The organism is Leptolyngbya subtilissima AS-A7 (genome assembly GCF_039962255.1).
In the GTDB taxonomy this organism is placed as follows: Bacteria; Cyanobacteriota; Cyanobacteriia; order Phormidesmidales; family Phormidesmidaceae; genus Nodosilinea.
Genome location: NZ_JAMPKY010000007.1, coordinates 230,687 through 288,357 on the forward strand (window position 1 = coordinate 230,687; position 57,671 = coordinate 288,357).

The following is a 57,671-nucleotide window of genomic DNA, read 5'->3' on the forward strand; positions in this document are numbered from 1 at the left end:
CGGTGCTGAGCACCTACGGCATTGAGCGCAAGTATTCACGGCTGACCCAGCGATCGTCGCTGCGCGACCGAGAAGACAGCCTCACCCTTGGTCGGGCCCTCAAGATTCTCACTGCCAGCCGCCAGACGGGGCGGTTTTTTACCTTTTTGCTGGTGCTCAGCCTTAGCCTGTTTATGCAGGATGCAGTGCTCGAGCCCTACGGTGGCGAAGTCTTTGGCATGACTATTGCCGAAACTACCCGACTCAATATCGCCTTTGGTTTGGGCTCGCTGCTGAGCCTGATTACCACCGGCTGGCTGGTGGTGCCCCGCCTGGGCAAAAAGCGTACGGTGGTGCTGGGTTGTAGGTGGGCGGCGGTGTGCCTGGTGGGCATTACCCTATCAGGGCTGACGGGCAACCCGGCGATTTTACTGACGGCGGTGTTTTTGTTTGGCACCGCCGCTGGCATTCTCACCCTGGGGGCGATCGTGCTGATGCTCGATTTGACGGTGGCCGAGACGGCGGGCACCTTTATTGGGGCCTGGGGGTTGGCCCAGGCGATCGCCCGAGGCAGCGCTACCATCCTGGGCGGCGGCGTGCTCGATCTGGGTCGCGCCCTGCTTAGAACCTTTGGCGGGGTGGGGGAAGTGGGGCAGCCCCAGGCGTTTTTGGCCTACGGGCTGGTGTTTACCCTGCAAGCGATCGGCATGCTGGTCGCGATTTGGCTGCTCAGCCGGGTGAATATTCAAGAGTTTCAGGCCAATGCCAAGGCGGCAATTACCGCCGCAATAGAAAGCGATATGGATTGAGCATGTCACAAAATTTTTGGGATAAGGTGCTGGCCTTTGCCGAGGCGACCACAACAACAGTGGGGCAAAAGCTGCTCGAAGACTTTGGCCAGGTGCAGGCCGATTTGAAAGCCGATGGCAGTTTGGTGACCCGGTGCGATCGCTGGGCCGACGACACCCTGCGCGCCGCCATTCACCAGCAGTTCGCCGATCACGGTGTGCTCAGCGAAGAGGTAGAGCACATCTTTCCCGCCACCGACTGGTGCTGGATTATTGACCCGATCGACGGTACCACCAACTTTACCCGCGGCATTCCGGTGTGGGGCATTTCCCTGGGTTTGCTGTATCGCGGCACTCCTGTGTTTGGCTACGTGGCCATGCCGCCGCTCAACCAGTCCTTCTATGGCTACTGGCCAGGGGAAAGCGGGCTGGAGATGCCCAGGGGCGCATTCTGCAATGGTCGTCCTATCCACAGCAGCGCCGCATCCCCCGACAAGACCCAGTTCTTTAGCCTCTGCGCCCGTAGCACCTCGGTGCTGGAGAAACCCTTTCCCTGCAAGATTCGCATGCTGGGGTCGGCGGCCTACAACCTGCTGCTGGTGGGGGCTGGCTGGGCAATTGGCGCGGTAGAAGCAACACCCAAGATTTGGGATATTGCAGCAGTATGGGCGATCGTCCAAGCTGCCGGAGCCACCTGGGTACCGCTAGATGATGTGGAACCCTTCCCGCTGGAGGTGGGCAAAGATTACAGCACTCGCCCCTACCCCACGCTAGCAACAGCCCAGGCTCCTTTGGTAAAGGCTTTCCGGCCGTTAGTACAGCAAGTGGCCAATTCCTAGACAGCGCGATCGCCAGCCCAAAGTTACAGGGACTCGGCGGCAGGGCGCACAAACTGCTTTCCGCAATCCTTGCAGAGATAGCACTGCTTGCCCCGCCGTCGCCCGTTTTTAGCCAGCTCCTGAGAATTACAGTGAGGGCAAATCATTACATTCATTACATGCTCGTGAATCTGATCGCCCACATCGGCAGCTAGGTACGCAGCCAATAGCACTGGAATTTGCTGCACTAGGCGATCGCGCTTTTCTTGATCGGGCTGCCGCAGGGCCGCCAAGATCAGGGCGTTGCAGCTGTGGACGCAGACCTCCGCCAGGAGATTGCGCCGCTCCGTTGACAGGTCTGGGTTGCGCTGATGCAGGATGGTGGAGAGAAATGCGATTGCTTCCTGGGTCAGGTTGTCGTCGATAGTTTGGAAGCGATCGCGCGCCGTGTAAAACTGCACAAACATCACCCGCGACACCGGCTGCTCAAACATTGCCACCACGCCAGTGGTGAGCTGAGTCAACATTTCCTGTAGCGGCAGTCGCCAAAACTCTTGGGCATTGGCCTGGCTCCACATAGCCTGCACCCGCTCCAGGTGGCGTAGTTCCATCGCGTTAAAGATCGCCGTTTTATCGGGAAAGAACTGGTACAGCGACCCAATCGCCGTGCCCGCTCGTTCGGCAATTTGGTGAGTAGTGGCCGCCTCATAGCCCACTTCGTCAAACACCAGCGCGGCGGCTTCTAGAATTTTTTCGACCCGCTGTTGGCCCCGCTGCTGCTTGGGCTGGCGGCGCAGGCGACTTGACGAATGCGAGTCATTTGTCATATTTTTAAAACACGACGAATTTCTCACAATTTTATATCTATCGGAGGCTTCTATGCAGTCCATGCTTCCCGGTGCGCCTTGGCTTGTGGCGCACAAGTCTATGCTGGCTACTAACCAGCTCCGCAAAATTTCCCTCTACGGTAATGATTACGTCCTGTGGAGAGATGGCGCAGGCGAGATTCACGCCCTGCCCAACGCCTGCCCGCACATGGGGGCGATGCTGTCAGAAGGCTGGTGCGAAGCAGCGGGTGACGGCAGCAGTCGAGTCGTTTGCCCCTTCCATGCCCTCGCGTTTGACGATCGGGGTTGCACGGTGCTGCCGGGGTCCAAACAGCAAACCCTGCCTCAGCTGGAGCCCCTAGAGCTAATTATCCAGGGCGATTTTGTTTGGTCCTACGGGGGTTACGAGCCCAAGGTGCCAATTCCCGGGGTGCTGAATGCGATCGCAGCCGAATACAGATTCATTGGCCACACCGCCGATTGCGCAGTAGAAACCGACCTGCTCACCATGCTGCTCAACATGCACGACTACAACCACCAAAACGGCACCCACCGCAATCTGTTTCGCATTGACGAAGTGCAGTTTCACCAGTTCGTCGATCGGGGGCACGAATCCCATGCCTACTACGACATGCCCACCGCCCCTTACGCCCTAGCGGAAAAACTCCGTCGTCCAGACTTATTTTTGCTGCCCAACACCATCGAGGCCCATCTCGAAAATCACTTTCCATCTCTCATTATTTTTCACGGAGACTCACCCCTGGGCAAATTGGTGCAGTGCCATCTATTTGTGCCCGAGGCCGAAAACCGCACCCGTACTTATATTTTGCTGTTTGGCTTGGCCAAGCACCCCGTCTTCAATCTGCTAGGGCGCAGCTATCTCAACTTTGGCAAAGTGGTGGTCGATCAAGATGCCGATATCTTAGGCAAGATTTACCCCAACAGCCCGCAGAAAATCAAACTCAACAATGAGGTAGGCATGGACTGGGTGAAACGTAATTTCGCCAGCTTTCCAGCAGTGGTTAAACCAAATTTTTCTAAAGCGTAGTGCTACTGCTCTGGCACCAGCTCCGAATTCACCTCGTTGATGGGGCGACGGCGCAGCTCTTCCGACTCGGTGCGAGGCAGCAGGTCAAAGACCTCTCGCATGACATCGTCGATCGCCTCGTAGGGCACTATGCCAACTTCGTTAAATACCAGCTCTCCCTGGGCATTGAACACCAGAGTCTGGGGAACAGCATCCTTAAAGTAGTAGCCCGGCTCGTTGGGCTCGTAGGAATCTTTGACGGGAATTGCGTCGGCCATAATCGGCACAAAATTGGTCACCCGCCCGTAGGGAGCCTGAAGCTGAGAAATAACCGACGCAAATTTCTTACAGTCGCTGCTGTCGTCTACATAGATCACCACAATGGCGGGCTTGCCGTAGCGCAGCGATTGCTCCAGGCTGACCTTGGGCGGCACTAGCGACCCATTGCCGGCATAGAGGGCAAAGATATTGCCGTCATAATTGTCGTCAGTGAGACCGGCTAGGGCAACGGGCTGCCCGCCCAGACTCAGCCACAGCACTAGGGCCGCGCAGGCTAGGCCAAAGCCACGGCTCAGGCCAGTCATGGCCTTGGGGAAAACGGCTAGGGTAGAAAACGGTGCAATAAGCCAGCGCAGCATGGCAATGTCCTTGGTCTAGGGGCTGAGGCCGAGGCGTAATAGCCACGAAGCCACAGACTCTATTAGGCCACAGAATGGCGGCGCTTAAAGCTGAGAAGCACGAAATTCCTCTACTACGGCCCGCATGGCTTCGGCATTAGCCGTGCGGAGATCGTCGGGGGTCCACACTACCACCTGATAGTATTCTTCGCCCATTTCAACAGTGGTGTGTAGGTAGGCCACGGCCTGTTCAGACACATTGCCCCGCACCTCGTACTGCACCGCCGGAAAGCTGCTGATCCGCTCGACGCCGGTACGGGCCTGGTTGGCAAGTACCTGTCTAAAGCCGCCCTTGAGAATTTGCAAATAAACGTTGGCCTGATCCTCGATATTGCCGGAGCCCACCGCCTCGCGATTTTCACCGAGCACGACCAAAAACATGTTTTCGTCGAGGTTGTAGGCCTCGAGGTCGGCATTGTTGTGCAGGGTGCCGGTAGGGGCGGCGCTCCAGCCGGGTTGCAGCCGGAGCTGCACGGGTTTCATGCGGCTCACCAGCATATCGCCGCGAAACCCGCTGTCAACATACTGGTTGCTCATCTCGCCAGTGCCCTCGAGCGATCGCGACAGACCCAGGGTGTCGCACCCCGCTAGCCCCAGCGCCACTAGCCCTGCCACTAGAACGGGCCGCATCCACTGCCCTGTCCCTGTCACTCCAGCCATAGCTCACCCTTTTGCGGTCGTTGGTTTGGTTTGCCTTAAGGGTATAGCAACACCTCCGCAATGGCCCCATCCTCTCCTATGCTAGATAGGTGTTTGCCGATGGCGGCAAACACCTATCTAGCAATTTCAATTTAGAGTTACCCCATGTTACGAGCTGGCATTGTTGGCCTGCCCAACGTTGGCAAATCAACCCTATTTAACGCCGTGGTGGCCAACGCCAAGGCCCAGGCCGCAAACTTTCCCTTTTGCACTATCGAACCAAACGTGGGCATTGTGGCGGTGCCCGATGCCCGGCTGCGGGTGCTAGCCGACATCTCTAGCTCAGTGGAGACGGTGCCGGCTCGGGTTGAGTTTGTTGATATTGCGGGCCTGGTGCAGGGGGCCAGCCAAGGCGAAGGACTGGGCAACCAGTTTTTGGCCAATATTCGCGAGGTGGATGCGATCGTCCACGTGGTGCGCTGCTTTGAGGACGACGACATCATTCATGTCTCCGGCTCGGTTGACCCGGTGCGCGACATTGAGGTGATCAACCTCGAGTTGGCCCTGTCTGACCTAGCCCAGCTCGAACGCCGGGTCGATCGGGTACGCAAGCTGGCCCGCGCCGACAAAGAGGCCCAGGCCGAGCTGGCCATTCTCGAAAAAATATTGCCGGTGCTCAACGAGGGCAAACCTGCCCGCCAGGTGGAACTCGACGCCGAAGCCGAGGCGATCATCAAGCCTCTGGGGCTGCTCACCCGTAAGCCCGTCATCTACGCCACCAACGTCTCTGAAGAGGATCTGGCCAGCGGCAATGCCTGGGTGGAGCAGGTGCGGGCGGTGGCGGCAGCAGAAAATGCCCAGGTGGTGGTGATTTCAGCCCAGGTGGAGTCAGAACTGGTGGATTTGAACGACGAGGAGCGCAAGGACTTTCTCGAAGCCCTCGGCGTCGAAGAAGGCGGCCTCAAGACGTTGATTCGCGCTACCTACGAACTGCTGGGGCTGCGCACCTATTTCACCACTGGCCCGAAGGAAACCCGCGCCTGGACAATTAAGGCGGGCATGGTTGCCCCCCAGGCGGCTGGCGTTATTCACACCGACTTTGAGCGGGGCTTTATTCGCGCCGAGACAGTGGCCTACAAGGACCTGGTGGCCGCAGGGTCAATGGCTACGGCCAAAGATAAAGGGCAGGTCCGCAGCGAGGGCAAAGAGTATGTGGTGCAGGAAGGCGATGTGATGCTATTTCGGTTCAACGTGTAGCTCGCGTTTTACCATCCTCCAAAGCACACAAAAAACCTCGCCGCAATAGTGGTTTGTGGGGGAAAATCTATCTACAATTTGACCCATTGGCGGGGCTGGTTCTCTAGCTCCAGGTTTGTAGGTATATCGCTGTGGCTTTACCGCTTCCACCCTATCTTCAGTTTCGCTCGGCGCTACATCGGCTTCAGCGGGTCCCCCCTTGGGCGCTGCTGTCGCTGGTGTTGAATGGGCTGCTGTTTATCACGGCGATGGCGATGCTGCGACAGCTGAGTCAAGCGGGGGATGCGGTGCTGCCCCAGGCCAACGCCTTTGCGGCTGACCCGCAACCGGTTGCCCCCTTTGAGCCTGAGTTGGGAAAGCGCCACAGCCTCGATTACGAGCAGTGGGTGGCGCTGCTGGCAGCCGAGGCTGAGGCTGCGGTAGCCATTGATGCGCCAAGTCAGACGGTTTTGCTGGGCGATTCCCTAACGCTGTGGTTTCCGGCCAACATGCTGCCGGGACGTAGAACCTGGATAAATCAAGCCATCTCAGGGGAAAAATCGACTGGCCTGCGCGATCGCCTCTACTTGCTCGACGGCACCTCACCCGAAGCGGTATTCATCATGGTGGGCATCAACGACTTGATCTGGGGCGGTTCTGAGGCCGACCTGGTGTACAACGTCCGCAAAATGGTGGACTACTTACACCAAACTCATCCCCAAACGCGAGTGGTGGTGCAGTCAATTTTGCCCCACGGCGGTGAAATGGCCACCTGGGAAGGGCGCGATCGCCTGGTGGCCGTTTCCCCCGATCTAATTCGCGCTGTGAATGCTCAGCTTAAGGCCGTAGCCGCCGAGACCGGGGCTGAATTTTTGGATTTGTATCCGCTGTTTGTCAATGGCGACGGTTATCTGCGAGCCGACCTTACTACCGACGGGCTGCATCTCAACCAGGATGGCTACATGGTGTGGCGCACTGCTCTGGCCCTGCTCAATGAGACAGAGTTTCAACCCTAGGGTGGGCAGCGGTTGGGGCATGCCAAAACTGTTCTGGACCTTCTATAAACCATGAGGGTGAGCAATCGCCCACCACCGTCAACGGACAAACCCCGGGCACTAGGCTAACGGCCAGATCCACAGCCGCAAAGCTGAGCCGGCGATCGCTAGGGCAAACCTCTACCTGAGCAGAGGTCACCCCTTGGCCATGGTGGGGCAGGATATAGGTGGCCGTAAGCGTATAGGAGCCGGCCGGCAGGTCATAAAAGCAGTAATGACCATCGCCGCCGCTCTGGGTTTGGTCGGGTCGGGCTAGGGCCAGCGGCTGCTCTAAGCAATCAAGCAACCGCTGCGCTGTTGCTAGAGGGGCCGAAGACCGCTGCCAGTCGGCAATGAGGTCACCGTAGTGGGCTTGAACATCAGGGCGATGGGCGATCGCAGCAACTAAAAGCGCCATGAGCCCTTCGGCAAAGGCCGCCGGGGCAGCAGTGATGCGCACCACGGCCTGGGGCATGATGTCGCCGGTAGCGGCGTTGGTGATGGTGCCTGCGATCGCAACTCGATAGGGTCGAGCAGCATCGGGCAAAGGCTGGTTGGCTGTCTGAGAGCCGGGCATAGCTATCTTCCAATAAAATTACAAGGTAAATCGGGCACTGCTGCACGAATCGGAGCGCGCCGGCCAGTCATAAAATCAGAACTGCTAAGCATTCGGCATTGCAAGGCACAACGGTTTTGCCTAGAAGTTTCGAGATTGCAGTCTGGTTAAGGTCTGGCAAGCCAGCTTGCAGCTAAGCCTGCCTGGAAAAACAAAGAGTTACAGAAGTAGCTTTAAAGCGCCTGGGCCTGATTGGCCCCCTAGGACCAGCGCATTTTTCAATGGCAAAGCAAATTTAATTGAGAGAGCAATTGCAAAGAATTTATTGTTAGCGTCAGCATATACTCGCGTGAAGCCAGAGGCTATTGCGAGCCCAAGCCCATGCTACTGCGATTTGTCGCAGCGTTGAAGTGCCGTTAAATTAAATTTGCATCAAGAACGTTTTGGGTTGTGTGATAGAAGGGCACCGAGGCAGGACAACAGACATGGGATAGTGGTTCAACGATGATTTAGATTTAGGCAGAATAGCCCACTGACGCTCACACTTATCTCATATCGGCACCAGTTCCAAGCGATAGCGATACAACGCCACAGGTTGATTCTGGGCCCTGAGAAACTCGGGATCCTGGGGCGACAAATACACCGCCGTCACCTGGTCAGCCCCCACGCGGGTGGCGAAACCCGACCCCGCAGAGCCGTCTGCTACTCGGCGATAGGCGGTGGTAGTTTCCACTTCATTGAAGTAAGGAATCGCAACGCCACCCCGAAACACCTGCTGAAACCGCTCCACGGTGATAAATTCAGCCTCCCCAAGCACTTCAACGGCTCGAGCCGTCACCGTGGACTCAAGCTGACGGTTGCCCTCCAGCAGCGTCACCTGGCGGTTGGGGTTGCCGGGGTCTACCTTGACCGCCTGCACCGCGGTCTCTCCCAGGTAGGCACGGGCCATGCTTAATCCATTAAAGGCGCGATCGGCCACGGTTTGCGGCGAACCGGCTACAGCGGGGATTAAACGCAGCGCGGCTCCCAGCGGGCCACGCTGCGCCCCTCGTGGTGCTGCTACAAACTGCACTGGACAGGTCACTGGTACACCCAGCTGAGCCCGATTACCCTCAAAACCAGGAGTCACCAAGTCAGGAGCCATGGGTGCTGCCAAATCGACTAGAGTGCTGGTAAGCTGCCACTTGCCCTGCAACCAATCGGGGTAAACCAAGTCACCTTGAGCCACAGGCAAGGCGGGCTTGGTGCCCCACTGGGGAAAAGCCGCTAGGCGCTCGACCAAACTTTGACCGCCCTTTAGAGCCGTCGCTCCCGCCGGAGCCTGACCGCTGCACAGTAGCCACACCGTCAGCAGCAGGGTGAGCCAGAACAGACGGCGGCGCAGAAGAGTGAGCAGCGATCGGGGCATAGATGAGCGACCAAGATGACAAGCTAGAACGACCTAAATTCAGACCTAGCATACCTTAGGTGAAGATCTGCTCTACGCCCCCGATTGGAATGGGCTAAGGGTTGGTTCACCGAACCTACAGACTGGATAGATTAGCTGATTTTTCTGGCCTACCTAAGCAGCGCAGATTGAGAACTGTTAAGGTTGCAAGAATCAGAACTGCCCTGGCTCAAACAACCGTTTACCAAGGCCGAGCTTCTGGCTATCCTAAAATATCTATCCTAGGGTAGAGGACACCTTCTTTTTGCTCCGACATTCGCTCCTGCGACCTGAAACGCTGGCAGTTATAACCCAAATCCCAATTATCGTCGCCGTTGAGGATTTCTTTTGGAAACGCCCCCCTCCAGTTCCCAGTTCTTCAGTTCTCAACTCCCCAACCTGCCGGCAGATATAACTGTCGCCGATCTACTGGAGCGCTACGCGGCGGGGGAACGAGACTTTCGCGGCATTCAACTAATTGGCGCTGACTTGAGTCGACAGAACCTCAGCGGGGCCAACTTTCGTCAGTCTAATCTGCAAAATACGACCTTTGCTGGGGCCACGTTGGTTGGGGCTAACTTCCGCGAGGCTAAGCTCACGGACGTCAATTTTAATCAGGCTACGCTGATTTTAGCCAACTTAATTGGGGCTGACATGGCCGATGCTCGCCTGGTGGGAGCCGACCTGAGTGAGGCAGGTATGCGAAGCGCTAACCTGGTGCGAGCTGACCTCAACCAGGCAGTTTTACGCGAAACCAACCTCAACGAAGCCGTGCTCGACCACGCTACGCTGCACAAGGCCGTGCTGAGCGAGGCTAGCCTCAGCCGGGGCAGAATGCTAGCGGCCGACATGGAAGGCGCTAACCTGGAGCACGCCAATATGACCAGTGCACTTATGAACCGAGCCGTCCTGCGAGGAGCCGTGTTAGTGGGTGCGGTGTTCACTGGAGCTACCCTCGAGGGGGCTGATTTTCAAGAGGCGGACATGAGTCGGGCTAAGTTGACGAGCACAAACCTGGTGAATGTCAATTTGTCCTATGCCAATTTGCGCGGGGCCAATCTGAGTTGGAGCTCGCTGCGGGGGGCCAATCTGCGGGGGGCAACCCTATATCGCACCCGCCTGAGCTGGTCAAATCTCAGCGGGGCTGACCTCACCGATGCGGTCATGATCAACGCCAAGCTCGACTACACCAACCTGCGGCGTACCGATGTGCACGGCACCATCATGCCCGACGGTTATACTATGGGCTCCCAGGAATAACGCTTTTTCGGCCAAGCCTGCTGGCTTCAGTTGGTTGGGTTAGGTGCCAAAGCATAGCCCGTCACTGGGAGGTAGCCGGTTTACTGTCGGGCTGGTTAGCCTGCATCGGTAGCTGTGGCCCCAAAAAGGGCCAATATACTGCTGTTAGGGAAGGGGGGGTATGGCGCAGATAGTCAACCATTTGGCGCTGTAGCGCCTGAAACTGGTCCTGGATTGCCAAAGCCTCGAGATGGAGTAGAGAGGGTAGGTAGCTGATCAACCCTTCTTGACGGTGCAGCCCGCTCTGCCGCAGTCGAGGCCATGCGGCTAGGCCCTCGGGCACGGTCTGACTTAGGCGCAGTGACATCGTAGTCGTTGAAAACGCATGGGCCACTGCGGGGTCTAAAGCTGGAGCGTAGGCTTCGGCCTCAGAAGTCTGCTGCATGATAAAGCTGAAGCTCACCCCTTGGAGAAAAATGCGCAGAGGGGCGGTGGTGACGTCGGGTAACTCAGCCATGAATGGAATGCGGCCCAAGTCGGCGTTGAGGTTGTTGGGATCGCCAACGCTCAAGTGTGACCCGCCCACCACGGTAACGAGATACTTATCGGCAGGTAGCTGCATGAAGGGGCGCAACTGTTGGCTGGCCATGGGCGTGACGGTATCGTGGGTGCCGGCCAGAACCAGGGTAGGCACCCGCACTCGGCTCAGTCCCGTTTCGCCAAACAGCACTCCGGTGAGGGGGTTGGCCACAATCAGCTGAGTGATCCGATCATCGCGCAGGTTAGCGTATTTAACGGGCAAGTCTTGGGCGGCGCACTGAAGCCAGTCGGCAGGGGAGACGTTGACTGGGTTAAGGGTCTGGCAGTAGGCCTCCAGCGATCGCAGATCCAGCGCCGCTCCAGCTAGGGCCAGCCCCGTATAGCCACCGAGGGAATGGCCAATGAAGGCTACCTCGTCCGTGTTGAGGCGATCGCGCAGGCTGTAGGAGTAGGTGTTGAGTCTTTCTAAGCGATCGAGCACGTAGCTGATATCGCGGGGCCGGTCAAGAAACTCGGTGGCCGGTAAAATGCGGCTCTGGGCAGCGGCCTCAGGCAGGTCATCGGGAGGCAACGACAGCAGGGCGGCAACATTGCTGCCGGGGTGCTCCACCGATACTACCGTAAGCCCATGGGAGGCCAGATGCTCGGCCAAGTAGGCAAAGAAGCGGCGATCGGCCCCAAACCCATGGGAGATCACCACTAGCGGGCCGTGGCTGTCTTTGCTCCAATAAATATCAAGGGGAATGCTGCGATCGCGGCTGTGATCGCGCAACACCAGCTCCCAGCGCTCAACCGCCGAGGAGCCTGTGGCAAAGGGATCGGTTTCCAGCAGCGGGGCAGGTTCGGCTGTTTCAGCCGCAGGGTCTTTGCGCAGCACTCGACCGAGCGCCTTACTCTCCATCTGCGCCAGCTGAAACTGAGAGGCCAGGGTGAGCAGGGTGCCCACGTCAATCTCTAAGGTGTCTTGGGGCATGGCCCGCAAAATACCCAGCAGGGTCAGGCCCGACTCTGCCTTACCCACCTGTTCGAGGGTAACTCGCAGGTCGTCGGCAGCTAGATTAGGCGCGATCGCCCGCAAAGTGTCGAGCAGCCGCGCTCCGCCGGGGGTCTGCAAAATCTCGTCTAAAATTACCTGGCTCACCTCGGGTTCTAGGGCGATTTCGCCCTGGAGTACCTCCTGAATGCTGGCGTTGAGCAGCGGCCGGTAAAGCCGCAGCGATCGGGGTACCTCACCTGTAGCAGCAAACGCCTGTAATTCATCAAGGCTCACCGTCTGAGACAGCCGCCCTAGACGCACCGTCACCGAATTTGCTGCCGCTGCCGGGGGGGCCACCGCCAACCCACCCACCAGCAGTCCGCTAGCTGCAACCGCGCCCCAGCCCCATCGTCTGAGGGGGGAGAAAAGACTCAAGCAAGACACTGTAGATCGCACGGCAAAAGGTTTAAGCGCAAGGGGGTTAGCCGACCAGGGTCGAGCAATGGTACAGAGTTAAGCTAGGAGTACAGTACCCAAATTTTCTCTAATCGTTAACTTAATCTAAACGACAGCTCCCCTGGCTGGCGGGAATCCATCATCAAGTTTTTTTGCGATCACTCAGTCGGTCAGCCCAACGCCCTTGTCGACTCAGGGGCTAAACCAACTGAGAAACTCAGTTCACCACCCTCACCCGACTAGTTGCTCAATGGCCCACATCGTTATTGGTGTCATGGGACCGGGAAGCTCGGCGACCCCGGCCCAGGTAAAGGCAGCCTACGCCCTTGGCCATGCCATCGCTTCTGCTGGCTGGGTAGTGCTTACTGGGGGCCGTCAGGTGGGTGTCATGGAGGCTGCCTGCCAAGGAGCCAAGGCAGCAGGCGGACTCACGGTGGGTATTTTGCCCTCCGCAAATGGGGCCGATTGCTCCGCTGCCGTAGACATTCCCATCCTGACAGGCTTAGGGGATGCCCGCAATGTCGTCAACGTGCTGTCGAGCCAGGTAGTCGTGGCCTGCGGGCTCGGTCCCGGCACCGCCGCTGAAATTGCCCTCGCCCTCAAAGCTCAGCGGCCCGTCATTTTGATGGAAATGCCCCCCAGCGCGATCGCCCTGTGGCAGAGTTTAGCGACCGGGCCGTTGGCGATCGCCGACACCGTTGCTGCCGCCATAGAGCAAATCCAGCAGTGGCTAGCACCCTGATCTCGTCTGAGATTGACTGACGCGCCCAAGATTTTCGACAAACCCGGTTACAGGCAACCAACGGTAGGTGTTACAGGCCACATTGGGGGTGTGATCACAGCCAGGAGACAAGAATTTATCTAATGTAAGGTAAGAGCTATGCCCTCCACCCGCTGGTGCCATGACCGACAACCAACCGTCCCCCAAGGAAAACTTTCTCTTCCCCCGCAGTAAATATTGGGGTGAATTTACGCCTCAGCAGCTAGCCTTTAATGCTAATTTGCAAGAATTTGCTCAGCGGGTTTCCTTAGTCTGCAACCTTGAAACCGGCGGCAAAATGTCGGCTGACGAAGCCTACGATGAAATCAAGCGCTTGTGGAAAGACCTAAAGACCTCCAAGGCCAATTTGCTAGATGCCAAAGCCTCCCCTCCGCCAGAGCTACCCCCCGAAGCCTAGCAATTCGACGGCGAGCCTAGGGGAGAATGGATTTTTCTGAGGACGTTAGCGGACATCTAAGCCTTCATCCTTGGTTCTAATAACGGTGAGCTAGGGCAAGTCCAAAGGTGCCGCTACAACGGGTCGGATTCCCTCGGTTGAGATGTGCAGGACTATTAACTCGCTCAGTTTTTTTGCTCTAGATGACCATTGGCTAGCTCTAAAACGCCGAGGAGGCCAACCAAAAGCTGACCAAGAATCCGGCAATGGTTGAGAATGTCACCGAGCCACCACCCATTTCGTAGGCTTCGGGCATCATGGTGCTGGCGACCATGGCGAGAATGGCCCCTCCGGCGGTGGCTTTGGCCATGGCCAGCATCCATTCAGACGCCACCGGCACCAGCTGACTGCCGACCATAGCTACTAATCCGCTGAGCAGCACCGCACCGCCCCACAGCGCCAAAATTCGCTGGGCCGAGGTGCCCGCCTGGCGCATGCCAATGGAGCTCGACATCGCCTCAGGAATGTTGGAGATAAACACCGCCATCAAAAATGACGCTCCCGTATGGCCTGTGCCCACGTGAAAGCCGATCACCAAAGCCTCGGGAATATTGTCGATCATGGTGCCCACCAAAATGGCCAGGGGGGCCGAGCTTTGGGCCAGCTCCTTAAACTGCTGCTCTGAGATGGGGATATCGACCTCAACGCTATCGAGCACCTGCCGCCGCCAGTGGTCATCATCCACCGGAACAAGCTTGGCGGTGGACTGGGTGGTTTCGCGCAGCCGCCGGGCCAGAATGCGGCTCAGCCCGCTGGAGAGCTGAGGGGCGTAGGTGAGCATGGCGTCGAAATCGGCCTTGTCGAGTTCGTAGAGCTCCATAGAGGTCTTAGCGACAACTGTGGCCGATCGCTCTTCTCCAGTCAGCAGCGCCATCTCGCCAAAGATTTCCCCAGAGCCCAGAGCGGCCAACCGCTGGGGGCCTTTGTAGATCTCAGCATCCCCCTCCACGATGAGGAACATGGAGTCGCCAGGAGCACCCTCCTGGCATAGCACCATCCCCGCCTCGACCTGGAGCGGCTTGAGCAGGGGAATAATTGCCTGCATTTCGTCAGGGGAAAGACTGTGAAGCACTTCGATGTGGCCAATGCGATCGAGCACCTCAGAGGCTTCATCCTGGCGGTGGTGGTAGAGAAACCGCCGCGACGACGACGGGTGGCGAATAAAGCCCCCCTGGTTGTCGATGTAGCCCACAATGACGGAAAACAGGGTGCCGCCCAGGGCAAAACCTGCCACCAGCGGCAAAAATCCGCTGCTCTGGTAGGCGGGCAGGGTAATGTCGAAGGCGATTGCAGAGAGCAGCGTGCCGCTGCCAAAGGCCATAATGGCCGCTGTGATCGATCGCGCCGGTCGCCAGGCAATCCCTAAAATGGCCCCTACTAGCAAGCTAGAGGCAGCCAACAACCCTTGAACTAGCGCAGCAATGGGAACGCTCATTGACGAAATGACGGGGCATTATGACCAGGTTACTGCACAATGCTCCGCTTCCTGGCAAACTAGAGCCTAGGATTTTAACCGGTCTATGGTCTGTCTGCTATGAACCAACCGACCCAGCGCCGTCGCTCCGGCTTCAATCGTCAACCGCGTCAGCGTCAGACGAGACGGCCCTCCAACCGCCGCCCCTTTTTTGGATTGTGGCTGCTGTGCGGCCTGCTCTACGCCGTCGCTGGCCTAATTTTGACCTCCCTGGCCAACCCCTGGATCTGGCTGGTGGCTGCCGGGGGCACCGTAGTGCAGGGGACAACCTTAGCTGGTCCCGAAGCGCTAAAGCGATTTCGGTGGCTGACAGCCAATCTGTTGGTGCTGGGCAGCATCGTGGGGGGTACAGCCCTAGCGGTGGCGCTCTCGATCGCCCTCAACCACCTGGGCACCGACAACCTCGATGAACTCACCCTCGGCAGAGCATTTTTGGAAATAGTGCTCTACAGTCTGCTGGCGGTACTGCTAGCAGTACTGTGCAGCCTAACGACGGCGGCCCTGGGCGATCGCCTGCTGCGGCGCAATAAAGGCAGCAGAACCAGCCTGATTTTGCTGCTGACCTGTCTGCTGGGGCTGGGGTTGGGGGGCGCAATCGGGCTGCTAATTACCAGGCTGCCCGTCGCTTAGGCAATGGCGTAGCGAAAACTGAGGGTGGCCCAGCGATCGTGGTGCAGGGCGTAGTAGTCAGCGGCAGGCTTTCTCTCCTCGTCAGAGCTGGTGCTGAGGTCTTGTAGCAGCGCTTGGGCCAGCCGCAGGGGCTGGGGCACCGGGCGAAAACCTGTAGCCAGCGATGGGGGATCGTCTCCCAGCACGGCTAGGCACTGATCCAGAGGCTGGGTGCTGAGAATGACGTAAGCTTCTACCCAGGTGGCCACCCCCGGCATGGCCCAGCCAGCCCCATCGGCGGGAATAGAAATGAGCTGCCCCGGTGATAGGGGAAGGGCAACGGGCGGAACTTCGGCCCCATCAGCGGCGATCGCATCAGGCAATGTGACCAAGGCGTTGCATTCTCCCCGGCTGTCAAAGCTAATCCACAGCAGGTGGAGGATTTGGGTCGAGGTGTTGGCTAAGCGGTAGCCGATACGGCCATCGCGGGGCAGCATAATCGGGTCATCGGTCGCCGACCTTTGGGCCTGTCGAATGGCTAGGGGCCAGGTGACGGCAGGGCTGCGCTCGGTAAGCTGCACCAGCAGCGGCATGGGCTTGGGCTGCACCGCCTCTAGCAGCGCCGCCGCCCCCACCTGGGAGGCCCCATGGTTTTCGGTCAATCGCACTAGCTTAAGAGCCAGCAGGGTTTGCAGGTAAGGAGTAAGCCGGTTGACCGTTGTTTTCACCGCCTCTTCTTTGGCCAGCATGGTGCCAGGCAGCAGGGTGCGGTTGGGGGCAAACAGCCCATAGCTGCTCTCCGCAGAGCGTTCTCCCCCCTGGGAGGCTCCCCGAGCATCGCTATCCAACTTAGGCGAGGCCTCGCCAGCATTGGGTAGGGCAGCGGTGAGGGTGGGGGCTGGGCCAGTAGGCAGTCGGCCAAATAGGCAATCAGCGGCCTTTTCACCAGCGGTCACCGAGGTCACCAGGGGAATGCTCGACAGGGCGCTAGTAGCATCTACCCGCTCCACCCGCTTGAGCTGGCTGTCGAGGGCCACAATTAAATCAATGGTTTGGGGCAGCCGCCGCACCTGCTCGAACAGGGGCTGATGGGCGATCGCCGGTGGAGAAACCTCGCTCTCCAGAGGCCGGACCACGGCTTTTAAGCCCGTGCGCGACTCCAGCCGTAGGAGCACAGCTGCCCCATCGGCTTCGGCCATCAGGCGAGAACCGGGCTGTAGGTAACGCAGCACCTGGGGCGGCACACCTCCTAGCCACGCGGTCAAAGGCCGCTCATCGCTGCGCGGCAAAAGCACTCCTGCCGCTGGCGGCAGCTGGGGCGTTAGGCCGTAGGTCGTTGGGCCAGTGTAAGGCGGTAGGCGATCGCTTAGACCGGGCTGCTGGTCAGCCCCTACCCAACGCTGGAGTCGCGAACCAGCGCGCTGTATCAAGACCTTAGCCGTGGAGTCAGGTTCTGTTTCCCAAAGGCTCTGGGTGAGGGCGTAGGTGAAGACCCCAGCGCTAAACCCGTCCCAGTAGCTTTCTAGCACCAGTCGCCCTAGGTCAGCCGCTCGCAGCACTAGCCCTGGCCAGGGAGCGTCTAGCGGCAGGGAAGATATTTCCGTGGGCGACGACACCATACCCGTAGGCACCGTCGGCCGGGATCTAACTCGGGAATTTCCCCAGCGCAGGTAGCCCGCATCCTGACTGCCGGCATCGATGACAGTAGTCAGGTTGGCAGTGGCCAGGGACTTGAGCTGAGCAACGATTTCGGCCTCAAGTAGATCGCCCAAAACAGGATTGGCTTCGCTGGGTAGGCGGCTATCCACTGTTACCCAGGCGGCCTGTAGCGCGTTCGAGGGTTCGGCCCCAACCACTCGCACCTGACTGCCGTAGCCGCTAAAGTGCAGCAGCACAACATCGTCGGCCTGGGCCTGCCGCACTAAATGTTCGTCAATGGCAGTCAGAATGTTGGCGCGGGTGGCCTCCTCGTTGATTACCGTGACCACATCCGCTGACTGAAAGCCAAAGCGATGCACCAGCAGCTGCCGCTGTAGTTCGACATCGGTGACGCAGCCCCTAAGAGCAATATCTTGGGCTACTCCAGGGTCGAGGGCGCGATCGGGGTAGGCATTGATGCCAATCAACAGGGCCAGCCGACGACGGGCGGGCTTGGCCAGGGCCTCTTGGTAGCGGCTATAGGTTGTTAGCCAAGCCGTACCGCCTACTCCCAGCGCTCCTAGGGCCAAGCTTGCCTGCTGCAAAAACGCCCGTCGTTTCAGTGTCACCGAGTTGATTGCATCCTACTAGCTGACGGCTTCGGGAACCCGCATGGCCTTAGCCAGCTCCGCCGCCACCTCGGGCCGAGAAAACTCAGGGGGGGGCAGCTCGCCGCGGCGCAGCATCTCCCGTACCTTGGTACCCGACAGGTGAATCCGCTCGTCCTTGGTGCTGGGGCTAGTTTTAGAGGTGGCCATGCCCCCGGTGCGGGTGCAGTAGAAGGCGTGCTCAAACTTCATGGGCACGATGCCCAGCTCCGTCGGCTCAAACTCGTCGAAGATGTATTGAGCGTCGTAGGTGCCGTAGTAATCGCCCACTCCAGCGTGGTCGCGGCCCACAATGAAGTGGGTGCAGCCATAGTTCTTGCGGATCAGCGCGTGGAAAATCGCTTCCCTAGGGCCAGCGTAGCGCATTGCGGAGGGATTGATCGCAAGAATCACGCGGTCTTGGGGGAAGTAGTGTTCCACCATAATCTCGTAGCAGCGCATGCGCACATCGGCGGGAATATCGTCGGATTTGGTGGCCCCCACCAGCGGGTGCAAAAATAGCCCGTCAACGGTTTCTAGAGCGCACTTTTGAATGTACTCGTGGGCCCGGTGAATGGGGTTGCGGGTCTGAAAGCCGACGACGGTTTTCCAGTTGCGATCGCGAAACAACGCCCGCGAGGTAGCTGGGTCAATCTGGTAGGTGGGGAAGAGGGGATGGGGATCGCGCTGGAGCAACCACACCGGGCCAGCCAAGTTTACCGCCCCTTGGTCGTAGACCACCTTGACGCCAGGGTGCTTCTCGTCGTCGGTGCGGTAGACGTTGATAGCCTCGTGGGCCTTGTCGTAGGTGTATTTTTCTTCCAGTTCCAGCACGCCGACAAAGCGACCAGTTGGGTCATCCAGGCGCACTAGACTGCCCTCTTGCAGGGGGGCGGCGGTGGCTTCATCCACCGACAGGGTAACCGGAATTGCCCAGGGTAGGCCGTTGGCGAGGCGCATGTCGGTGACCACGGTGTCGTAGTCGGCTTTCTTCATGAATCCGTTGAGAGGGCTAAAACCGCCAATGGCAATCATTACCAGGTCAGAGAAGGCCCGCTCGTCCAATCTCACCCGAGGCAGGGTATCGGCTTTGTCTGAGAACTGAGTTCTTTGGTCGGGCGTCGCTAGGCGATCGACCAGAGTGCCGCCGTGGGGGGCAATACCGTTTTTTTCTAGAGTCATGGAGATACCGCTGCCTTCTGCTGATGATGAAACACGAAAGATTTGAAGCCAAGCCATGGCCTAGCTGACCAAAGCAACTCCGGTTTTCCGCTAGGGAAACGGGGTTAACTGTCTTGTTCTATGAAATTACATCTTGGTACCAATGTCACCCAGGCGCTGAGCTGTCTCTGGGGATGGCCAACTCTAGCCCGCCACCACATTAATCGCGATTGATCTGCTTCCAGAGGGGGTGAGATGGTCCCTGGGCTGCAATGCGATCGCACAATTTTTCGAGTCGTCGCTGCTCGTCTTTGGTCATGCCCCACAAAATGTAGCGGCTCTCAGCCACCAATAGGGCAACGGTCAGGCCCACGCAGAGCCCCAACCCCAGGGCGGCAGGACGGTTGTAGGCCAAACCCAGCCGTACCGTTGACCAAGTGAAGTACTGGCGCAGTTGGGCAATCTCAGGGCGCAGGCTCCACAGGCTAAGGGGCGCTACCGTCAGCCACAGCAGTCCGCTAGTCGCCCACCAGCGGCGTAGCATGACGGCACGCAGGCGCTCTAGAGGCGCAGGATAGCTAGGGGTACCCATGGCTAAAATTCCGTCAGCTTTGGGTTTCGGGCTGAGCTTCTGCCAAGTCAGGGTCATCGCTGTAGGCTTGGCCCGTGCGTTCTCGCCACAGGGCTAGCAGCGAACTGGCCACAAAGATGCTGGAGTAGGCCCCGGCGACAAAACCCACAATCAAGGCCAGAGCAAAATATTTTAGGGTGGGGCCACCAAAGATGACGATCGCCACCAGCGGCAGCGTTGTTGTCAGTGAGGTATTGATCGAGCGGGCTAGGGTTTGGTTGACGGCGCTGTCGACAATGTCGTTGATGTGGCTGCCGGGGCTGAGCTTCATGTTCTCACGGACGCGATCGTAAATCACCACCGTGTCGTTGACCGAAAAGCCCACAATGGTGAGCAGCGACACGATGAACAGACTGTCGACCTCAACGCCGAGCACCAGCCCCAAGATGGCAAACACGCCAGCGGTAATAATCACATCGTGAGCTAGAGCCAAAATCGCCAGCAGCGCATAGTCGAGCTTAAAGCGCAGGCTCATGTAGGCGACAATTCCGGCAAAGGAAACCAGCAGAGCGAGCAGGCCTGCCACCAACAGCTGTTTCCCCACCACCGGCCCGACGGTATCAATTTGGGTAGAACCAGGGTCAAAGGGGCCGATGGCCTCGTCGAGTGCGCTTTGCAGAGGCGCACGCTCATCTACAGTCAGGGTGCGGGTGCGAATCGAGAGCACCTGCTGGTCTTCCCCTAAAAGCTGAAGGCTGCTGGAGTCGAGCCCCTGATCTCCCAATACCTGTCTAACGTCTGCTAGCTCTAGCGGTTCGGTACAGCTATCGGTAGTCACGCAGGCCCGGGTCAGCTGTAGCCGGGTGCCGCCAGCAAAATCAAGGCCCGGCTTGAGGGGCGCCCCCAGTTGCTGCCACGAGATCGCCATGGCCACGAGGCTGACCAGCACCAGCCCTATCGAAATTCCCCACCACAGACCGCGCTGCTTAATAATGTTGAGCTTCATGGGGCACTCCTAGGGGCGAACGGTGTCGGGGCGAGCAGTGGTTAAGCCGGGGCAAAACAGGCTGGGGCGCCGAAACTGCGGCAGGCTAATAGCTAAGAACATCAGGGTACGGGTGCAGGTCAAAGCAGTAAACATGCTGATAATGACACCAATGGCCAGGGTTAGGGCAAACCCCTTAACTAGCCCGGCGCCAAAGTAAAACAACGCCAAACAGGAGATCAGGGTTGTGACGTTGCCATCTAAGATGCTTGAAAAGGCTCGGTAGAAGCCCGATTCAACCGAGCGGTAGAGGGTTTTACCCGCCTGTAGCTCTTCACGGGTGCGCTCAAAAATCAGCACGTTGGCATCTACTGCCATGCCGATGCTGAGAATAAACCCGGCAATACCCGGCAGGGTAAGGGTCACCCCCAGCAGGTTAAAGGCCGCCCAGGTGAGCAGGGCGTAGATGATCAGGGCGATATCGGCTAGGACACCGGGCAGGCGGTAGTAAATCGCCATGAACACCAGCACCAATCCCAAGCCAGCGATGCCGGCGTAGAGGCTGCGCTGAATACTATCGCGGCCCAGGGTAGGCCCTACGGTGCGATTCTCAACCACCTCTACAGGTAGGGGCAGGGCACCACCGCGTAGCTGAATCTCTAGGTCGCGGGCCGACTCGGCAGTAAAGTTGCCAGAGATAACGGCGCTGCCCCCGGTGATGCCGGTCTCAGCGTACTGCACATTCACTGTTGGCGCACTGAGCAGGCGGTTGTCGAGAAAGATGCCGATGGTGCGGCCGGTACCGGCGATCGCCTTACTAATCTCAGCAAATTCGTTGCCGCCCTCACTGTTGAACTGAATCACCACCTCCCAGAGGGTGCCGCTGGTGGGCCGGGCGATCGCATCGGTCAGCTTGTCTCCACCCAGGGTGCTGGGCTCAAACAGAGCCGCCACGGCCTTTTCGCTGGCGGTGATATCGGCCTGGAGCTTGTCGATACGAGCCTGGGTATCGCTGTTCATTTCCCCGTTCGACGGCAGGGTGGCCTGGAGTGCCGCTAGCTCGCCCAGGTGACCTTGCAGCACCTGATTCTCGATCTGGAGCTGCTGGTCGGTGCCGGGCCGCTGGGCGCGAAACTCTAGCTGTGCTGTGCCCCCCAACACCCGCTCTGCCTGCTGAGGATCGCTGACGCCGGGCAGCTGCACCAGCAGCTGGTTGTTGCCCAGCTGCTGCACCACCGCTTCCGAAACGCCCAGGCCGTTAACTCGGCCTTCGACCACGGTTTGCACCGCCTCCAGCTCCCGCTCAGTGATAGTGGGAATGGCGGCGGTGGGCTGTACCTGGATGGTGAGCTGAGAACCCCCCCGCAGGTCTAACCCCAGACGGGTGGGTATCTGGGTTATCACCACCACGGAGGCGATGGTGATAACCAAAATAACCCCTAGCCAAGCTCGATATTTTGCCATTGCGATTTGCTGCGGTGTGGGTGCGGATAGTGATCCCTTGGAATGGGCAACGCCTTGGGGATCGCGGCGATGGGGAGGACTGTTCCTAAATAAATATTAGGCGGAGGTAGGCGATGCCCACCCTGCAGCGGCTCCCTAGACCTTAAGGGCGACCATATTTTCGACGGCAGCCTCGATTTGTTTGGGCTGCACGATGGTCAGTGTCTCTAGCTTACCGTTGTAAGGGGTGGGGATGTCTTGGGACGACAGGCGCACCACCGGGGCATCGAGTTCGTCAAAGTAGCGATCATTAATAGAGGCAATGATTTCAGCACCAATACCACCGGTTTTCATGCACTCTTCCACAATAATGACCCGGTGGGTCTTCTTGATTGAGGCCCCAATGGTGTCGAAATCTAACGGCTTGAGGGAAATCAGGTCAATCACCTCGGGGTCAATGCCTTTCTTCTCTAGGCCCTTGACCGCCTGGGTAACGTGGTGGCGCATGCGGGAGTAGGTGAGGATAGTGACATCCTTGCCAGGGCGCACAATTTCGGCCTTGTCTAGGGGCACCACGTATTCGTGGTTGGGCAGCTCTTCTTTGAGGTTGTAGAGCAGCACGTGCTCAAAAAACAGCACCGGGTTGTCGTCGCGAATGGCGGCCTTAAGCAGCCCCTTGGCGTTGTAGGGAGTGGAGCAGGCGACAATTTTCAGCCCCGGCACCGCCTGAAAGTAAGCTTCGAGCCTCTGGGAGTGCTCGGCCCCCAGCTGCCGCCCCACGCCGCCAGGCCCACGAATCACCATAGGAATTTTATAGTTACCGCCTGAGGTGTAGCGCAGCATGCCGGCGTTGTTGGCGATCTGGTTGAAGGCCAGCAGCAAGAAGCCCATGTTCATGCCCTCGATAATCGGGCGCAGGCCGGTCATGGCAGCACCGACGGCCATGCCAGTGAAGCTGTTTTCGGCGATCGGGGTGTCGAGTACGCGCAGCTCGCCATACTTGTTGTAAAGGTCTTTGGTGACCTTATAGGAACCGCCGTAGACGCCGACATCTTCGCCCAGAACAAAGACGGTATCGTCGCGGCCCATCTCTTCGTCGATGGCCTCGCGCAGGGCGTTAAATAGGAGGGTTTCTGCCATTGCTTTGGTCTAAATAGGGTAGGGGGTTGAGTGGGTGGATGGGTGGGCGGGTAGGGTGCATTCGCGGTCAACTCCCCTGGGGGATTCTCAAGCCAATGTCGTACCGCAATGCACCGTTTTTAGAGGCCGTAGAGTGGGCACTGCCCACCGCTAGATATGCTGAGTTTCAAGCGCTTATGCCGGTTTCAGGGTGCTCACTCGTCGGCGAAGATATATTTATAGAGGTCATCGGGGCTGGGCTCGGGGCTCTCTTCGGCGAAGGTGAGGGCGTCGTCGATGCGGGTCTGGATGCGATCGCGCACTTCCTTCAGCGTCCCCTCGTCGGCCAGATTCTGCTCTAGCAGGTAGCCCTCAAACCGCTTGATGGGATCGCGGGCCAGCCAGGCTTCTTTTTCGGCCTTCGATCGCAGCTCGTCGGGGTCAGCCAGCGAGTGGCCCCTAAAGCGGTAGGTGAGAGCCTCGATCAGGGTGGGACCTTCGCCCGCGCGGGCGCGGGCAACCGCCTGCTGAGCAACCTCGCGCACGGCCATCACATCCATGCCATCAACTTCAACGCCGGGCATGCCGAATACTGCGGCTTTTTTATAGATCTCGGGCTGGGAAGTGGCGCGCTCGTGGGCCATGCCGATTGCCCACTTGTTGTTTTCCACCACAAATAAAATCGGCAGCTTCCAGAGAGCGGCCATGTTCAGGCACTCAAAGAACTGGCCGTTGTTGCTGGTGCCATCGCCAAAGAAGCAGGCGGTGACTTGGTCGGCGTTGGAGTCACCTAGAGCGTCGCGGCGGTAGCGCGACTGAAACGCTGCCCCCAAAGCTACGGGAATGCCTTCGCCAATAAAGGCAAAGCCCCCCAGCATGTTGTGCTCGCTCGAGAACAGGTGCATCGAGCCGCCTCGCCCCTTGCTACAACCCGTTTCTTTGCCAAACAGCTCGGCCATGACATTCTTGGCGGGCACCCCAGCGCTGAGGGCGTGGACGTGATCGCGATAGGTGCTGCACACGTAGTCGTCAGACCGCAGCGATTTGATCACCCCGCTAGAGACCGCTTCCTGGCCGTTGTAGAGGTGCACGAAGCCGAACATCTTGCCCCGGTAATACATCTCGGCGCACTTGTCCTCAAAAAAGCGCCCCAGGATCATGTCTTCGTAAAGTCTCAGCCCCTCTTCGGGGGCGATCTGAGCTGCTGGAGCGTGGAATTGGGGTAACGTCCGTTCTTGAACCATGGGTTTGCTGGGTCCTACGCCGCGATGTCCAACATTTGACTATACCGAAAAGTATCCCCCCTTGGGCAGAGAGCTGGCTGGGATATGCCTTTCATCATACCGACCGGGCTGCAGGGCTATGGTGCTCGACTTGGCCATCAAGCCAAGATCATGCTGACCGTTGTGCCCACTAATTGGTCTCTGCTGCTCACTGTGAAACCGTCTGGAGTTGGGAATAGGATCTTTATTCAACCTTTAACGTGCTTACCGACTAGGTGAATGGTCTTTACCTGTAACTGAACCGGGCGCTAACCCTGCGATCGCGCTAAAGCATCTCGCTGACCATAGATTGAGCTTAGACACTAATGGAGCAGCCAGAGATCGTCGGCTGACTAGTCAAGGGTCGCGATCGCTCTGGCAGCGGCGGCAAAGATGTGTTATAAACTTCACTTTTGTCCTGATTTTGGGGCAAACGCGATAGGGTGTAGCTATTTCCTAGAATGCCGTTGGGTCACAGAGTGGCACGGTCTAGGAAAAGTGACGGTTGAAACTAGGTCTTAGGGCCATGGATGCGTAGCAAAGACTTGGGGGCAAAGATGGATCCTGAGGGTGCGGTGCGCGTTAAAAGTTCGGCGGTTTAGACAGTCCGCAATAAATCTTTTCGGATACTATTTCGAGTGAATTCGCCGTTGGGGACGTGAGCTGTGCAAATTCCGTTAGATTACTACCGAATTCTGGGGTTGCCTATCCAGGCAACCGCCGACCAGCTGAAACAAGCCCATCGCGATCGCGGCTTGCAGCTGCCCCGGCGCGAATTCTCTACCGCCGCCATTGAGGCCCGCAAGCAGCTCATCGACGAAGCCTACATAGTTCTGTCTGACCGCGATCGCCGCCGTAACTACGACAGCAAGTTTCTCGCCAGCGCCTACACCGTCGATATGGCCCCCGAGCCACTGCCCGAGGGTGTGCCGGGTCTAGAGGTAAGTGCCGACGCGGGAGAAGCGGCGCTCAGGTCGCTCGCCACCGAGCCCGGCGGCAGCGAAGCCCAAAGCTCCAAAATTGAGATCGAGAGCGATCAGCTGGTTGGGGCTCTACTGCTGTTGCTAGAGCTAGGGGAATACGAGCAGGTGCTTCAGCTGGGTCAGCCCCAGCTAGTCAACCCCTACGCCAGCGGCGGTTTAGCTACCCCCGAGCCCGCCCAGGATGACGTGGTGCTCACCCTGGCTCTAGCCTGCCTTGAGCTAGGCCGCGAGCAGTGGCAGCAGCGTCAGTACGAAATTGCCGCTGAGTCACTGCAGACAGGCCATGAGCTGCTGGCTCGAGGCAACCACTTTCCCGCCATTCGGGCTGAGATTCAAGCCGAACTGTACAAGCTGCGGCCCTACCGGGTGCTAGAGCTGCTGGCCCGCCCTCTCGACCAAACCCGCGAGCGCCGTCAAGGGCTCAAGCTGCTCAAGACGATGCTCGAAGACCGGGGCGGCATCGAGGGAACTGAGGACGACCTCTCGGGCCTAGCGATTGACGACTTTTTGCGCTTTATTCAGCAGCTGCGTGACTATCTCACCGCCAGTGAGCAGCAGGAGCTGTTTGAGCACGAGGCCCGCCGCCCGTCACCTGTGGCCACCTACCTGACCGTCTATGCCCTGTTGGCTCGGGGCTTTGCCCGCCACCAGCCTGCCCTGGTGCGCCGCGCCAAGCAGCTGCTGCTGCGCCTAGGGGCGCAGCAAGACGTCCACCTAGAGCAGGCGGTGTGCGCCCTGCTGCTGGGCCAGACCGAGGAGGCCAACCGCGCCCTGGAGATGAGCCAGGAGTATGAGCCCCTGGCCTACATTCGGGAGCACTCGCGCCAGTCGCCTGACCTGTTGCCAGGGCTGTGCCTCTATGCCGAGCGCTGGCTCAAGGATGAGCTGTTCCCGCACTTTCGCGACTTCAAAGACCAGGAGGCCACCCTCAAGGACTACTTTGCCGATGCCCAGGTGCAGGCCTACCTGGAGACTATGCCTACGGGTTCGGGTGCAGAGCTGCGATCGGAACCGCGCCAGTCAGCCGCTTCCCAGGGGGTGTTTGAGCAGTCCTCCATAGCCACCGCCCCGGGGACGGGCCAATTTCCAACGGCTCAGTTTCCAACAATTGAAGGGTCGTTGCCCATTGGGGCCCCCACCATGCCCAACCCCGCCGCCACCGTCCGGCGCCGTCCGCCTGAGCCGCCCCCCGGCAGCAGTCGCCGTCCACCTGAGTCAGCCTCCGTCAGCAACAGCAATGGTGCTTATCCTAGACCGGCTGCCCGCAACGGCAATGGTCGCCCGAGCCAGCCCGAGCCCCGGCTTAGATTGGCAGAGGAAAACATTCCTGATCCCGAGTTTCGCAGCGGCTATGCCGACGATGACGACCTCTCAGTGGCCGAGCGGGTCGCTCAGCTGTCACCTGAGGGCAAAATGACCACACCGGGGAGCGAGGCACCGACTAAGTCAGCACCTGAGCGACGACCCACGCCAGAGCCAATCGCCCTAGATGGGGATCAAACTCTGCCGCCCGCCATTGCTCCTGGGCGGCGCAGTCGCGGGGCACCCCACTGGGGTCGGTTGGCCCTGGTTGCAGCAGCGGGTATTTTGGGGGTCGGAATTTTGGGTTTTGGCACCATGCGGGCATTGGGCTGGGTTACTGGCATCTTTAGCGGTCCTAGAATTTCGGGCAAACCCCTGGACATTCGCGTTGACCAACCCGCCTTCGAGATTCCAGAAGCGCCGCCAGCCCCTAGCGAGATTGGCGTCAACGATATGGCCGGTAGAGTGATCAACGAGTGGCTAGAGATTAAGCGGGGGGCATTGGGCGAAAGCTACCAGGGCGATCGCCTCGATGATATTCTGCTCGAGCCCGTGCTTACCCAGTGGACTCGCCGAGCCGATGCCGCCGCCGCCGAAAGCTGGTATTGGGAATACGAGCACAAGGTGGAGATTGAATCGGTCACCCCCGATGACCCAACCGCTGACAGTTTGCAGGCGATCGCTGTAGTTTCTGAACAGGCGAAGCTGTTTGAGTTTGGCGTTGAAAACGCTGACGCCGCCTACAATGACACCCTGAGAATGCAGTATGACCTGGTGCGCCAGGATGGCAAGTGGTACATAAAGGGCATGAATAAGTTAGCCGATGTGAATTAGTAGGTAATAGCTGGGCTTTCTGTTCAGAGACCGGTTATTGCCCTGACCGCCGCATGAGTTACCATAAACGCCCCTTTCAAAGGCTGTGGTTCGGCAATTTCTCCGGACGGGCAGAGCCTAACTGTGTTTTGATAGAATGCTGTTCGTATTAACTCCAGAGCTGAATGCCAGTAGATAGCCCGCCCGCTCCCCAGCCGCCCCTAGTGCTCGACACCCTTGCTAACCCAGGGCTGCCCAACGACGAATGTCCTCGTCGGGCACGCATTCAGCTTGACCTGCTGCTGCTGGCCATTGAAGCCCTCGATCTGGGGGGCAGTGAAGCTATGTTGGGCACCGCTCGTGACCTCGGCCTAGAGGGCTTGGTCAAAGGCCGGGTGCACCTGTGGTTGCTGCGAGGCACGAATCCCATGCGCCGCTACAGCCAGCGGCAGCCTTTAAACATTGAAGAGGCTAAAGCCCTGGTCATTATTATTTGCACCCTAGCGCGGCGATTGACGGTGGTGGTGCGCCAGCTGCTAGTGGGCTATCAGCAACTAACCGACAAACAGCTCTCCCCCGAGCACCACTTTCGCTTGGCCGACTATCTGAGCCGCTTTCGCAGCCATTTCCGCGCCCGCATGAACCCACGCCGAGCTGGGGTGATTGCCTACAGCAGCGACGAAAAGCTCGATGAGCTGGCCCTTGAGCTTTTGCAAGAACTGCTGCTGTGCGCTGGGGTGCTCGGTCCCCAACGCCTCTGGAATAGCCTGTTTGACGGAGAAGTATCATGACCGTTCAACGGCAATATACCCTACCCCACTGCAACCTGGTCTTAGAAGGGCTTAGCGCTGACGCCAACGACCCCCTGTCACCCCTGGCGGTGTTGATGAATGCCGAGTGCCACCTACCCGGTGCCACCGATGCCACCCTGGCCGGGGGGCGAGAATTTTTAGACAGTTTAGTGACCGCCGTAAGCCGCTACGGGCAGCAGTTGCTCAGCGGCGTGCCCTACCCTAGGACGACAGGGTCAGCGCCACCCATAGTGGAGATCAAACCAGGTGATCTCCCCTACCACCACCACCTAATTGTGCAGCAGCAGCCCCTGGGCGGGCCTGTTAGCGACGTCAACGCGCTGCCGCCGCTGGATATCCAGCTCACTACGGTGCAGTTCTATGACCTGATGGAAGCGGTCGACCAGCTACTGGCCGACACTCAAACGCTGCCCGACATGAAGGCACAGTTTCAGGCGGTATCGCGGCGACTGGTGCGACCCACCGAACCCATAACGAAGCGGGCGGCCCCCGCAGCCCTAGGAGCGGCGGCCTTGGCTGCCGCCGGACTGGCCCTATTCTTTGTACCCCCGCCCGAATTTGAGCCCACTCGTCCAGAGTCCGAGGCTTCAGCCCCGGCAGCAGCCAGCGCGGTGCCTGGAGGCCCCCCCAGAGCCGACGATGAAACTAGCGAAGCAGTGCCTGCTGACGGCGATGGCTTAGACCGTCTAGAGAGTGCCCCAGCGATTACCGACGCGGCCACTGTTGCTCTGTTGCAGTCTGACGTGACCCAGCGGTTGCAGGAGGCCTGGGCCGATGCGCCACGACCCAGCGGCGACCTAACCTATCGCATGGCGGTTTCTGAAGACGGCGATATTTTGGGGTATCAATACGAGAACGATTTGGCTCTAGAAGAGGTCGATAATACCCCACTGCCCAAGCTTACCTTTGCGCCGGTGGCAGGCGCAGAGCCGGTGCGAGAGCGCGTGGCCCAGTTTGTTGCGACCTTTACCCCTGACGGGGAAGTGCGGTTAGAGCCGACAGAGGTTCCGGCTGAGGCCGATGCGACTGAGAGTGATACCACTGAGGGTGATACCACTGAGGGTGATGCTGTTGAGAATGACGCGGCGGCCAATGCGGCTGAGCTGCCGGATCTAGAGGAGAAGGTGACCGACGGCGATCGCATTCGCGAACTCAACAGCGACCTTTACGACAACATTTTGGCTGAGCTAGAGCCCCTGTCAGCCAATGAGGACCTGCGGTTTCGGGTGCGCCTGACCGAGGCGGGCGAGGTGGTGGGCTATGAGCCCGTCAACGCTGCCGCTGGCCTGTTGGTGAACGAAACCCCCCTGCCCAATTTGGTTACCGCAGCCGATAGCACTGCAAATCAGGCTGACTTTCAAGTGGTGTTCACCGAGAGCGGTGTGCTGGAGGTCAACCCCTGGGATGGCTGGCCCCAATAGCTCCTCTCCTAGCGCTGCCGATGCCCTTATGATGCTGGCCTAATGTTTCTAGCTCGATCGCGTCATGGCTGATTCCCCCAATCTGCCACCGTTGCCCGACCCTGCTCCGGCGGCTCCCCGCTCGACTCCACCGCCTGCGCCCAAGTCTCGACCCTGGGCGGGGCTACACGCGCTGTGGACTCTGGTGGTGCGCCTGATTATTTTGGGTGCCGGGGTCAGTGTAGGCTGGCTGGTTGGCATGCTGGTAGCTCAGGCGATGCCCTCCCGCAACCCTGACCCGCCGCTGACGGAGGCTGCCCTGCGCCAGGGCAACCAGACCCAGCGCAAACTGCGGCAGCTGCCCAGCTGGTGGCAGGGTGATGGCCCAGTTGACGGAGTTGTCGATGAGGTGGCTCCGGCAATGGAATTCTCCCCGTCAGCAGCCTCTGGTGTTACAGCTGCACCAGAGGCTGCACCGCCTATACCTGAGGCTGAGCGCGATCGCATTCAAACTAACCTCACCGCCCTACGCCAAGAGCTGACTCGCCTCAATACCCGCCTAACCGAGCTAGAAACTAGCCTGGGTGCCCCAACCGCAGGTACGCTTGAAGCTCGCCTACAGCGCCTCGATCAGCGGCTCGGGGCCGACGGTGGGGCTAGTGATGCGCCGGAAGCGGCGGCAGAGACTCCAGCGGTAGAACCATCCCCTGAGGCCGAGACAGGGGCTCGGGTGGCCTATCAGGAGCCGCGCTTTGCGCTGGTGCGCGATCGCGTCGTCTTGCCCAGCGCCCTACTCTTTCGGCCGGGCAGCAGCATCCTCACCCCCTCTGGCCAGCAACTGCTCGACAGCATTGCTGCCGACCTGAGCCGCTACGGTGCCGCGACCCTGCTGGTGGGCAGCCATACCGACGGTGCATCCTCTCCCGACCTGGCTAGTCAGCTCACCCTGCAACAGGCCGTGGCGGTGCAGCAATACCTGAGCCCTCAGCTAGAAGGCGGCGGCATTCGCTGGGTGCCGGTGGGCTACGGTCAGACTCGCCCCACCGCTGTAGGCACTACCCCCGCCGACCAGCAGCGCAACCAGCGGGTCGAAATTGGCATTGTGCCCGGTAGCTAACCCATGAAACTTGTATTTTTTGGAACCCCTCACTTTGCTGTGCCCAGCCTCCAGCGGCTGCTGGCCGAGCCAGGGTTTGAGGTGGCCGCCGTCGTCACCCAGCCCGATCGCCGCCGGGGCAGAGGTAGCCAGGTGGATGCTTCGCCCGTCAAACAGATCGCCGTCGAGGCCAACTGTCCGGTCCTGCAACCCACCCGCATCAAAAAAGACGAGGCTACCCTTGCTGCCCTAGAGGCCATTCAGGCCGATGCCTTTGTAGTGGTGGCCTACGGTCAGCTACTCTCCCAGCGCATTCTAGATATGCCTCGGTTAGGCTGCATCAATGGCCACGGCTCGCTACTGCCCGCCTACCGGGGAGCCGCCCCAATTCAGTGGTGCATCGTCAACGGCGACACCGTCACCGGCATGACCACCATGCTGATGAACCTGGGCATGGATACCGGCGACATGCTGCTCAAGTCAACCCTACCCATTGGCCTGCTCGATACCGCTGGGGAGGTGGCGACAGCCCTGTCTCAACAGTGCGCTGGTCTACTGGTAGAAACCCTGTACGGCTTGGCCGATGGCATTCTCAGCCCCCTGCCCCAGGACGAGGCCCTGGCCACCTACGCGCCTTTAATTCAGAAAGACGATTTTGAGCTGGACTGGAGCAAGGCGGCGATCGCTATCCACAACCAGGTACGCGGCTTTTACCCCAACTGCGTCACGACCTTTCGCGGGCAGCCGTTGAAGGTCATGTCTACGGTTCCCTTAGGAGAACCCTACTGGGCAGAACTACCCTCAGACTTAGTGGCGATGCGGGAGGCAGTGGATGCCATTGTGGCTGAAACCGTTCTCTCAAGTTCTCCCCCAGGAACCTTGGTGGGCTTGCTCAAAGGCCAAGGTCCTCTCGTACAGACCGGCGACGGGCTGCTGCTGCTGCGCCAGGTCAAACCCAGCGGCAAACAGGCTCAGGCAGGGAGTGATTTCGTCAACGGCAGCCGCCTACAAGTCAGCGAATCCCTCGGCTAGGCCAATCGCCTCACACTCTATAGTCAGCTAGATCAATTTGGCCATCCTTACGCAAAGATAAACGATCGATGGAAACAGATCCAGTGACTGCGACGGTCTATGGCCCGGTACCAGAACACCTGCAAGCCCGCCGAGAGATCGTGTTTTTGGTCCTAGGGGGGCTGTTCCTTGGCACCCTGGGAATGCTCAACATTCTAGGCATTAGCCGGTTTGTCAATCTATTTACCTGGGGCGATTTTGCCGTCACCGTGGCGGTAGGAGTGCTGCCCTACCCTTTGACCTTTCTTTGCACCGATCTGATCTCAGAACTCTACGGCAAGGAGCGGGCCAATCAGGTAGTCTGGGTAGGGCTGCTGCTCAACCTGTGGGTGCTATTTGTTGTTTGGCTGGGAGGCGTGCTGCCGGGGTTTGAGGCCACCGACCCAACCACGGGCGAGCTGTTACGCGATGCCGCCGGGCGACTGCCAATCTTCTTCGAAATTCGCAACCTCACCTTTGGGGCGGTGACGGCCTCAATGCTGGCCTACCTAATGGCCCAGTTTGTCGATGTCTACCTGTTTCACTTTTGGAAAGAGCTGACCAACGGCAAGCACCTGTGGCTGCGCAACAACGGCTCTACCCTCATCAGCCAACTGGTCGATACCATCGCCGTAGTGCTAATTACCCACTTTTTGGCCGGGGCTCTACCCATTAATGCAGACCAGGAGCTGTGGCCACAACTCATTCGATTTATGTGCTACGGCTACCTGTTTAAGCTAGTGGCCGCCTTGCTCGACACCGGGCCATTTTACCTAGGTGTATTTTGGCTATCCAACTATTTGGGTTTAGAGTCTGCTTTTGCCGAAGTCAAACCCTCTTCGCTTGAGCAGCCGAGAGCAAAACTAACCGATAGTTCCGGCTAATTTTCCGCTCAGATTGCGCTCTTACATTTTTTCCCTGTGAGAAGCAAAGCCTGGTTTATGACAGCCTAGAGTACCAGACTTTAAACCCATCGGCGTTTTCACTCTTCTGTATTTTTCACTTTTTGCTCTTCCATCTTCGTTATTTTGCTATTGCTCCAGGCCCAATAGCTTGGTCTAAAAAATGAAGCTCAAAATTAGAAGAATTCATGAGTTAGCCATTCTTCCGTCCTACGCTCATGCAGGCGATGCGGGGATGGATCTTTGCTCTATTGAGGACGTAGAAATTGCTGCGGGTGATACAGCTCTCATCCATACTGGAATTGAGATTGAGCTACCCCAAGGAACTGAAGCTCAAATCCGGCCTCGAAGTGGGTTAGCGCTAAAGCACTCGGTGACAGTTCTCAATACCCCAGGAACTATTGATGAAGGATATCGAGGTGAAATTGGCATAATTTTGATTAACCACAGCAAGCATGCTTTTCAAGTCGTCAAAGGCATGAAAATTGCGCAAATGGTGATCAAACCAGTATTTCAAGTTGAGATTGAAGAAACCGACGAGTTAACTCAAACCCTAAGAGGTCCGCAAGGCTTTGGCTCAACAGGAATGGTATAGCTCCATTGGTTTAGGAAACAAAAGAGTGCATCCCACTTTCACAAATTTCTCTCCCTCATCTCCCGCTCCCTCCTCCCTAAGGAAGGAAGAGAGCCGAATTTCAAAGTCCCTCTCTCCTAGGGAGAGGAATTTAGGGAGAGGGGCACGCAATTGGGATGCACCCAAAAAACAGCGATCGCCGAGCCAATTGACGAAATTAAACAGGCGGCACAACCGGCAGATCTGACACTTCGTTGATCTGCTCTAAACTGCGGCTTCTAAACTCAGTCTGGGTCAAAAAGCGAAAGGTTTCCTGATACATGGGCTTCCAGTATTCGTTGCTCATGTTTTGGCTCACCTCTGTCGGGTCAACCATCGGGTGGGGCACCAAAGCCTCGCTGGGGAAAGTGTACAGGTAGTGGTTGTCGTAGCGCTTGAACATTGAGGGCTGACTGAGAGACTGCGCAAATTTTTGGTTGGTTCGTAGGTCAGCGGCATCTTCGTTTTCGGTCAAAATCATCAGCGTTGGCTGGGGCCACAGGGCTGCGATGTTGTCTTTACTTTGCACAAACGCGCCAAACCGATTGGCGGCCGTAAAACAGCCCAACGGAAACCGTAGTTCATCCCAACCAAATTCTTTGACATCCAATGGGCCAGCTAGGTTGATGTAGCGCTCGCGGGTTTCTCCGCCATACACCTCTAGCAGCGGCGCAAAGGCTACCACTTTGGCAACTCGCTGGGGGTTTTTGGCCCCCAGGGCTAGGGCCACGGCCCCACCAACAGATAAGCCGACTGTATAAATGGGACCAGGTAGCGCCTCTAGCTCAGCCAGGCGAGCCTGGGCATCGCTTAAGTAGGTCAAGTGAGACGACACAAAATAGCGGTCAAAGTCGGGGTCGTTTTCGCGCTCGATCGCCGCAATAATATCCAGCAGGCGGGGCTCTAGCTTGCTCAGGCGGGCCATCAGCCCAACCATCTGTACGGGGGTCGGGGTAGCACCCTCGCCAGAGGCTGCTAGGTTGGCGAGGAAATGTTGTAGCACCGGGTCGGCGCTGACTTTTTCCCGCAGGGGGCTCAAAATTTCGGGCTTGAGGTCAACCTGGGGCCAGTTTTTATCGGGGTTGATATAGGCATGGCCCGCCAGCGTGGCCTGATACACATTGAAGCCATTGCGAAACAGATAGTCGGCCAGACGCGACATCTGATGGGGTTTGGCACTAAACCCGTGAAACATGAGCACCGTTCCCTTAACCGGGGTATCTGCCCCATGAAACAGGTAGTAGGGAAAAGCACCATCTCGCCGGTCGGGACGGGCAGCAATAGTTTGTACGTAGGTGTCAATGCGCTGCCGCGTAGTCTGGAGCTGATCGTGAGTCGGTGTCGTGGGGCTGGTTTGGAGGGTGACCATGAGCCTAGGGGGTGAGGGCTATATCGTAACTACCGTCGGAAGGCTAAGGCTGCCTTCCCCAGTTGCTACAGAGACACTAGCCCAAATTCCGCCAGGGCGGGATAAAAATTGCGGTTTTCGTGACTAGGGCGGCTGAGCTTGATCAGGGCGAAGCGTTGCAGAGGACGCAGCGATCGCCACTGCTCTAACCCAATTTCAGCCCCAACCGCCTGAGCCTGGGCCTGCACATCTGTGGGAACGACATCTTCGCTGTGCCAGGGAGGATGAGGGTCGATCGCCAGGGTTGAGGCCGGGGTGCCTTGAACGCGGTGCACCAGCGCCTGCACATAGGCGGTGTAGGCCACGGTGGAGTCGCGATCGCTGCACTGGAGCTTGGTGAGCTGATCGCGCTCGGCCTCGCTAAACCGATGCCAGTGTTCTAGCTTGAGCTTGACGCCACAGGTATCGAGCTTAAGGCGCACCTGCATGGGAATGCAGCGCAGCGACTCAACAAAGTCGGCCTCAAACTGAAAGAAATCGTTGGTTTCTAGCGGTGTGTTGGCCTGGGTCATAGCTTATTTAAGGGCAACGGTCCTAGCGGGGTTGAATTGAATGCACATCGAGGCGGTAGGTCTGCCCCTGGTGGGTAATGGTCACTGGAGCAGGGCCAGCTCCAGCCGCTAGTGGCGGAGCAGGGAGGGGGGTAAAGGTGACCCGCTCAACCTGGGCACCAGCGACGGGGGTAAGCGACCCGGCCACTTGGCTAGCTTGCTCCAGCTGGTTAGTCAGCGATACCAGACCATTGAGCCCGTTGATCAAATCGCGCAGGTTGCGGCGCAGAACCGGGTCGCCGGTTAGCTCATCTACATCGGCCATCACCTTGTGGGCACTTTGAAAGACGCTGCGAGCCGAATCTAAGGTTTGCTGGAGCATGACCAGGTTTTCGGCGCTGTTGAAGGTGCCCGTAATCGAGCGAATATCGGCGGCAGCCACGGCGGCATCGGCGGAGAGGCGCTCCAGGTTAGCAATAAATTGGCCCTCCTGAAAGGCCGGACCAAGAGTAGTGGTAATGGACTGGATTTGGGTAGCGCTGCGATCGAGATTGGTGAGGGTATTCACCAGGGTGCCCCGGTTAGTAACCACCAGACGGTTGAGCTCAGTGCCAGTAATTTCAAATTGGGCGGCGGCACTGCTGACATTGTTGGTGGCCCGGTTAGCTGAAGCCATTAGCGGCCTCAGGTCGGTCTGCAGCTGCCGCGACAGCACAATCAGCTCCGTCGACAGCAGGCTGGCGCTCTCAGTCAGGGTGGTGGCGTTGTCGAGGGTGGTTTTGAGGTCGGCAATCAGCTCTGGATCGGCAAAGGCATTAGCGAGTCCTTCGGCCGAGCGAATCAATGAGTCATAGCTGGCTCCCACCTGACCGTCGAGGCGATCGCCGTCGCAGATAATCGTCTGGCCCTGGCAGCCATCCTCTGCCGGTTTAACAGCTAGCTCTTGATCGCTCAGCAACCGCTGGGGGGTGATGTCGATGGTGGTATCGCCAATCAGCCCCGACTGGTTAACCATAATCACGGCATCGCGAGGAATGCGCAGATCGCTGCTGCCGATTTCCACCGCTACATCTACAGCATTGGCGGTGGGCACAATGCTCAAGACCTGCCCTACGGGCACTCCCCGATAGCGCACGCTGGTGCCCTCCTGCATGCCCAAGGTGTTGTCAAACACGATGGTAGCTCGGTAGGTCTGACGGCCCGGGTTCAGCCCCCGCAGCCACAGCACCAGACCGCCGAACAGCCCCACCGCTATGAGAATTAACAGCCCCACCGATCCTTCTCGAATTGCCCTTGCCCGCATGGTGCCCCTTAATTCAACCGCTCAACGGCTTACTCACAATTTTATTCTCTACCGAATCAGCTCTACCTGAGCCAGGCTAACAGTGGCGCTGGCCAGTTCGGGCCTAATGCACCATCTGAATTGGCCCCTCAACCCGGCCGCTAAAGAACTGCCGCACAAAGGGGTTATCGGTGTCATCGACGGCGGTGACCGGCCCCTGCCACTGAATTTTGCCCCGGTGCAAAAAGATCACCCGATCGGCGGTACGACGAATGGTGCTGTCCTGGTGGGTGACAATTAGATATGAGCTGCACCCGTTGTTGCGCTGAATAGCGCGAATCAAATCTTCGATCACTGTGGAGGCGATCGGGTCGAGGCCGGCCGTAGGTTCATCGTAGAGCAGCAGTGCTGGTCGATCCTGAGGATTTTCAGGATTTGAGACAATCGCCCGGGCAAAGCTCACCCGCTTGCGCATGCCCCCCGACAGCTCTGCCGGGTAGCGGCTGCCTGTACCCGGTAGCCCCACCATATCAAGCACGTCCTCGACAATCTGGCGAATCTGACGGGCGGGCAGTCGAGAGTGCTGGTAGAGCAAAAACCCTACATTCTCTTCTACGGAGAGGGAATCAAACAGCGCGGCTTGCTGAAACACCATGCCTATACCCACCGGATCTGGCGAATCTTCGATCAGCCCCTCCCGTCGGTTCCCCTGCACATAGATCTCACCTTCATCGGGGGATAGTAAACCGGCAATGATTCTTAAAATAGTCGATTTCCCTGTGCCCGAGGGGCCGATGATCGCCACCGCCTCGCCTCGGTTCAATGTGAGATCGACATTGTCGAGCACTTGGTTGCCGTCAAACTGCTTCGAGATGCCCTTGAGTTCTAGCAGCACCTCATCGTCGCAGCCGTCTGCGTCGGGCGGTGCGGTGCGGGCAGACGAAGGGATGCCGGACTGCCCTGGAATCGTGCTGGAATTGTGGAGATCGGCCATAGACCTTACCGATGGGAGTACCCGTGTCTGCTCAGCGGTCTGGTTGCCTAGGGTGGTCGAGCCAAGCAGTTGGGTTTACCAACCATTAACAGCCACTGGGCATATCCATGACTTGACTCTATCAAATAGCCGCTAAAATCGAAGGCGCTGGTGCTCATCCTATCAAAGGCTGTCTGAAACACCTGGGCAAATTTCGTCCACCCATTGGGAAGTTGCTCGGGATAGGTCATTTGGGCTAAGTACAACAGCCCGATCGCCCACAGCCCTATTGTCCGCTGCAAACCGCCGCTCAGGTTGGTCAGATCGCTATCGACCTCCTTTCATGTTCTTAAAACCTTTTTATACGGCTCTGACCAGACTGTTTCGTAAGGTCGGTCGGGAGACGCTAACCCTGGCCCCACCGCGGCGGATCAATCGGCTGATGTGGTGGCTGGCACCGGGGCTGCTGGTCAAGCGCTGGCTGTTTCTCAGTATGGCTGGGGTGCTGCTGGTTGGAATCGGCGGCATGATTTGGCTCAAGCTGACGCCGGTATTTTATACGGGGCGATTGCTGGGGGCGGCGCTGCGGGCCTTTACGACCCACGTGCCCAACTACGTCAGCGGCCCGGTGGGTATCTTGCTGGGGCTGGGGCTGATTTTTTGGGGCCAGAGCCGCACCGTGGGCGCCATCACTGATGTGTTGATTCCAGGGAATGAGGAGGACCTGCTCGACGCCCTGCTGACCCAGCGGCGGCTGTCGCGGGGGCCGAAGATTGTGGTGGTGGGCGGCGGCACTGGGCTGTCTAACCTGCTGCGAGGCATGAAGCGCTACAGCTCTAACATCACGGCCATTGTGACGGTGGCAGACGATGGCGGCTCGTCAGGGCGGCTGCGGCGCGAGATGGGGGTGCTGCCGCCGGGGGATATTCGCAACTGCTTGGCGGCCTTAGCGGACGAAGAAAAGCTGCTGACGGAGCTGTTTCAGTATCGGTTTGAGTCGGGCAGCGGCCTGGTGGGTCACAGCTTTGGCAACCTGTTTTTGACCGCCATGAACGAGATTACAGGGGATCTGGAGCAGGCGATCGCAGCCAGCTCCAAGGTGCTGGCGGTGCGGGGTCAGGTGCTGCCCTCAACCTCGGTGGATGTGCAACTCTGGGCCGAGCTAGAGGACGGTCGCCGAATTGTCGGTGAGTCAAAAATTACCGAGGCGCGGGGCCGAATTGTGCACATCGGCTGCTTGCCCCCCAACCCACCCGCCCTAGCCAAGGCGGTCAAGGCGATTGAAGAGGCCGACTACATCGTGATTGGCCCCGGCAGTCTCTACACCAGCATTATTCCTAACCTGCTGGTGCCCGATCTGGTGAAGGCGATCGCGGCTCGGCAGGTGCCTCGCATCTATATCTGCAACATCATGACTGAGCCGGGCGAAACCGACGGTTTTTCGGTGTCTGACCACATTCGGGCGATCGACTCAGCCTGCGGCTGCTACCTGTTTGATGCGGTGCTAGTGCAAAAGGTGATGCCCTCCGATACAGTAATCAGCCACTACGCCAGGGCAGGGGTAGGGCCAGTGCTGCTCGATCGCGCCGCCATTCTCGACTCAGGCCGCCGCATTATCGCCGCCAACGTGATGGAAGAGAGCGCAGATCTAACGGTGCGCCACCACAGTGAGCGGCTGGCGCGGGTGCTGCTGCGGTGGTATACGCGCACGCAGCGGCTTTGGTAAGCAGGGTATAAGGTTTAGGGGCCGGGATTTAAGATTTAGGGCTGCACCCTAAACCTGTGTAATCCCTAAGAAGGATCGGTGTTGAAGCGGCGGCCAACCCAGCCGACAATGCCGCTGGCGATCGCCCCGGCCATCAGCACGCTCAGAGCAGGCATAATCAGCGGATTCCACAGCGAGTACCAGAGGTCTAACCCGAGGTCAACATTCATGCTGCGCCCCAGCACGGCCAATAAAAACCAGCCCAGGCTGAGCAACACCAGACCCAGATCGGCTACCAGTACCCAGCTAATCAGGCTAGAGATGCGTTGTGTGATGGGCACTTCTTTCATGGGGTTAAAGCTAAAAAGGCTTGGTGTGAAGGAGACATCGGGGGAGATTAGACTGGCGAGTCGCAATCGCGCTCAGCCCCAATTTTAAGCCAAAAATAGGCTGCTCTAAGGACTAGAGCAGCCTAACCAAAAAGACTAAGTATTAACTGATTGATACAAAATTCGCCTTGGCAAGGCAGGTAGCTGGCCTGGAGTCATCTTAAGCGTCAAGATTCTGGATCAGCAGATTGTCGGGGTCAACGTAGTGACAAACGGCATCATCCACGCAAATGAGAGCCCAACCAGAGGCCTCAATACTGACCAACTCATAGTCAGCATCCTGAACAAAAAATCCTTTGTGATTCCGAGTTTCGGGCTTGATTCCAACGGGGTTCGTAGACATGACTAAATGCTCTCCAGAAAACAGCGACCAGCAACGGTAAGAAAAGCTTATGGCTTACTTGAGGAAATCCTATCACCGCCTTCATGAGAATTTTATTAAGTAATCTAAGGCTTTATTGCAGAGAAGCCGTGTAACTGGATGTTACACGGCGATCGCACCCCCGATGTAGCTTGTCAATCCCTTGATTTATCGTTTCCTGATTGCAGAATCACATAATTTTTGCCGTCAAAGGAAGATTAACTAAAGTTTTATGAATTCTCTATCAGTTCCGCAGAATCACTGAAAAAACGGTAGAAATACTCATGGGTTGCGGCGGTTTTCCTAATGTTTATCCGGTTTTTCTCGGATTCCTCCTTAGGTTAGATGCACTCTCGGCGGCGATGTGAATAGTTGGGTTATTAACTTGAATTCGGTCGCTGTTGCACAATTATAAATGTTCGCCAAAATCGCACATTCCTCTCCGTCAAACAGCCGCCAACATACCAGAATTGCAAGAATTTGAGTTAGTGCCCAAAGCCAAGCCCTAAAATTTGGGTGATTTAACTCGATGGATTAGTCGCTTCCTATGACCTCTCCGTGGCTAGGCTGGATTCAGCAACTTCAAGGCATTGCCCAAACCGGGCTGCACTATAAAAATCATCCTTTCGACACAGAGCGCTACGAACAGATTCAGGCGATCGCCGCTGCCATGCTCGCTGCCCAAATTGACACCGATCCGCCTACTGTTCTGAATTTCATGCAGCAAGAGCAGGGCCACGCCACTCCCAAAGTCGATGTTAGAGGGGTCGTGTTTCGCGATCAAAAAATTCTGCTTGTGCAGGAGCAATCAGACGGACTATGGGCACTACCCGGCGGCTGGGCCGACATTGGTGACTCCCCCAGCCACGCTGTAGAGCGCGAAATTTTTGAAGAAGCGGGCCTCACAGCTCGAGCCACCCAGCTACTAGCTTGCTACGATCGCGCCCATCCCCGCCACGGGCACCCGCCAGCCCTGCACCACAGCTACAGGCTAGTGTTTCACTGTGAGATTACCGGTGGGCAACTTACACCCAGCTACGAAACTCCAGTCGTAGACTTCTTTGGCCCTAACGACATTCCACCCCTTTCCCTAGGGCGCACCGGACCAGACCAAATTCAGCGCTTCTTTGACTATCTCAAAAACCCCAACCAACCCACCGATTTCGATTAACCCTCCACCAACTCAACCGCCCCCACTTTTCTACTCCCCTACTCATCCACCCCCTACTCATCCACTCTCCTACTTCCCTCCCTCCTCCTTCCCACCTTTCTGCAACGACCCCTGAAACACCCGCCGACCAACAGGCTCTCCGCCCGATGGCACCAATCGCAGTGGGCTCTGTCCATCTGAACTAGCCACCAGAGGTTCGTAGGCAATAGCGATAGGAAAATCGCGCTGATCAAAAGCCTCTAGCAAAGTCTGTCGGGGCAGCTCAGCCGGGTCAATAAAGGTCGGATCGTAGTCAAAAAATGCCTGGCGCTGGCTCTCGATCTGCACGCCGCTGGCCCGCATTTCTTCGTCGTAGGCCAGGGTGTAGTTGACGAAGTCGGGCTGGCGTTCCCCCAGCTGAATGCGGTCTTTAATCACAATGCGATTTTTAACCGTGAGAGCGTACCGACTGGGGGGCGGGGCATCGTCAGCAAAGTAAAAGCGCTTGAGGTCGGTCTTGGCTGCCAGGGCAACACGCTGGCCCGCTGGCAGCTTGAGGCCGCTGAGGTCAAACCCAGAGCTTTTAGACACCTGGCGATCGGTGAGCGAAAACCCAGTCTCTGGGGTAGACGAATTGAACTGGTAGGTCCTAGTCTCATCGGTGAGATTGATCGACAGGTGGGGCAGGTCGGTGGCTTGGTTGGCCACCAGGGTAATTTCCGGCCCGGTGGCGTTGGCCACCAAAAACAGGGTGAGGGTTTGGCTGGGGTCAAGCCTGAGTTCGTCAACGTTGGCCGTATACCCCGGCCCCGTGAGCTGGAGCGTGGCGGTCTGGCTAGGTGCCGTGGCCACCCCAGTCAGGGTGACCTGAAGAGGTTGCCCCAATTGGTCGGCGGGCAGTCGATAGCTGGCAGGCACATCGCGGTTCAATCCACCTTTGAAGGGCACCAGCTCTACGGCATCCTGACTGCTGAGGGCCGGTGGGGATAGGTCGGAGGACGCTGACTCCTCGTAGGGGGTGACGGTGAGCACCCCTTCTCCAATTAGGGTGATGTCTACAGTGGCGGCTTTTGGCTCGGTCTCGGCCCCAGTCTCAACCTTGACGCCACAGAAGGGGCAGGTGAAGGGGCCGGTGGCGGCCAGCGGCTGATCGGCTGGGGGCTGCCGCCACGATCGCTGAGTTAGATCGAGGGTTTTGCTCTGGCCATCGCCCTCAAACACCGGGGAACTGGCGGTGGGCTGGTAGGTCCAGGTGTCGGCCTGGGTGTCAAACTCCACGTGGAGGTCGGTGGGATTGTTGGGCCGACCGGCGGGGTAATTGCTGTCGTAGACGTAGACCCAGTATTTGCCGCTGCCTCGGTCTTCGACGCGGTAGGGGGTGAGGCTGTGGCCCTCGGTCAGGGCACCCTCTAGGCGACGGTAGACCCCCATAGTAAACGGGTCGAGGGAGCCGCCGAGAAAGACACCCAGCAGCGATCGCAAAATTTGAGTCGGGGTAAAGGTGTCGCGCACGGCCTGGGTCTGCTGAGCTACCTCCGTCACCCCCTGCATCAAAAACAGGTTGGCGATGAAGGTTTGCAGATCAAACAGGGTGCGCACCAGGCCAAACACCGTGCTCCCCAGCAGGGCATTGACCAACCGCTGCCACCAGGGCAAGCGCGGCTGGCTGGGCTGCCACAGGTCAAGTACCGCTGCGGCCATGCCCTCTGAGAGGCCCTGGTTCATGCGGCCTAGCTGAGTTTGTAGCCAGCTTTGGGCAGCGGCGGTGAGCACGCAGGTAGTCGATTCGCCTCCGATACAGACCTGAGTGCCAAACAGCTGTTGCAACTGCTCAGTCAGCACCTCTTCCCAAGCCTGAGGATTGCGGGCAATATCGATGGCCTGGGTTAACTCTTGGTTGGAAAACTGAAACCCGTTCACCGCTGGGTCAAAATTGGGCAGGGCCACGCTACCGCCGGGCAGTGGTTCGATCTGAGCCAGCCGGTTTGAGCGATTGGTAGTTGGAGCAACCGTTGGGGCCTGAAGCCTAGTTGCCCAAGGCGAAACGGCAGCCAGCGCACCGTAGGGCAGCAGTTGCACGGTGATGTAAGTTGTGAGCAGCATGACCGCCAACCACCGCCACCGCCGCCATGAACCTAGTTTGATGCCGTGAAAAATTGCCACTGCTATGCCCGCAACGCACTGCCTGGTGATTGTAACTAAAGGGGCCGTCGCCTTGAGTTAGTGCCTAGGGCAGATGAGCTACTGGCTAAGATAATTCACGAAGCTGGAATTCAAGCCCACCGGGTTCTTCTTACCTGCATGGGCAGTTTGCGGCTTTCGTTCAGGATTGCTAGATACAGGTGTGAATTAAAAAAACCAGCGTCTCTCGTAGGGGCAGGCGGACGTAAAGCCTTTGGTTTGGCTACGCCTATACCCTATCCAAATTCATGTCACCGCTCAGCAACGCCTTCGTTCCGTTTTGTGGTGGTTCAGCCTGTCGCTTTTCGTTTATGGAAGCCTAACTGAATGTGGGCGTAAAAGCGCATCATGAAAAGCATTTCTCAGGCTTATTAAACGTTTAAGTTCTTTTCTTAATATATTTGGGAAAATTTTAAGCTTTGTAGCAATACAAGGTTTCTAGCTAAAGTGATAGTCCCCTGCGATCGCTGATTTAGTTAAAATTACGGCCACATTGGGGTGATTATAGGAATTAACTATGTTTTTTCAACTACCGCCGGCTCTACCTCCCGCCACCGCTACAATCTCCACCGTCGAGATCATCGCTGAGTGCGAAAAGGGCAGTCGTGACTGTTTCCCTGAAGATCGAGTTGGGGTTACTGTTGAGCCCGCTAAAACGACTGTTCTTGACCTCACGGGGACCATTGCTGCCGTATTTCATCCCGAAGCGCACGCTTAATCGGATGGCTGCTGCTACCATCAGCCGCTGGCGATCGACCTAGCAGCTTTTTGCTAGGTGCGGGGCCGTTGCTGGGTAGAGTGCCTCTAACTCTAGATTAGCCGCCGCCGATGCCAGAGCTGTTAGCGACTCTGGGGCCGGCAGGTAGGGCAGCGTGCCCAGCACAGGGGTCTGGGCCAGACTGGCGATCAGCCCCGCTGGCGCCCACTGCTCGATCTGCTCAGCCGTATAGGGCTGAGGACAGTTGAGCACAATACCCCGCAGGTCGATAGCGTTTTGCCGAGCCAGGGCCACGTTGGCGATCGCTTGGGCGATCGCCCCCAGCTTAACCGGCACCACCAGCACCACCGGCAGGTGCCAAGCCGCTGCCAGATCAGCCACGGTGAGTTCGTAGGTGACCGGCGACCCCAGCCCCCCCAGCCCTTCTACCAGTACCCAAGGGTGTTGCTGGGTAGCGGTTTCCAAAGAGCGCCAGGCTGAGGTGAGGTCTACCGAGCGGCCCTCTAGGGCAGCGGCCAGGGGTGGGGCCAGGGGGGCGTCAAAGTACTGGGGCGTAATGGCCTCCAGACTGGTGTTAGGGAAAAAGAGGCGCTGGTACAGCTCGCGATCGCCCACCCCAGACTGAAATGGCTTCAGTACCGTTGGGGCCTGGTCTGGCCGATGCTGCTGCCAATAGGCCAATAGAGCACTAGTGAGAACAGTTTTACCCACTTCGGTGTCGGTACCGGCCACCAGCAGCGCATTTAAAGAAACCATATGCCCTTTTAGAAAAAACTTGAGTCAAGGAATACATTGAGGGTGCAAGGTCTAGGGTCTAAGGCTGCCCCTTTGAACCCTGTACCTTGAACCCTAAACCTCTAACGTCACCCCTAATTTGCCGATATCGTCAGTACGTAGTTAGACGGGCGGGGCGACGACACATCCACAATGTAGTCACCGCTGCTGGGCAGCTGCCCCTGCCACGACAGCACCCGCGACGCGTCAGGAATCAGCTCGCCGTTGGGAAAGCGCACATCAAGGGTGACCGGGCCACTGACGCTGGGCAGCTCTAGGGCCAACACCTGCCCCTCCTGAGCATTGACGATGTAGCGGCGCGAGCGGGCTTCATTGACCTGACCCGACACCTGCACGCTGGTCTGCCCCGGCGGAATTTGCACCCGCTGCTCAACCACGTTGGCGTCGGGGTTTGGCCCCGGCTCGGTCTCGGGCTCAGGCTCCACCGGAGGCTGAGGTTCAACGTTAGGCTCAGAATTGGGGTCGGGCTCAACGGTCGCCTCGGGGTCGGGCTGATCGCTGAGGCTCACCTCTAGCTCGTAGTCACTCTGCTCTAAACCCTGAACCGGGCGCAACTGCACAATATATTCGCCATCGACGGGCAGGGTGCCCTGCCAATTGAGCACGCGCTGGGCCGAGCTATCCACCGGCTCGCCCTCAGGGGTGAGCACGGTAATCAGCACCCCTTCGCCGGTCATGCGGGTTAGCAGCACCTGACCAGCGGCGGCGTTGAGGCGGTAGTTGATAGTTTCGTTGCTGCGCAGACTGCCCCTGACGGTGCGATCGCTCCCCGGTTGAATGGCTAGGTTTTGGCTGTACTCAACCGGGCTAGTTTCGGGGGTAGGCTCAGCCGTGGGTTCGGGAGTGGGCTGAGGCTGCTGGGGGTCAAGGGTGATCTCAGGTGTGGGCACCGGAGTCGGGGCCGGAGTGCGGTTGAGCAGGCTCACCAACGTCCAGCCGCCGAGGCCCGCCAGCAGAGCCAAAATTCCGCCAATCACAGCCACGGCCCAGGGGTTTTCCCACAGAGTGGCGGGCTCGGCAACGGGCACCGGGGCGGTGTAGTTAGGCGCTTGGGTTGCAGCACCTACCTTGGTCGGCTGATACTGTCGACCCACGGCCACCGTTCGCACCTGAGAGGGCGTTGATGCTGCGGCAGGACCGGGCGCTGTGCCCACGGCACCGAGAGCCTGAGCCATTTCGCTCACCGATTGGTAGCGATCGCCCGGTCGGTAGCTGGTAGCCTTTCGCAACACCTGAATCAGGCCGGGGCTGAGGGTGCTAGGCAAATGCCAGCTGAGGTTGACGTCGTCAAAAATCTCCTGGGGTTCTTTCCCAGTGAGCAGCACAATGGCGGTCACCGCCAGGGCGTAGAGGTCGCTGCTGGGGTAGGCCCGGCCCGACTGCATTTGCTCGCTGGGAGCGTAGCCCAGCTTGCCCACCGAGGTGGCCTGGCTCAGGGTGCCCGGCGGCTGAATGCGGGTGACGACTTCTTTAACCACTCCAAAGTCGATCAGCACCGGCAGGCTGTCGGCCTGGCGCTGCATGACGTTGTCGGGGCTAATGTCGCGGTGAATGATGCCCTTGCTGTGAATGTGGGCCAGCACCGGCAAAATCTGCTGCAAGAACTGCCGCACCTCGGCCTCTGAGAAAGCCATCCCCTGTTGAATCCGCTGGTTGAGCAGGTCGCGGTAGGTGACGCCGTCGATGTAATCCTGCACCAGGAACAGGCGCTGGTTTTCCTCAAAAATGGCCTGAAATTTGGGAATCTGCGGATGTTCAATGCTGTAAAGGATGGCGGCTTCACGCTGAAATAGCTGAAGCGCCTTGTCAGAAAACTGATCGCCCTGCTGGGGTTCGAGTTCTTTAACGGCGCAGCGTTCGTTAAAGCGGCCTAGGTCTTCGGCCAGGTAGGTGCGCCCAAAGCCGCCATGACCCAGCTCTTGCAGCACACGGTAGCGGTTCTGAAGGGTGGTACCAGGGATCAGGGTGGGGTGCATAGATTTGGAACAATTCAGGGCTGAAAATAGGCAGCCAGTCTGCCAGAGCGATCGCTACACCAGTTTACAGTAGGATTACCGACCGCTTCATGGGTGCTCTGGGCGGGCGTCTACGCCGCCAATAGGGAGGAAGACCCTACTGGAGGAATGCTAACGCCTTTGCAACAATAGTAAAGCGGGCACTAGAGCGCAGGCATGTCGCTCCCCAGGTACGCAGCAGGCTGACGCAATGCTGAAGGCAGCGATCGCGGTTCAAGACGAGAACAGGGGCAACAGCCAGTTAGATAGGGCCGTCATCACCACTTATTAATAGCAATCTATATAGGAAGGCAACAGGCCATGGGGCTAGAGTTAACGGGCAAAGACGACGCCAGTGTTCTAGATACAGAGACTGCGGGCACCAGCGCGGGAGGATTTCTTCCGCAGCTGAAACCGATGCTGACCCTACCAGCGCTGCTAAAGCGACCGCTGTTAGTGGGCGGTTTGGGCCTTTCTGCTACCCTGGCCCTGCTGGGCAGCACCCACATTAACCCCCTCGATAGCTCGACGTTGCTCAGCGCCATTGCCATGGGCTCGGGTCTATGGTGGTGGCGGCGGGGTGTGCCAGCGCCAGCGGCCCCCAAGCCCATTGCGCCGCCCGTAGTCGATCGCACTCGGGTTGAAATCGAGCTGACGACGCTGTCGGCTCTGATCGACACCCTGGCCCAGGAAGCTGAGCTAGCCAGTCAAGCAACCACAGTCTCAGCTCCGCTCACCCGCTATCGCCAGGGACACCAAGCCCTAGGGGCCGAGCTCGATCGCCCAACGCTGCGGGTGGCGATCGCAGGCGAACCCCGCACCGGCAAAACCACTCTACTCAATCTGCTCGCGCCCTCATCCGATGCAGCCGTTGCGAAAGACTCTTCCCTGAGCTTTGAAGAAGTGGCCCTGACCGTCACCCTTGACTGGCTCGACTACGACGGCCTGCTGCTAATCACCGATGGCGACATTACTGACAGCGCTCTCACTCTGCTGCGGGAGCGTGCGATCGCCGGTCAGGGCGCTGTGTTGGTGTTCAACAAGCACGACCACTACGACGCTGCCGACCAGCAGACGATTTTGACCCAGCTTCAGCAGCGGGTGGCAACCCTGCCCGCCACCGTGCCCGTCGTTACCGCCGCCGCTGCTCCTCGGCCAATCAAGGTGCGCCGCCACCAGGCCGACGGCACATTTATAGAAACCATAGAAACGCCCGCACCGGCGATCGCTGGGCTGCAGGCTGCTCTCGGTCGCGCCATAGTCGCTGAACGGTCAACCCTGATCGCTGCCACGGTGCTGCGCCGCAGCCAGGCCCTGCGCCAGCAGGTGCAAACCGACCTCAACCGCCTGCGCCGCGATCGCGCCCTGCCCCTGATCGACCAGCTTCAGTGGGTAGCTGGCGCCGCCGCCTTTGCCAACCCCGTGCCTACCCTCGACCTGCTAGCTACTGTCGCTATTAACGGCCAGCTGATTCTTGACCTGGGCAAAATTTACGGCTTTAACCTCACCCTCAACGAGGCCAAAACCGCCGCCGGTACCCTGGCCAGCCTCACCGTTAAGCTGGGCCTAGTCGAACTTTCAACTCAGGTGCTCACCGCCGTGCTCAAAAGCCACTTCGCCACCTACCTGGCCGGGGGCTTGGTGCAGGGGCTCAGCGCCGCCTACCTCACTCGCATGGCCGGCCTTAGCCTGGTTGACTACTTTGAGCAAGCCGCCCTAGCCGGCACCCCCACCAGCGAGCTGTCCTGGGACGCGATCGCCCAGCGCCTGCAAACTACCATTCGACAAAACCGCCAGCTCAGCCTGCTGCAAACCCTCGCCAAACAGGGCATCGACATTCTCAAGCCTACCCCCGCCCAGCTCCCTGCCAGCACTGCCTCCCCCCTAGATCTTGAACCGATCGCCCTCGATGCGATCGCCGAAACCATCCCCGCGATCGCCGTCCCCCTCGAACCCACTCCACCCCACAACTAACCCTCTCCCACTCGCCTACCCATCCACCCTCCCACCCGCCTACCCATCCTCTCCCCCATGCCCCCCTCCCCCCTCCTCTCCCGCGTCCGTCAAACCCTCAGTCAGGCAGTTGCTCGCTACTCCACAGCGGTACAGGGCAGCACCAACCCCCACCAGGCAGCGGTGAAACAGGGCTTAGGCCAGCTCCAGACCCTTAGCGCCAAGCTGGAATCGCGCTGCCTGCGGGTGGCAGTGTTTGGCTTGGTCAGCCGGGGCAAGTCGGCAGTTATCAACGCCCTAGTAGGAGAGAGCATCCTCGAAACTGGCCCGCTGCACGGGGTCACCCGCTGGCCCCGGTCGGTGTACTGGCAACCCGAGGTGGACAGCGACCAGCCCTGGCAGATCGAGCTGGTGGATACCCCTGGCCTCGATGAGGTCGGTGGCGATATTCGCGCCGAGATGGCACAGACCGTGGCCAACCAGGCCGATTTGATTCTATTTGTGGTGGCGGGAGAGATTACCCAACTTGAGTACGACGCCCTGGCGGAACTACAGCGCGGGCACAAGCCGCTGCTGCTGGTATTCAACAAAATTGATCTGTATCCCGAGATCGACCGCCAATCGGTATACAACACCCTCAATAGTCTGCGGGCTGAGCTGGGCCGAGATACCCCAGGGGCCAAGCTGGCTGTAGAGGAGGTCATCATGGTGGCTGCCAGTCCGGCCCCACTTCAGGTGCGGGTAGAATGGCCCGATGGTCGCACCAGTGACGAATGGGAACCCCAGCCCCCTCAAATTGAGCCGTTGCGCCAAGCGCTGTTAGCCATTGTGGGCCAGGATGGCTCTGCCCTGGTAGCCCTCAATGCCCTGCGCCACGCCCGCTCGATCGAGGGCGATATGGTGGACCATGTCAGCCGTTTGCACAGCGATCGCGCCGACGAAACCATTTGGCAGTTTGCCAAGTACAAAGCCGCCGCTGTGGCCCTAAACCCGATCGCAGGGCTTGATCTGCTGGGCGGCGTGCTGATCGACTTGGTAATGATTCGCACCCTAGCGCGACTCTACGGCTTTCCGATTACAGGCCACGAGGCGGGGCGGCTGTGGCGGGCGATTCTCAAAAGCTCGGGCACTCTGCTGCTGAGCGAACTGGGCAGCGGGCTGCTGGGGGCGGGCAAAACCACCGCTGCCTTGGTCACCTTGGTAGATAGCGTCTCGGGGGTAGCTGCTTTGGCGGGGGCAATGACAGCCCAAGCTAGCGCCGCTGGGTACGGGGCATACACCGTTGGCCAGGCCGCTAAAACTTACCTAGAGCAGGGTTGCACCTGGGGGCCAGAGGGGGTCAGCGCGACCCTGGCGGCTCTACTCAACGACACTCAGACCTCAGCTACCCTGGCTCGTTTGCGCCAGGAGGTTGAGGCCGATCTGGTAGCAGTTTCGACACCCCACGGCTAGAGGTGTTGCCCTGATCTCATTGGGGTTTCAAACCCACAGCTTGGATGACCTCATCCCCGGGCTCTAGGGTAACCAGGTCAATGCCGTTTTCGTCTAGGGCATTGAATACATCTAGGGTGATGCCGCTGTCGAGAGTAATCAGCAGGCGCGTCCAAATTTCCAGCTCGCTGCCGCCGATAGACATCTGCCCGCGGCCAAGGGAGACGGCAACAATGGTGGCACCAAGAATGTCATCGAGCACCGCCACTCCTTCCCACTGCCAACGCACCGTTGACCCACCGAGGGAAAAGGGCAACACCCGGCCCATCTCAATGGCTAGGTCATCAAACTTTTGCCAGGAAATCGACAGAGTGGAGTTGCCCACGGTTAAAAACAGCGGCAAGTCCATCCAAGCGCTCCACTGTTGGTCGTCGTCACACCACATCTGGGCTAGCTCGTAGCCCCGAATGGGCTGCCCGATCAGTTCCGAAAAGCGGTTTTGAATCAGCTGGAGCTTGGCCTCTTTGGCGGTGACGTAGAGCAAGGGATAGCCAGTTCAAATCCAATACACTTAAGTCGAAGACAGCCTGGCTGGACACCGTTTGTCCTGCCGATTTGGGAGCCGTCCAACAAAATTGGGTAACAGACAGCGCTACGGCGACTCTGGCAAAAACTGTAGACCATAGCGACTGGCGATCGCAGCGACTTGTCTGCGATCGAGGGGTTGTTCCTTGGGCAGCTGGTCAATCTCAACAAAGAATTGCTCAAATCCGCCGGGGGTCATGGTATTCATCGCCATGCCAGGTTCTGATCCGATGTTGCGAAAGGTATGGGGAATGTGAGCCGGCAGATGCACAAAATCCCCTGGGTTAGCGACTACGGTTTCGTCGCCAAAGCGAAACTCATAGGTGCCCTTGAGAATGTAAAACAGCTCGTCCTCATGCTCATGGACGTGAAGCGGCGGCCCGCCCTCAGGAGGCGTGTTGCTAATGACCACCGAGTAAGCCCCGTTGGTCTGCGAACTCATAACTTTGCCCACAATTTCTAGGCCAAAGATCCGCCAGGTGGTGCCAGCATCGGCCCCAACCCAAAAAGGCGCAGCAGCGGTTTCAAGTGAGTTGGCGTTGGGTGCATCCGCCCAGGTGAACGAGGAGCGACTGCTCAAAATTAGAATAACCAGCGTCATTAGAGCGGCGATCGCAGCCCAGCCTAGGCGTCGCAGCGAGAAAAACAGGCTGCCATCAATAGATCTAAATCTGCTGGTCATGGCGAGATAGGGAGCAGTTATTGTCAAAAATATCACAGATCGATTTTCAATCAATCCCCTGTATTTTTTACGTTTGTATTAACTCCCTAAATCTAGTTGTCGTCGAATTTTATCGAAGACTCTCTCTAACTCCTGAGCTATCTTGGTTGATAAGTTCTTGTACGTGGGCGGGCTGTAACCCAAGCCAGCTAACGGTTTGGTCTAAAGTCCAGCCTCTGTATTCAGCGATCGCCCGCAGATGGGTCAGGGTAATAGCAGGCGAAGACTTAGTGAGCCAAGATTTAATCACATGCCGTTCCACTTTTAATGCGGCTTCTAGGTCTGGTCTGGTGCGGTAACGAAGTTCTTGGTTGAGCCAATCTACTAGAGCTTGAGTGTTCCAAGGATAGTAATTTTGCATAATTAAAAAGCTCTTAGCAGCTGTTAGGTTTCGCTTGAAGCATGAATTAATTCGATGGTAAAACCCAAAAGTGACAACTTTGTGACTAGAGCAGCTGTCGCTATTTCAGCACGGTCATAAGCAGACGGTTAGCAAAACTGATGGAGCGTTTTCACAGCCAGCACCATGCTGGACAAAGGCTATAATCCTTTGCCCAGCTCGCGTTTCTTACGCACTTGGGATGAACTAACCTGGAGCCGTTACACGGCCAAGAACTCTTGAATAATGTCGTTGGTGAGTTCGCTGGTGGGACCATTGGCCACGATGCCGCCCCGCTGCATGGCGTAGTAGTAGTCGGCCTGGCGCACAAAGTGCAGGTGCTGCTCCACCAGCAGCACTGAAATACCAGTGGTTCTAATGATCTTCTTCACCGCCGCCTCAATACCGAGAATGATTGAGGGTTGAATGCCTTCGGTGGGTTCGTCTAATACGAGCAGTTTGGGCTGGCCCATGATAGCGCGGGCGATCGCCAGCTGCTGCTGCTGACCGCCGCTGAGGTCACCCCCCATGCGATCGAGCATGTCCTTCAACACCGGAAATAGCTCGTAGATCTCCTCGGGCACTTCTTTCTGCGCCTTGCCTCGGCTGCCCAGGGCCTCCTGGCCAATCAGCAAATTCTCCCGCACCGTCAGCCGCGGAATCACTTCTCGGCCCTGAGGCACGTAGCCAATGCCCAACCGCGCCCGGCGATCGGGGGGAAAGCTATTCACCACCTGCCCCTCAAAGCGAATTTCGCCCGTGCGTGGCCGCAGCACCCCCATGATATTTTTGAGCATGGTTGTCTTGCCCACGCCATTGCGGCCAATCAGGCAGACCATTTGCCCCTTGGGAATAGTCATGCTCACATCGCGCAGAATGTGGCTTTCGCCGTAGTAAAAATTCAGCCCCGAGACCTCAAGCATGGGCGCGGTCATGGGGTCTTGGAGAGCCGGGGCAGGGAGGGTTGTAGTCATGGGGAGTAAGGGGGTGGGAGAGTGGATGGGTAGGAGAGTGGATGGGTAGGAGAGTGGGTGATGGGGTGAATAGTAAACTGACTCATCCACCCATCTACTCGTCCACCCATCTACCCTCGCGCAGCCAGTTCCTCTAAGGCGGCGGCTTCTAGGCGGCTGACGGTCTCGGGAGGCAGACCGAGCAAATTCAGCAGTTTTTGGTAGACCACGGCCTCGGTTTGATTGATTTGGTTAGAGCTAATCACCTCGTAGCTGAGCATGAGAGCTTCTTCACGCTGGGCTTGGGTGGTGAGCTGAGGTACTAAGTCTTCTAGGGGAATTTCGGTGGCCAGCAGGTTCTGGAGATCGCTCCGCAGCTCGGCCTGCTCTTCGGGGGCGTGGGCAAACTTGCGGCTGAGGCGATCGAGAATTAGCGCCTGCTGCACATCGGCGAAGTTGTCGTCGGCCCAGGCCATAGTGGCGGCAATGCGCAGCAGCAGCATTTGCTCAGGGGTGAGGCCGGTTTCTTTGCCCAGGTAGACCTCGATTACCTTGGGGTCGGTCTGCACCTGGTCCATGGTGCCTTCAAAGAGCACGCTGCCCTGGTGCAGCACGGTAACCTGACGGGCAATCTGGCGCACAAACTCCATATCGTGCTCAATCACCACAATGGAGTGGCTTTCGGCCAGCGACATTAGCAGCTTGCCGGTCTGCTCGGTCTCTTCGTCGGTGAGGCCCGCCACGGGCTCATCTACGAGCAGCAGATCGGGCGACTGGGCCACCAGCATGCCAATCTCAAGCCACTGCTTCTCGCCATGGGAAAGCAGCGCGGCAGGGATGTCAGCTTTGTGGTCAAGGCCAATGGTTTCGAGCAGGCCGCCTACGGTGCGCTTTTCGGCAGGCGGGGCCTTTTTGAACAGGGTGGAGAAGACGTTTTTATTGCGATTGCAGGAGAGATCGAGGTTTTCGCGGGGAGTGAGGTTGAGGTAAACGCGGGGGGTTTGGAACTTGCGACCAATGCCCAAGCGGGAGATCTCGTGCTCTTTGTATTTGCGCAGGTCTTGGCCTTTGAAATAGGCCGCGCCCTCGGTAGGTTTGGTTTTGCCGCTAATGACGTCTAGGAAGGTGGTTTTGCCCGCGCCGTTGGGGCCGATGATTACCCGCAGTTCACCCTCGTCCATGCTGAAGTTGAGGTTGTTGATGGCCTTGAACCCATCAAAGCTAACGGTGACGTCTTTAATCTCTAAGACTTTGGTGCTCATTGTGGGTGGATGGGTTGGGAGTGGATGGGTAGGGTGGGCACTGCCCACCATCAGGCTGTGGGGCTGATCGAGGTTTTTGTTGGGTTAGGTGAGCAATGCCTAGGTAAGGGGCTGTTGCCTGAGCTAGGCTGCGGAAGTCTTAGCTAAGTGGTGGGCAATACCCACCCTACTTTTCAGCAGACTACTTCTCGGCGAACTCGGGGACAGCTTCAACTACCGAATCGCTATCGCTGGCGTAGGGCACGTCCGTAGGGGTGAGGCCTAGGGCCGAGCTAACCACAGAGCCAAATTGGCGGCGACCCCAGCCAATAATGCCGTCGGGCAAAGCTGTCACCACAATCAGGAACAATGCCCCCTGGAAAAATAGCCACACGTCGGGAAAGCGCTCGCTGAGCAGGCTGCGGGCCATGTTCACCAGCACGGCACCCAGCACGGCACCGACTAGGGTGGCGCGCCCGCCTACGGCGACCCAAATCACCATCTCGATGGAGAAGGCGATATCCATCACCTGGGGCGAGATAATGCCCGATTGCACCGTGTAAAGGGCACCGGCAATACCCGCGATCGCCCCTGAGACCGCAAACACCAGCACCTTAAACGCCGTTGGGTCGTAGCCTGAGAAGCGCACCCGGTTTTCGTCATCGCGGATGGCCACCAGCATGCGGCCAAAGCGCCCGCTGGTAAGCCAGCGGCAGAGGGCGTACATAGCGATCAGCGCAATGACGGTGCTGATGTAAAAGAACATCCGCATGCCGTCGCTGCCCACCTGCTGGCCCATAAACACCGAGGTAGAGGTTTTGAGACCGTTGGTGCCGTTGATCAGCTTTTGCTGACCATTGAACAGGTTAAAAAACACCACCAGGGCGGCCTGGGTCAAAATTGAGAAGTAGACCCCACGAATGCGGTTGCGGAACACCAAATAGCCCAGCAGCCCCGCCACGATCGCCGGTATGGTAAAAATCGCCAGCAGCGTAAACGGCAGCGAGTTGAACGGCTGCCAAAACCAGGGCAGCTCCGTCACCCCGTAGAGGCCGAAAAACTCTGGCAGTTGCCCCTCGCCCAGAGTGTTTAACTCCAGGTACATGGCAAAGGCATAGCCCCCCAGGCCAAAAAAGATGCCGTGGCCCAGGCTGAGCAGGCCCGTGAAGCCCCAGATCAAATCAATACCCAGAGCCACGATACCGAGGGCCAAAAAGCGCCCCAGCAGATTCAGCCGAAAGCCCGTCAGCAGCATCGGCATGATCAAAATCAGGATGAGGGCGATCGCAATGACCGCGATCGCCTCAATCATCAACTTGCGCTTTTGGCTGGCCTTGGCGGCGCGGCGAGGTTGAACGGCAATATCTGTAGTCATAGCCCTATAGCTCCACCGAACGGCCCTTCGGCGGGAACAGCCCAGCGGGCCGCACCTGCAAAAAGGCGATAATCAACGCAAACACCATCACCTTGGCCATGCTCGTTGTGGCAAAGAACGTGAAGAAGTCAACCGCAGGCTTAAAAAATCCCGTCGGCGGAAACAGCAGCGCCATGGTACCCGATCCCACCAGATAGGTCGTAATACCAATCACAAGCGCCGCCACGATGCTGCCCACCAGTTTGCCGACACCGCCCACCACCACCACCATGAAGGCATCGACGATGTAGTTGGCCCCTAGGTTGGGGCCCACTGAACCCAGCAGCGTCACCGCGCACCCGGCTATCCCCGCCAGTCCAGACCCCAGAGCAAACGTAATCGCATCCACTTGCCCGGTGGGAATACCCAAGCAGGCACTCATGCCTCGATTCTGAGTCACAGAGCGAATCCGCAGCCCCCAGGCGGTGCCGTTGAGGAACCAGTAAACCGCCGCCAGGCAAAGAATGGTGAGCACAATAATAAATAGTCGGGCAGAGGGAAATTGAAGCGAATTGCCCAAGGTGATGCCTCCCCGCAGCCAGCTGGGCGGCGTGACATCAACGTTGCGGGTGCTAAACCAGGCTCGCGAGAACTTAGCACTGCCAGCGTTGCCGATCAAAATCCAGGCCAGCACCGCGATCGCCGCTGACAGTCCCAAAAATACCGGGTTAGCCCAGGCTTGAATACGCTCCCAGTCGGTGTAGCGCGTCAGCACCCAGCGACCAACTAAAAATAACACCCCAAAAATACCCAGACCAATTACCATCGGCAGGCTGACGCTGCGGATGAACTGAATCAAAATCAGGCTCACCCCCCAGGTGGCCAACAGCGTTTCTAGGGGACGTCCATAGAGATAACGAATCACCGTTCGCTCTAGCAGCAAGCCCAGTAAAGCCGCCACCAAAAACGCCAGAGGCAGGGCCGCAAATATGTATAGATCAGGAGCAATCCCCCCAATGCTTTTGGCCGCATTTTGCACCACAAATGTGGTGTAAGCCCCAAACATCATCAGTTCGCCGTGGGCCAGATTAATGACCCCCATCAAGCCAAACACGATCGCTAAGCCCAATGCCACAATCAACAGCACCGCACCAATGCTAATGCCATTAAAAAGGCCACCAATTAAGCCTTCCAACACAGCCTTTACCGATTTAGGAACAACGCGCTACTTAACAAATGTTAATTGGCCTGCCATAAAAGCTAGCCACAATCTCAGTGGAATATAAGGTGCCCCGCAGAGAAGAAATGTTCACCCTTTACAGTTTTCGCCTGGTTAAAGGTTTGATCTCCACCGTCACTTGGGGCTGTTTTACCCTTTATCTTTTTGAGAAATTAGCTAGGCAAAAAGCCAAAGCTCTAGGTCGAGCGGTTCAATCTTCTAGCAACTCGCCAAACGGCAAGATAGGTGTTTACCTAAGTATTTGACCGACTCTATGCGAAGGGCGGGGACACAGCTTGCTGCACCCCCGCCAAACTACTGTTCGACAGTGCCGCGATCGCGGCTACAGCCTAACCCTAGACCTCAAATTTACCGCCCTTAGCGGGGTCAGACCAGTCGCAGGCAAAACCGATGGTGTCGGGCACAAACTGGTTCCAGGGCTCCGGATCAATCGGGCCGTCGGTTTCCCAGACAATGTTAAACATGCCGTCATCCATAACTTCCCCAAGCCGTACGGTCTTCGAGAGGTGGTGGTTGGCATTCATCGTCACGGTACCTTCGGGGGCGGCCATGCTCTGACCGTAGGCCGCTGCCCGCACCTCAGCAATATCAAAGCTGCCTGCGGCTTCCACGGCCTGCTTCCATAGGTAAACCATGATGTAGGCGGCTTCCATAGGGTCGTTGGTCACTCGGTCGTCACCAAACTCGGACTTAAAGTCGGCAACCCACTTTTCGTTTTCGGGGGTTTCAACGGTTTGGAAGTAATTCCAAGATGCCAGGTGACCCACCAGAAACTCGGGGCCAATCTGACGAACTTCTTCTTCTGCCACGCTCACCGACATCACGGGGTACTGGTCAGGCCCCATGCCCGCGCCCTGGAGCTGCTTGAAGAAGGCCACGTTGCTGTCGCCGTTGAGGCTGTTGAAAATCACGCCGCCGTCGGGCATAGCAGCCTTGATTTTGGTGATGATCGGGGTAACTTCGGTGTTGCCCAGGGGCAGATAGTCTTCACCCAGGGTGTTGCCGCCCTTAGCCGTCAGCTGTTCTTTGATAATGGTGTTGGCGGTGCGGGG

At 58.3% G+C, this 57,671-nt stretch carries 51 protein-coding genes (2 of these 51 running past the window's edge); 21 read left to right on the plus strand and 30 right to left on the minus strand.

All coding sequences use genetic code 11. From position 1 onward, the window contains the following. Together NC979_RS16505 and NC979_RS16510 are read left to right on the plus strand one after the other, a co-directional pair. Positions 1 to 788: the 3' portion of a BCD family MFS transporter gene (locus NC979_RS16505; RefSeq protein ID WP_190517535.1), read on the plus strand. The gene continues 676 nt to the left of window position 1, outside the view; the window shows 788 of its 1,464 coding nt (coding positions 677–1,464); its start codon lies off the left edge, out of view; its stop codon occupies positions 786 to 788. Positions 789 to 790: 2 nt separating this feature from the next. Further along, entirely contained in the window at positions 791 to 1,606 is an 816-nt protein-coding gene (locus tag NC979_RS16510) for an inositol monophosphatase family protein (RefSeq protein ID WP_190517538.1), read from the plus strand. A 23-nt stretch (positions 1,607 to 1,629) separates the two neighbouring features. On the opposite strand, the gene NC979_RS16515 is transcribed toward NC979_RS16510, so the two are convergent. Then, positions 1,630 to 2,412 carry a TetR/AcrR family transcriptional regulator gene (locus NC979_RS16515; protein ID WP_278002564.1) on the minus strand — a complete coding sequence of 261 codons (783 nt, stop codon included), beginning with the start codon at positions 2,410 to 2,412 and terminating at the stop codon, positions 1,630 to 1,632. Positions 2,413 to 2,464: 52 nt separating this feature from the next. On the opposite strand from NC979_RS16515, the gene NC979_RS16520 reads away from it, so the two are divergent. Further along, complete coding sequence (locus NC979_RS16520) at positions 2,465 to 3,460, plus strand: Rieske 2Fe-2S domain-containing protein (RefSeq protein WP_190517543.1); 996 nt, start codon at positions 2,465 to 2,467, stop codon at positions 3,458 to 3,460. Positions 3,461 to 3,462: 2 nt separating this feature from the next. On the opposite strand, the gene NC979_RS16525 is transcribed toward NC979_RS16520, so the two are convergent. Further along, positions 3,463 to 4,077, minus strand: a complete 615-nt coding sequence (locus NC979_RS16525; RefSeq protein WP_190517546.1) for a thylakoid membrane photosystem I accumulation factor — start codon at positions 4,075 to 4,077, stop codon at positions 3,463 to 3,465. Between the two features lie 84 nt (positions 4,078 to 4,161). Next, positions 4,162 to 4,776, minus strand: a complete 615-nt coding sequence (locus NC979_RS16530; RefSeq protein ID WP_190517549.1) for a hypothetical protein — start codon at positions 4,774 to 4,776, stop codon at positions 4,162 to 4,164. A 144-nt stretch (positions 4,777 to 4,920) separates the two neighbouring features. Between NC979_RS16530 and ychF the strand changes: the two genes are divergently transcribed. Beyond that, positions 4,921 to 6,012, plus strand: coding sequence for a redox-regulated ATPase YchF (gene ychF / locus NC979_RS16535; protein WP_190517552.1), 1,092 nt, complete (start codon positions 4,921 to 4,923; stop codon positions 6,010 to 6,012). 131 nt (positions 6,013 to 6,143) lie between these two features. Beyond that, positions 6,144 to 7,007, plus strand: coding sequence for a GDSL-type esterase/lipase family protein (locus NC979_RS16540; RefSeq protein ID WP_190517555.1), 864 nt, complete (start codon positions 6,144 to 6,146; stop codon positions 7,005 to 7,007). Here NC979_RS16540 and NC979_RS16545 read toward each other — a convergent pair. Continuing rightward, positions 6,982 to 7,602, minus strand: a complete 621-nt coding sequence (locus NC979_RS16545) for a peptidase associated/transthyretin-like domain-containing protein (protein WP_190517557.1) — start codon at positions 7,600 to 7,602, stop codon at positions 6,982 to 6,984. The genes NC979_RS16540 and NC979_RS16545 overlap by 26 nt on opposite strands. 529 nt (positions 7,603 to 8,131) lie before the next feature. Next, positions 8,132 to 8,989, minus strand: coding sequence for a DUF6816 family protein (locus tag NC979_RS16550; protein WP_190517559.1), 858 nt, complete (start codon positions 8,987 to 8,989; stop codon positions 8,132 to 8,134). Positions 8,990 to 9,355: 366 nt separating this feature from the next. Between NC979_RS16550 and NC979_RS16555 the strand changes: the two genes are divergently transcribed. Continuing rightward, complete coding sequence (locus tag NC979_RS16555; RefSeq protein ID WP_199308750.1) at positions 9,356 to 10,267, plus strand: pentapeptide repeat-containing protein; 912 nt, start codon at positions 9,356 to 9,358, stop codon at positions 10,265 to 10,267. A 61-nt stretch (positions 10,268 to 10,328) separates the two neighbouring features. Here the strand turns inward: NC979_RS16555 and NC979_RS16560 are convergent, their stop codons facing one another. Next, entirely contained in the window at positions 10,329 to 12,197 is a 1,869-nt protein-coding gene (locus NC979_RS16560) for an alpha/beta hydrolase (protein ID WP_190517562.1), read from the minus strand. 271 nt (positions 12,198 to 12,468) lie between these two features. On the opposite strand from NC979_RS16560, the gene NC979_RS16565 reads away from it, so the two are divergent. Beyond that, the gene (locus NC979_RS16565) at positions 12,469 to 12,960 is read left to right on the plus strand and encodes a TIGR00725 family protein (protein WP_190517565.1); all 492 of its coding nucleotides are present in this window, start codon (positions 12,469 to 12,471) and stop codon (positions 12,958 to 12,960) included. Between the two features lie 160 nt (positions 12,961 to 13,120). After that, entirely contained in the window at positions 13,121 to 13,396 is a 276-nt protein-coding gene (locus NC979_RS16570) for a DUF7219 family protein (RefSeq protein ID WP_190517567.1), read from the plus strand. Between the two features lie 199 nt (positions 13,397 to 13,595). Here NC979_RS16570 and NC979_RS16575 read toward each other — a convergent pair whose 3' ends face one another. After that, positions 13,596 to 14,870, minus strand: coding sequence for a cyclic nucleotide-binding domain-containing protein (locus tag NC979_RS16575; protein WP_190517570.1), 1,275 nt, complete (start codon positions 14,868 to 14,870; stop codon positions 13,596 to 13,598). Positions 14,871 to 14,969: 99 nt separating this feature from the next. Here NC979_RS16575 and NC979_RS16580 point away from each other — a divergent pair, with 99 nt between their 5' ends. Further along, positions 14,970 to 15,539: a hypothetical protein gene (locus NC979_RS16580; RefSeq protein ID WP_190517573.1), complete on the plus strand. Its 570-nt coding sequence runs from the start codon at positions 14,970 to 14,972 to the stop codon at positions 15,537 to 15,539. Here the strand turns inward: NC979_RS16580 and NC979_RS16585 are convergent. From NC979_RS16585 to pdhA, 7 genes are all read right to left on the minus strand, one after another. After that, a complete protein-coding gene (locus NC979_RS16585; RefSeq protein ID WP_190517575.1) occupies positions 15,536 to 17,785 on the minus strand; it encodes a caspase family protein in 2,250 nt (749 codons plus the stop codon). The genes NC979_RS16580 and NC979_RS16585 overlap by 4 nt on opposite strands. Positions 17,786 to 17,803: 18 nt before the next feature. Further along, complete coding sequence (gene sat, locus NC979_RS16590) at positions 17,804 to 18,985, minus strand: sulfate adenylyltransferase (RefSeq protein ID WP_190517578.1); 1,182 nt, start codon at positions 18,983 to 18,985, stop codon at positions 17,804 to 17,806. A 199-nt stretch (positions 18,986 to 19,184) separates the two neighbouring features. Beyond that, on the minus strand, positions 19,185 to 19,556 hold the full coding sequence (locus NC979_RS16595) for a hypothetical protein (protein WP_190517580.1): 372 nt from the start codon (positions 19,554 to 19,556) through the stop codon (positions 19,185 to 19,187). Between the two features lie 13 nt (positions 19,557 to 19,569). Next, positions 19,570 to 20,541 (minus strand): protein translocase subunit SecF, encoded by a 972-nt coding sequence (gene secF, locus NC979_RS16600; RefSeq protein WP_190517583.1) that lies wholly within the window; start codon positions 20,539 to 20,541, stop codon positions 19,570 to 19,572. 9 nt (positions 20,542 to 20,550) lie between these two features. After that, complete coding sequence (secD, locus tag NC979_RS16605) at positions 20,551 to 21,984, minus strand: protein translocase subunit SecD (protein WP_190517585.1); 1,434 nt, start codon at positions 21,982 to 21,984, stop codon at positions 20,551 to 20,553. 135 nt (positions 21,985 to 22,119) lie between these two features. Beyond that, positions 22,120 to 23,103 carry an alpha-ketoacid dehydrogenase subunit beta gene (locus NC979_RS16610; protein WP_190517587.1) on the minus strand — a complete coding sequence of 328 codons (984 nt, stop codon included), beginning with the start codon at positions 23,101 to 23,103 and terminating at the stop codon, positions 22,120 to 22,122. Between the two features lie 194 nt (positions 23,104 to 23,297). Then, positions 23,298 to 24,326: a pyruvate dehydrogenase (acetyl-transferring) E1 component subunit alpha gene (gene pdhA, locus NC979_RS16615; protein ID WP_190517590.1), complete on the minus strand. Its 1,029-nt coding sequence runs from the start codon at positions 24,324 to 24,326 to the stop codon at positions 23,298 to 23,300. Between the two features lie 683 nt (positions 24,327 to 25,009). Here pdhA and NC979_RS16620 point away from each other — a divergent pair. The 7 genes from NC979_RS16620 (at position 25,010) to dut (ending at position 33,297) form a co-directional block, all read left to right on the plus strand. Next, complete coding sequence (locus NC979_RS16620) at positions 25,010 to 27,463, plus strand: IMS domain-containing protein (protein ID WP_190517592.1); 2,454 nt, start codon at positions 25,010 to 25,012, stop codon at positions 27,461 to 27,463. A gap of 164 nt (positions 27,464 to 27,627) precedes the next feature. After that, on the plus strand, positions 27,628 to 28,233 hold the full coding sequence (locus tag NC979_RS16625; protein ID WP_190517595.1) for a DUF3038 domain-containing protein: 606 nt from the start codon (positions 27,628 to 27,630) through the stop codon (positions 28,231 to 28,233). Continuing rightward, positions 28,230 to 29,675 (plus strand): DUF4335 domain-containing protein, encoded by a 1,446-nt coding sequence (locus tag NC979_RS16630; RefSeq protein ID WP_190517597.1) that lies wholly within the window; start codon positions 28,230 to 28,232, stop codon positions 29,673 to 29,675. The genes NC979_RS16625 and NC979_RS16630 overlap by 4 nt, the downstream gene beginning before the upstream one ends. A 64-nt stretch (positions 29,676 to 29,739) precedes the next feature. Then, positions 29,740 to 30,771, plus strand: a complete 1,032-nt coding sequence (locus NC979_RS16635) for an OmpA family protein (RefSeq protein WP_190517600.1) — start codon at positions 29,740 to 29,742, stop codon at positions 30,769 to 30,771. A 3-nt stretch (positions 30,772 to 30,774) separates the two neighbouring features. Next, positions 30,775 to 31,782, plus strand: a complete 1,008-nt coding sequence (fmt, locus tag NC979_RS16640; RefSeq protein ID WP_190517602.1) for a methionyl-tRNA formyltransferase — start codon at positions 30,775 to 30,777, stop codon at positions 31,780 to 31,782. A 68-nt stretch (positions 31,783 to 31,850) separates the two neighbouring features. Further along, a complete protein-coding gene (locus NC979_RS16645; RefSeq protein WP_190517605.1) occupies positions 31,851 to 32,684 on the plus strand; it encodes a queuosine precursor transporter in 834 nt (277 codons plus the stop codon). Positions 32,685 to 32,865: 181 nt separating this feature from the next. After that, positions 32,866 to 33,297 carry a dUTP diphosphatase gene (gene dut, locus NC979_RS16650; protein ID WP_190517608.1) on the plus strand — a complete coding sequence of 144 codons (432 nt, stop codon included), beginning with the start codon at positions 32,866 to 32,868 and terminating at the stop codon, positions 33,295 to 33,297. Positions 33,298 to 33,493: 196 nt separating this feature from the next. On the opposite strand, the gene NC979_RS16655 is transcribed toward dut, so the two are convergent. From NC979_RS16655 to NC979_RS16670, 4 genes are all read right to left on the minus strand, one after another. Continuing rightward, entirely contained in the window at positions 33,494 to 34,684 is a 1,191-nt protein-coding gene (locus NC979_RS16655) for an alpha/beta hydrolase (RefSeq protein WP_190517610.1), read from the minus strand. A gap of 65 nt (positions 34,685 to 34,749) precedes the next feature. Beyond that, positions 34,750 to 35,235, minus strand: coding sequence for a nitrate reductase associated protein (locus NC979_RS16660; protein WP_190517612.1), 486 nt, complete (start codon positions 35,233 to 35,235; stop codon positions 34,750 to 34,752). 22 nt (positions 35,236 to 35,257) lie between these two features. Beyond that, a complete protein-coding gene (locus NC979_RS16665) occupies positions 35,258 to 36,517 on the minus strand; it encodes an MlaD family protein (protein WP_190517615.1) in 1,260 nt (419 codons plus the stop codon). A 103-nt stretch (positions 36,518 to 36,620) separates the two neighbouring features. Then, on the minus strand, positions 36,621 to 37,490 hold the full coding sequence (locus NC979_RS16670; RefSeq protein WP_190517617.1) for an ABC transporter ATP-binding protein: 870 nt from the start codon (positions 37,488 to 37,490) through the stop codon (positions 36,621 to 36,623). Positions 37,491 to 37,812: 322 nt separating this feature from the next. On the opposite strand from NC979_RS16670, the gene NC979_RS16675 reads away from it, so the two are divergent. Continuing rightward, positions 37,813 to 39,195, plus strand: a complete 1,383-nt coding sequence (locus NC979_RS16675; protein ID WP_190517619.1) for a gluconeogenesis factor YvcK family protein — start codon at positions 37,813 to 37,815, stop codon at positions 39,193 to 39,195. 65 nt (positions 39,196 to 39,260) lie between these two features. Here NC979_RS16675 and NC979_RS16680 read toward each other — a convergent pair whose 3' ends face one another. Both NC979_RS16680 and NC979_RS16685 read right to left on the minus strand, forming a co-directional pair. Beyond that, positions 39,261 to 39,524 carry a DUF8620 family protein gene (locus NC979_RS16680; protein WP_190517621.1) on the minus strand — a complete coding sequence of 88 codons (264 nt, stop codon included), beginning with the start codon at positions 39,522 to 39,524 and terminating at the stop codon, positions 39,261 to 39,263. A 199-nt stretch (positions 39,525 to 39,723) separates the two neighbouring features. After that, the gene (locus tag NC979_RS16685) at positions 39,724 to 39,906 is read right to left on the minus strand and encodes a hypothetical protein (protein ID WP_190517623.1); all 183 of its coding nucleotides are present in this window, start codon (positions 39,904 to 39,906) and stop codon (positions 39,724 to 39,726) included. 565 nt (positions 39,907 to 40,471) lie between these two features. Here NC979_RS16685 and NC979_RS16690 point away from each other — a divergent pair. Next, a complete protein-coding gene (locus NC979_RS16690; RefSeq protein ID WP_190517626.1) occupies positions 40,472 to 41,095 on the plus strand; it encodes an NUDIX hydrolase in 624 nt (207 codons plus the stop codon). Between the two features lie 69 nt (positions 41,096 to 41,164). Here NC979_RS16690 and NC979_RS16695 read toward each other — a convergent pair whose 3' ends face one another. Then, complete coding sequence (locus NC979_RS16695; RefSeq protein ID WP_190517629.1) at positions 41,165 to 43,237, minus strand: hypothetical protein; 2,073 nt, start codon at positions 43,235 to 43,237, stop codon at positions 41,165 to 41,167. A 535-nt stretch (positions 43,238 to 43,772) separates the two neighbouring features. On the opposite strand from NC979_RS16695, the gene NC979_RS16700 reads away from it, so the two are divergent. Then, the gene (locus NC979_RS16700) at positions 43,773 to 43,973 is read left to right on the plus strand and encodes a hypothetical protein (RefSeq protein WP_190517632.1); all 201 of its coding nucleotides are present in this window, start codon (positions 43,773 to 43,775) and stop codon (positions 43,971 to 43,973) included. A gap of 39 nt (positions 43,974 to 44,012) precedes the next feature. On the opposite strand, the gene bioD is transcribed toward NC979_RS16700, so the two are convergent. Both bioD and NC979_RS16710 read right to left on the minus strand, forming a co-directional pair. Next, complete coding sequence (gene bioD / locus NC979_RS16705; protein ID WP_190517634.1) at positions 44,013 to 44,729, minus strand: dethiobiotin synthase; 717 nt, start codon at positions 44,727 to 44,729, stop codon at positions 44,013 to 44,015. A 113-nt stretch (positions 44,730 to 44,842) separates the two neighbouring features. Continuing rightward, a complete protein-coding gene (locus tag NC979_RS16710) occupies positions 44,843 to 46,744 on the minus strand; it encodes a serine/threonine-protein kinase (protein ID WP_190517637.1) in 1,902 nt (633 codons plus the stop codon). Positions 46,745 to 47,083: 339 nt separating this feature from the next. On the opposite strand from NC979_RS16710, the gene NC979_RS16715 reads away from it, so the two are divergent. Continuing rightward, positions 47,084 to 48,736, plus strand: a complete 1,653-nt coding sequence (locus tag NC979_RS16715) for a YcjF family protein (RefSeq protein WP_190517640.1) — start codon at positions 47,084 to 47,086, stop codon at positions 48,734 to 48,736. A 57-nt stretch (positions 48,737 to 48,793) separates the two neighbouring features. Then, positions 48,794 to 50,167, plus strand: coding sequence for a GTP-binding protein (locus NC979_RS16720; RefSeq protein WP_190517642.1), 1,374 nt, complete (start codon positions 48,794 to 48,796; stop codon positions 50,165 to 50,167). 16 nt (positions 50,168 to 50,183) lie between these two features. On the opposite strand, the gene NC979_RS16725 is transcribed toward NC979_RS16720, so the two are convergent. From NC979_RS16725 to urtA, 7 genes are all read right to left on the minus strand, one after another. Continuing rightward, entirely contained in the window at positions 50,184 to 50,690 is a 507-nt protein-coding gene (locus NC979_RS16725) for a hypothetical protein (RefSeq protein WP_190517644.1), read from the minus strand. A 108-nt stretch (positions 50,691 to 50,798) separates the two neighbouring features. Next, complete coding sequence (locus NC979_RS16730; protein WP_190517647.1) at positions 50,799 to 51,413, minus strand: cupin domain-containing protein; 615 nt, start codon at positions 51,411 to 51,413, stop codon at positions 50,799 to 50,801. 639 nt (positions 51,414 to 52,052) lie between these two features. Continuing rightward, positions 52,053 to 52,805, minus strand: a complete 753-nt coding sequence (gene urtE, locus NC979_RS16735; protein ID WP_199308751.1) for an urea ABC transporter ATP-binding subunit UrtE — start codon at positions 52,803 to 52,805, stop codon at positions 52,053 to 52,055. 110 nt (positions 52,806 to 52,915) lie between these two features. Further along, positions 52,916 to 54,046 (minus strand): urea ABC transporter ATP-binding protein UrtD, encoded by a 1,131-nt coding sequence (gene urtD, locus NC979_RS16740; RefSeq protein ID WP_190517652.1) that lies wholly within the window; start codon positions 54,044 to 54,046, stop codon positions 52,916 to 52,918. Between the two features lie 181 nt (positions 54,047 to 54,227). Further along, positions 54,228 to 55,400, minus strand: a complete 1,173-nt coding sequence (urtC, locus tag NC979_RS16745) for an urea ABC transporter permease subunit UrtC (RefSeq protein ID WP_190517654.1) — start codon at positions 55,398 to 55,400, stop codon at positions 54,228 to 54,230. A 4-nt stretch (positions 55,401 to 55,404) separates the two neighbouring features. Beyond that, entirely contained in the window at positions 55,405 to 56,577 is a 1,173-nt protein-coding gene (gene urtB, locus NC979_RS16750) for an urea ABC transporter permease subunit UrtB (protein WP_190517656.1), read from the minus strand. A gap of 377 nt (positions 56,578 to 56,954) precedes the next feature. Further along, positions 56,955 to 57,671 carry the 3' portion of an urea ABC transporter substrate-binding protein gene (gene urtA / locus NC979_RS16755; RefSeq protein WP_190517659.1) on the minus strand. It continues 588 nt past the right edge of the window, so the window shows 717 of its 1,305 coding nt (coding positions 589–1,305); its start codon lies beyond the right edge, outside the window; the stop codon is at positions 56,955 to 56,957.

Bases quoted from the DNA above. Each gene is read 5' to 3' on its own strand.
- NC979_RS16510 (WP_190517538.1), top strand. From the start codon at position 791: ATGTCACAAAATTTTTGGGATAAGGTGCTGGCCTTTGCCGAGGCGACC.
- NC979_RS16515 (WP_278002564.1), bottom strand. From the start codon at position 2,412: ATGACAAATGACTCGCATTCGTCAAGTCGCCTGCGCCGCCAGCCCAAG.
- NC979_RS16520 (WP_190517543.1), top strand. From the start codon at position 2,465: ATGCAGTCCATGCTTCCCGGTGCGCCTTGGCTTGTGGCGCACAAGTCT.
- NC979_RS16525 (WP_190517546.1), bottom strand. From the start codon at position 4,077: ATGCTGCGCTGGCTTATTGCACCGTTTTCTACCCTAGCCGTTTTCCCC.
- NC979_RS16530 (WP_190517549.1), bottom strand. From the start codon at position 4,776: ATGGCTGGAGTGACAGGGACAGGGCAGTGGATGCGGCCCGTTCTAGTG.
- ychF (WP_190517552.1), top strand. From the start codon at position 4,921: ATGTTACGAGCTGGCATTGTTGGCCTGCCCAACGTTGGCAAATCAACC.
- NC979_RS16545 (WP_190517557.1), bottom strand. From the start codon at position 7,602: ATGCCCGGCTCTCAGACAGCCAACCAGCCTTTGCCCGATGCTGCTCGA.
- NC979_RS16550 (WP_190517559.1), bottom strand. From the start codon at position 8,989: ATGCCCCGATCGCTGCTCACTCTTCTGCGCCGCCGTCTGTTCTGGCTC.
- NC979_RS16565 (WP_190517565.1), top strand. From the start codon at position 12,469: ATGGCCCACATCGTTATTGGTGTCATGGGACCGGGAAGCTCGGCGACC.
- NC979_RS16570 (WP_190517567.1), top strand. From the start codon at position 13,121: ATGACCGACAACCAACCGTCCCCCAAGGAAAACTTTCTCTTCCCCCGC.
- NC979_RS16575 (WP_190517570.1), bottom strand. From the start codon at position 14,870: ATGAGCGTTCCCATTGCTGCGCTAGTTCAAGGGTTGTTGGCTGCCTCT.
- NC979_RS16580 (WP_190517573.1), top strand. From the start codon at position 14,970: ATGAACCAACCGACCCAGCGCCGTCGCTCCGGCTTCAATCGTCAACCG.
- sat (WP_190517578.1), bottom strand. From the start codon at position 18,985: ATGACTCTAGAAAAAAACGGTATTGCCCCCCACGGCGGCACTCTGGTC.
- NC979_RS16595 (WP_190517580.1), bottom strand. From the start codon at position 19,556: ATGGGTACCCCTAGCTATCCTGCGCCTCTAGAGCGCCTGCGTGCCGTC.
- secF (WP_190517583.1), bottom strand. From the start codon at position 20,541: ATGAAGCTCAACATTATTAAGCAGCGCGGTCTGTGGTGGGGAATTTCG.
- secD (WP_190517585.1), bottom strand. From the start codon at position 21,984: ATGGCAAAATATCGAGCTTGGCTAGGGGTTATTTTGGTTATCACCATC.
- NC979_RS16610 (WP_190517587.1), bottom strand. From the start codon at position 23,103: ATGGCAGAAACCCTCCTATTTAACGCCCTGCGCGAGGCCATCGACGAA.
- pdhA (WP_190517590.1), bottom strand. From the start codon at position 24,326: ATGGTTCAAGAACGGACGTTACCCCAATTCCACGCTCCAGCAGCTCAG.
- NC979_RS16625 (WP_190517595.1), top strand. From the start codon at position 27,628: ATGCCAGTAGATAGCCCGCCCGCTCCCCAGCCGCCCCTAGTGCTCGAC.
- NC979_RS16630 (WP_190517597.1), top strand. From the start codon at position 28,230: ATGACCGTTCAACGGCAATATACCCTACCCCACTGCAACCTGGTCTTA.
- NC979_RS16635 (WP_190517600.1), top strand. From the start codon at position 29,740: ATGGCTGATTCCCCCAATCTGCCACCGTTGCCCGACCCTGCTCCGGCG.
- fmt (WP_190517602.1), top strand. From the start codon at position 30,775: ATGAAACTTGTATTTTTTGGAACCCCTCACTTTGCTGTGCCCAGCCTC.
- NC979_RS16645 (WP_190517605.1), top strand. From the start codon at position 31,851: ATGGAAACAGATCCAGTGACTGCGACGGTCTATGGCCCGGTACCAGAA.
- dut (WP_190517608.1), top strand. From the start codon at position 32,866: ATGAAGCTCAAAATTAGAAGAATTCATGAGTTAGCCATTCTTCCGTCC.
- NC979_RS16655 (WP_190517610.1), bottom strand. From the start codon at position 34,684: ATGGTCACCCTCCAAACCAGCCCCACGACACCGACTCACGATCAGCTC.
- NC979_RS16660 (WP_190517612.1), bottom strand. From the start codon at position 35,235: ATGACCCAGGCCAACACACCGCTAGAAACCAACGATTTCTTTCAGTTT.
- NC979_RS16665 (WP_190517615.1), bottom strand. From the start codon at position 36,517: ATGCGGGCAAGGGCAATTCGAGAAGGATCGGTGGGGCTGTTAATTCTC.
- NC979_RS16670 (WP_190517617.1), bottom strand. From the start codon at position 37,490: ATGGCCGATCTCCACAATTCCAGCACGATTCCAGGGCAGTCCGGCATC.
- NC979_RS16675 (WP_190517619.1), top strand. From the start codon at position 37,813: ATGTTCTTAAAACCTTTTTATACGGCTCTGACCAGACTGTTTCGTAAG.
- NC979_RS16680 (WP_190517621.1), bottom strand. From the start codon at position 39,524: ATGAAAGAAGTGCCCATCACACAACGCATCTCTAGCCTGATTAGCTGG.
- NC979_RS16685 (WP_190517623.1), bottom strand. From the start codon at position 39,906: ATGTCTACGAACCCCGTTGGAATCAAGCCCGAAACTCGGAATCACAAA.
- NC979_RS16690 (WP_190517626.1), top strand. From the start codon at position 40,472: ATGACCTCTCCGTGGCTAGGCTGGATTCAGCAACTTCAAGGCATTGCC.
- NC979_RS16700 (WP_190517632.1), top strand. From the start codon at position 43,773: ATGTTTTTTCAACTACCGCCGGCTCTACCTCCCGCCACCGCTACAATC.
- bioD (WP_190517634.1), bottom strand. From the start codon at position 44,729: ATGGTTTCTTTAAATGCGCTGCTGGTGGCCGGTACCGACACCGAAGTG.
- NC979_RS16710 (WP_190517637.1), bottom strand. From the start codon at position 46,744: ATGCACCCCACCCTGATCCCTGGTACCACCCTTCAGAACCGCTACCGT.
- NC979_RS16715 (WP_190517640.1), top strand. From the start codon at position 47,084: ATGGGGCTAGAGTTAACGGGCAAAGACGACGCCAGTGTTCTAGATACA.
- NC979_RS16720 (WP_190517642.1), top strand. From the start codon at position 48,794: ATGCCCCCCTCCCCCCTCCTCTCCCGCGTCCGTCAAACCCTCAGTCAG.
- NC979_RS16730 (WP_190517647.1), bottom strand. From the start codon at position 51,413: ATGACCAGCAGATTTAGATCTATTGATGGCAGCCTGTTTTTCTCGCTG.
- urtE (WP_199308751.1), bottom strand. From the start codon at position 52,805: ATGACTACAACCCTCCCTGCCCCGGCTCTCCAAGACCCCATGACCGCG.
- urtD (WP_190517652.1), bottom strand. From the start codon at position 54,046: ATGAGCACCAAAGTCTTAGAGATTAAAGACGTCACCGTTAGCTTTGAT.
- urtC (WP_190517654.1), bottom strand. From the start codon at position 55,400: ATGACTACAGATATTGCCGTTCAACCTCGCCGCGCCGCCAAGGCCAGC.